Annotated in this window: 54 protein-coding genes and 1 pseudogene (2 of these 55 cut by a window edge); 20 read left to right on the forward strand and 35 right to left on the reverse strand. The window is 72.1% G+C overall.

The window, feature by feature from the left end:
* Together AB0K17_RS11410 and AB0K17_RS11415 are read right to left on the reverse strand one after the other, a co-directional pair.
* A protein-coding gene (locus AB0K17_RS11410) for an FAD-dependent oxidoreductase (RefSeq protein ID WP_365968777.1) crosses the window boundary here: on the reverse strand, positions 1–794 show its 5' portion. Its footprint begins 409 nt before the window's first position; the window shows 794 of its 1,203 coding nt (coding positions 1–794); its start codon is at positions 792–794; the stop codon falls past the left edge of the window.
* Positions 795–1,079: 285 nt separating this feature from the next.
* On the reverse strand, positions 1,080–2,339 hold the full coding sequence (locus AB0K17_RS11415; protein WP_365968778.1) for an ATP-grasp domain-containing protein: 1,260 nt from the start codon (positions 2,337–2,339) through the stop codon (positions 1,080–1,082).
* A 243-nt stretch (positions 2,340–2,582) separates the two neighbouring features.
* Here AB0K17_RS11415 and fahA point away from each other — a divergent pair, with 243 nt between their 5' ends.
* Positions 2,583–3,755, forward strand: a complete 1,173-nt coding sequence (gene fahA / locus AB0K17_RS11420) for a fumarylacetoacetase (RefSeq protein WP_365968779.1) — start codon at positions 2,583–2,585, stop codon at positions 3,753–3,755.
* Positions 3,756–3,824: 69 nt separating this feature from the next.
* Complete coding sequence (locus tag AB0K17_RS11425) at positions 3,825–4,334, forward strand: hypothetical protein (protein WP_365968780.1); 510 nt, start codon at positions 3,825–3,827, stop codon at positions 4,332–4,334.
* 67 nt (positions 4,335–4,401) lie between these two features.
* Here the strand turns inward: AB0K17_RS11425 and nuoN are convergent, their stop codons facing one another.
* The 14 genes from nuoN to AB0K17_RS11495 all read right to left on the reverse strand — a co-directional run bounded on the left by nuoN (position 4,402) and on the right by AB0K17_RS11495 (position 20,571).
* Entirely contained in the window at positions 4,402–6,066 is a 1,665-nt protein-coding gene (nuoN, locus tag AB0K17_RS11430) for an NADH-quinone oxidoreductase subunit NuoN (RefSeq protein ID WP_365968781.1), read from the reverse strand.
* Positions 6,063–7,700 carry an NADH-quinone oxidoreductase subunit M gene (locus AB0K17_RS11435; protein ID WP_365968782.1) on the reverse strand — a complete coding sequence of 546 codons (1,638 nt, stop codon included), beginning with the start codon at positions 7,698–7,700 and terminating at the stop codon, positions 6,063–6,065. Before AB0K17_RS11435 ends, nuoN begins: the two co-directional genes overlap by 4 nt.
* 2 nt (positions 7,701–7,702) lie before the next feature.
* Positions 7,703–9,643, reverse strand: a complete 1,941-nt coding sequence (nuoL, locus tag AB0K17_RS11440) for an NADH-quinone oxidoreductase subunit L (RefSeq protein WP_365982829.1) — start codon at positions 9,641–9,643, stop codon at positions 7,703–7,705.
* Positions 9,644–9,656: 13 nt separating this feature from the next.
* On the reverse strand, positions 9,657–9,956 hold the full coding sequence (nuoK, locus tag AB0K17_RS11445; protein ID WP_344435289.1) for an NADH-quinone oxidoreductase subunit NuoK: 300 nt from the start codon (positions 9,954–9,956) through the stop codon (positions 9,657–9,659).
* Entirely contained in the window at positions 9,953–10,780 is an 828-nt protein-coding gene (locus tag AB0K17_RS11450) for an NADH-quinone oxidoreductase subunit J (RefSeq protein WP_365968784.1), read from the reverse strand. Before AB0K17_RS11450 ends, nuoK begins: the two co-directional genes overlap by 4 nt.
* The gene (gene nuoI / locus AB0K17_RS11455; RefSeq protein WP_365968785.1) at positions 10,777–11,385 is read right to left on the reverse strand and encodes an NADH-quinone oxidoreductase subunit NuoI; all 609 of its coding nucleotides are present in this window, start codon (positions 11,383–11,385) and stop codon (positions 10,777–10,779) included. The genes AB0K17_RS11450 and nuoI overlap by 4 nt, the downstream gene beginning before the upstream one ends.
* The gene (gene nuoH / locus AB0K17_RS11460; RefSeq protein ID WP_365982830.1) at positions 11,378–12,763 is read right to left on the reverse strand and encodes an NADH-quinone oxidoreductase subunit NuoH; all 1,386 of its coding nucleotides are present in this window, start codon (positions 12,761–12,763) and stop codon (positions 11,378–11,380) included. Before nuoH ends, nuoI begins: the two co-directional genes overlap by 8 nt.
* Positions 12,760–15,270, reverse strand: a complete 2,511-nt coding sequence (locus AB0K17_RS11465) for an NADH-quinone oxidoreductase subunit G (protein ID WP_365982831.1) — start codon at positions 15,268–15,270, stop codon at positions 12,760–12,762. Before AB0K17_RS11465 ends, nuoH begins: the two co-directional genes overlap by 4 nt.
* Positions 15,267–16,637 carry an NADH-quinone oxidoreductase subunit NuoF gene (nuoF, locus tag AB0K17_RS11470; RefSeq protein ID WP_365982832.1) on the reverse strand — a complete coding sequence of 457 codons (1,371 nt, stop codon included), beginning with the start codon at positions 16,635–16,637 and terminating at the stop codon, positions 15,267–15,269. Before nuoF ends, AB0K17_RS11465 begins: the two co-directional genes overlap by 4 nt.
* On the reverse strand, positions 16,634–17,446 hold the full coding sequence (nuoE, locus tag AB0K17_RS11475) for an NADH-quinone oxidoreductase subunit NuoE (RefSeq protein WP_365968802.1): 813 nt from the start codon (positions 17,444–17,446) through the stop codon (positions 16,634–16,636). Before nuoE ends, nuoF begins: the two co-directional genes overlap by 4 nt.
* Positions 17,447–17,552: 106 nt before the next feature.
* The gene (locus AB0K17_RS11480) at positions 17,553–18,872 is read right to left on the reverse strand and encodes an NADH-quinone oxidoreductase subunit D (protein ID WP_365968789.1); all 1,320 of its coding nucleotides are present in this window, start codon (positions 18,870–18,872) and stop codon (positions 17,553–17,555) included.
* Positions 18,872–19,648 (reverse strand): NADH-quinone oxidoreductase subunit C, encoded by a 777-nt coding sequence (locus tag AB0K17_RS11485; protein ID WP_365968790.1) that lies wholly within the window; start codon positions 19,646–19,648, stop codon positions 18,872–18,874. Before AB0K17_RS11485 ends, AB0K17_RS11480 begins: the two co-directional genes overlap by 1 nt.
* Entirely contained in the window at positions 19,645–20,199 is a 555-nt protein-coding gene (locus AB0K17_RS11490; RefSeq protein ID WP_365968791.1) for an NADH-quinone oxidoreductase subunit B family protein, read from the reverse strand. Before AB0K17_RS11490 ends, AB0K17_RS11485 begins: the two co-directional genes overlap by 4 nt.
* A gap of 12 nt (positions 20,200–20,211) precedes the next feature.
* Positions 20,212–20,571 carry an NADH-quinone oxidoreductase subunit A gene (locus tag AB0K17_RS11495; protein ID WP_344435298.1) on the reverse strand — a complete coding sequence of 120 codons (360 nt, stop codon included), beginning with the start codon at positions 20,569–20,571 and terminating at the stop codon, positions 20,212–20,214.
* Between the two features lie 885 nt (positions 20,572–21,456).
* On the opposite strand from AB0K17_RS11495, the gene AB0K17_RS11500 reads away from it, so the two are divergent.
* Positions 21,457–22,272, forward strand: coding sequence for a C40 family peptidase (locus tag AB0K17_RS11500; RefSeq protein ID WP_365968792.1), 816 nt, complete (start codon positions 21,457–21,459; stop codon positions 22,270–22,272).
* A 201-nt stretch (positions 22,273–22,473) separates the two neighbouring features.
* Here AB0K17_RS11500 and AB0K17_RS11505 read toward each other — a convergent pair whose 3' ends face one another.
* Positions 22,474–23,763 (reverse strand): hypothetical protein, encoded by a 1,290-nt coding sequence (locus AB0K17_RS11505; RefSeq protein ID WP_365968793.1) that lies wholly within the window; start codon positions 23,761–23,763, stop codon positions 22,474–22,476.
* 54 nt (positions 23,764–23,817) lie between these two features.
* Here AB0K17_RS11505 and AB0K17_RS11510 point away from each other — a divergent pair, with 54 nt between their 5' ends.
* Positions 23,818–23,970: a hypothetical protein gene (locus AB0K17_RS11510; protein ID WP_365968794.1), complete on the forward strand. Its 153-nt coding sequence runs from the start codon at positions 23,818–23,820 to the stop codon at positions 23,968–23,970.
* On the opposite strand, the gene AB0K17_RS11515 is transcribed toward AB0K17_RS11510, so the two are convergent.
* Positions 23,971–24,387, reverse strand: coding sequence for an ATP-binding protein (locus AB0K17_RS11515; RefSeq protein WP_365982833.1), 417 nt, complete (start codon positions 24,385–24,387; stop codon positions 23,971–23,973).
* Between the two features lie 250 nt (positions 24,388–24,637).
* Here AB0K17_RS11515 and AB0K17_RS11520 point away from each other — a divergent pair.
* The 6 genes and pseudogenes from AB0K17_RS11520 to AB0K17_RS11545 all read left to right on the forward strand — a co-directional run.
* Positions 24,638–24,847 (forward strand): annotated as a pseudogene (locus AB0K17_RS11520) (helix-turn-helix transcriptional regulator); the annotation flags it as partial.
* A gap of 24 nt (positions 24,848–24,871) precedes the next feature.
* Positions 24,872–25,489: a DUF5753 domain-containing protein gene (locus AB0K17_RS11525; protein ID WP_365982861.1), complete on the forward strand. Its 618-nt coding sequence runs from the start codon at positions 24,872–24,874 to the stop codon at positions 25,487–25,489.
* A 10-nt stretch (positions 25,490–25,499) separates the two neighbouring features.
* Positions 25,500–25,685 carry a DUF397 domain-containing protein gene (locus AB0K17_RS11530; protein ID WP_365968796.1) on the forward strand — a complete coding sequence of 62 codons (186 nt, stop codon included), beginning with the start codon at positions 25,500–25,502 and terminating at the stop codon, positions 25,683–25,685.
* Positions 25,682–25,855, forward strand: a complete 174-nt coding sequence (locus AB0K17_RS11535) for a DUF397 domain-containing protein (RefSeq protein ID WP_365968797.1) — start codon at positions 25,682–25,684, stop codon at positions 25,853–25,855. Before AB0K17_RS11530 ends, AB0K17_RS11535 begins: the two co-directional genes overlap by 4 nt.
* A gap of 169 nt (positions 25,856–26,024) precedes the next feature.
* Entirely contained in the window at positions 26,025–26,516 is a 492-nt protein-coding gene (locus AB0K17_RS11540; protein ID WP_365982834.1) for a DUF2975 domain-containing protein, read from the forward strand.
* A complete protein-coding gene (locus tag AB0K17_RS11545) occupies positions 26,516–26,737 on the forward strand; it encodes a helix-turn-helix transcriptional regulator (protein ID WP_133024831.1) in 222 nt (73 codons plus the stop codon). Before AB0K17_RS11540 ends, AB0K17_RS11545 begins: the two co-directional genes overlap by 1 nt.
* An 822-nt stretch (positions 26,738–27,559) precedes the next feature.
* On the opposite strand, the gene AB0K17_RS11550 is transcribed toward AB0K17_RS11545, so the two are convergent.
* Positions 27,560–28,414: an SDR family oxidoreductase gene (locus AB0K17_RS11550; protein ID WP_365982835.1), complete on the reverse strand. Its 855-nt coding sequence runs from the start codon at positions 28,412–28,414 to the stop codon at positions 27,560–27,562.
* 172 nt (positions 28,415–28,586) lie between these two features.
* Here AB0K17_RS11550 and AB0K17_RS11555 point away from each other — a divergent pair, with 172 nt between their 5' ends.
* The 4 genes from AB0K17_RS11555 (at position 28,587) to AB0K17_RS11570 (ending at position 31,911) form a co-directional block, all read left to right on the forward strand.
* Positions 28,587–29,249: a CatB-related O-acetyltransferase gene (locus tag AB0K17_RS11555; RefSeq protein WP_365982836.1), complete on the forward strand. Its 663-nt coding sequence runs from the start codon at positions 28,587–28,589 to the stop codon at positions 29,247–29,249.
* A 51-nt stretch (positions 29,250–29,300) separates the two neighbouring features.
* A complete protein-coding gene (locus AB0K17_RS11560; protein ID WP_365982862.1) occupies positions 29,301–30,461 on the forward strand; it encodes a macrolide family glycosyltransferase in 1,161 nt (386 codons plus the stop codon).
* Positions 30,462–30,585: 124 nt separating this feature from the next.
* Positions 30,586–30,840, forward strand: a complete 255-nt coding sequence (locus AB0K17_RS11565) for a chaplin family protein (RefSeq protein ID WP_365982837.1) — start codon at positions 30,586–30,588, stop codon at positions 30,838–30,840.
* A 129-nt stretch (positions 30,841–30,969) separates the two neighbouring features.
* On the forward strand, positions 30,970–31,911 hold the full coding sequence (locus AB0K17_RS11570; RefSeq protein ID WP_365982838.1) for a RimK family alpha-L-glutamate ligase: 942 nt from the start codon (positions 30,970–30,972) through the stop codon (positions 31,909–31,911).
* Here the strand turns inward: AB0K17_RS11570 and AB0K17_RS11575 are convergent.
* The 3 genes from AB0K17_RS11575 to AB0K17_RS11585 form a co-directional block, all read right to left on the reverse strand.
* On the reverse strand, positions 31,901–32,386 hold the full coding sequence (locus AB0K17_RS11575; protein WP_365968372.1) for a hypothetical protein: 486 nt from the start codon (positions 32,384–32,386) through the stop codon (positions 31,901–31,903). The two genes, AB0K17_RS11570 and AB0K17_RS11575, sit on opposite strands and share 11 nt — an antisense overlap.
* An 87-nt stretch (positions 32,387–32,473) precedes the next feature.
* On the reverse strand, positions 32,474–33,073 hold the full coding sequence (locus AB0K17_RS11580) for a dihydrofolate reductase family protein (RefSeq protein WP_365968371.1): 600 nt from the start codon (positions 33,071–33,073) through the stop codon (positions 32,474–32,476).
* Between the two features lie 24 nt (positions 33,074–33,097).
* Positions 33,098–33,322, reverse strand: coding sequence for a DUF4287 domain-containing protein (locus tag AB0K17_RS11585; RefSeq protein WP_365982863.1), 225 nt, complete (start codon positions 33,320–33,322; stop codon positions 33,098–33,100).
* A gap of 135 nt (positions 33,323–33,457) precedes the next feature.
* Here AB0K17_RS11585 and AB0K17_RS11590 point away from each other — a divergent pair, with 135 nt between their 5' ends.
* On the forward strand, positions 33,458–34,096 hold the full coding sequence (locus AB0K17_RS11590) for a TetR/AcrR family transcriptional regulator (RefSeq protein WP_365982839.1): 639 nt from the start codon (positions 33,458–33,460) through the stop codon (positions 34,094–34,096).
* Between the two features lie 54 nt (positions 34,097–34,150).
* Positions 34,151–34,876 carry a hypothetical protein gene (locus tag AB0K17_RS11595; RefSeq protein WP_365968368.1) on the forward strand — a complete coding sequence of 242 codons (726 nt, stop codon included), beginning with the start codon at positions 34,151–34,153 and terminating at the stop codon, positions 34,874–34,876.
* A 139-nt stretch (positions 34,877–35,015) separates the two neighbouring features.
* On the opposite strand, the gene AB0K17_RS11600 is transcribed toward AB0K17_RS11595, so the two are convergent.
* The 8 genes from AB0K17_RS11600 to mqnC all read right to left on the reverse strand — a co-directional run bounded on the left by AB0K17_RS11600 (position 35,016) and on the right by mqnC (position 44,453).
* Entirely contained in the window at positions 35,016–35,735 is a 720-nt protein-coding gene (locus AB0K17_RS11600; protein WP_365982840.1) for a hypothetical protein, read from the reverse strand.
* Between the two features lie 103 nt (positions 35,736–35,838).
* Positions 35,839–36,279, reverse strand: a complete 441-nt coding sequence (locus AB0K17_RS11605) for a hypothetical protein (RefSeq protein ID WP_365968366.1) — start codon at positions 36,277–36,279, stop codon at positions 35,839–35,841.
* Positions 36,280–36,423: 144 nt separating this feature from the next.
* Positions 36,424–37,716: a geranylgeranyl reductase family protein gene (locus tag AB0K17_RS11610; protein WP_365968365.1), complete on the reverse strand. Its 1,293-nt coding sequence runs from the start codon at positions 37,714–37,716 to the stop codon at positions 36,424–36,426.
* A 116-nt stretch (positions 37,717–37,832) separates the two neighbouring features.
* Complete coding sequence (locus tag AB0K17_RS11615) at positions 37,833–40,829, reverse strand: hypothetical protein (RefSeq protein ID WP_365982841.1); 2,997 nt, start codon at positions 40,827–40,829, stop codon at positions 37,833–37,835.
* Positions 40,830–40,925: 96 nt separating this feature from the next.
* Positions 40,926–41,624: a demethylmenaquinone methyltransferase gene (locus AB0K17_RS11620; RefSeq protein ID WP_365968363.1), complete on the reverse strand. Its 699-nt coding sequence runs from the start codon at positions 41,622–41,624 to the stop codon at positions 40,926–40,928.
* Between the two features lie 271 nt (positions 41,625–41,895).
* Positions 41,896–42,531, reverse strand: a complete 636-nt coding sequence (locus tag AB0K17_RS11625) for a Uma2 family endonuclease (protein WP_365968362.1) — start codon at positions 42,529–42,531, stop codon at positions 41,896–41,898.
* Positions 42,532–42,619: 88 nt separating this feature from the next.
* Entirely contained in the window at positions 42,620–43,252 is a 633-nt protein-coding gene (locus AB0K17_RS11630; RefSeq protein WP_365982842.1) for a hypothetical protein, read from the reverse strand.
* 4 nt (positions 43,253–43,256) lie between these two features.
* Positions 43,257–44,453, reverse strand: a complete 1,197-nt coding sequence (gene mqnC, locus AB0K17_RS11635; protein ID WP_365982843.1) for a cyclic dehypoxanthinyl futalosine synthase — start codon at positions 44,451–44,453, stop codon at positions 43,257–43,259.
* Between the two features lie 598 nt (positions 44,454–45,051).
* On the opposite strand from mqnC, the gene AB0K17_RS11640 reads away from it, so the two are divergent.
* Positions 45,052–46,020 (forward strand): alpha/beta hydrolase-fold protein, encoded by a 969-nt coding sequence (locus AB0K17_RS11640; RefSeq protein ID WP_365968377.1) that lies wholly within the window; start codon positions 45,052–45,054, stop codon positions 46,018–46,020.
* Between the two features lie 43 nt (positions 46,021–46,063).
* On the opposite strand, the gene AB0K17_RS11645 is transcribed toward AB0K17_RS11640, so the two are convergent.
* Positions 46,064–46,918 carry a menaquinone biosynthesis protein gene (locus AB0K17_RS11645; RefSeq protein ID WP_365968359.1) on the reverse strand — a complete coding sequence of 285 codons (855 nt, stop codon included), beginning with the start codon at positions 46,916–46,918 and terminating at the stop codon, positions 46,064–46,066.
* A gap of 283 nt (positions 46,919–47,201) precedes the next feature.
* Here AB0K17_RS11645 and AB0K17_RS11650 point away from each other — a divergent pair, with 283 nt between their 5' ends.
* Positions 47,202–47,405: a cold-shock protein gene (locus AB0K17_RS11650; RefSeq protein ID WP_182313849.1), complete on the forward strand. Its 204-nt coding sequence runs from the start codon at positions 47,202–47,204 to the stop codon at positions 47,403–47,405.
* A gap of 103 nt (positions 47,406–47,508) precedes the next feature.
* Here the strand turns inward: AB0K17_RS11650 and AB0K17_RS11655 are convergent, their stop codons facing one another.
* Positions 47,509–49,281, reverse strand: a complete 1,773-nt coding sequence (locus AB0K17_RS11655; RefSeq protein ID WP_365982844.1) for a long-chain fatty acid--CoA ligase — start codon at positions 49,279–49,281, stop codon at positions 47,509–47,511.
* 141 nt (positions 49,282–49,422) lie between these two features.
* Between AB0K17_RS11655 and AB0K17_RS11660 the strand changes: the two genes are divergently transcribed.
* Positions 49,423–50,511 carry an AraC family transcriptional regulator gene (locus AB0K17_RS11660; RefSeq protein WP_365968357.1) on the forward strand — a complete coding sequence of 363 codons (1,089 nt, stop codon included), beginning with the start codon at positions 49,423–49,425 and terminating at the stop codon, positions 50,509–50,511.
* An 85-nt stretch (positions 50,512–50,596) separates the two neighbouring features.
* Positions 50,597–51,748, forward strand: coding sequence for a lipase family protein (locus AB0K17_RS11665; RefSeq protein ID WP_365982845.1), 1,152 nt, complete (start codon positions 50,597–50,599; stop codon positions 51,746–51,748).
* Between the two features lie 28 nt (positions 51,749–51,776).
* Here AB0K17_RS11665 and AB0K17_RS11670 read toward each other — a convergent pair whose 3' ends face one another.
* The 3 genes from AB0K17_RS11670 to AB0K17_RS11680 form a co-directional block, all read right to left on the reverse strand.
* Positions 51,777–53,651: an AMP-binding protein gene (locus tag AB0K17_RS11670; protein ID WP_365982846.1), complete on the reverse strand. Its 1,875-nt coding sequence runs from the start codon at positions 53,649–53,651 to the stop codon at positions 51,777–51,779.
* Between the two features lie 338 nt (positions 53,652–53,989).
* Complete coding sequence (locus tag AB0K17_RS11675) at positions 53,990–54,637, reverse strand: TetR/AcrR family transcriptional regulator (protein ID WP_365982847.1); 648 nt, start codon at positions 54,635–54,637, stop codon at positions 53,990–53,992.
* 246 nt (positions 54,638–54,883) lie between these two features.
* Positions 54,884–56,163, reverse strand: partial view of a dicarboxylate/amino acid:cation symporter gene (locus AB0K17_RS11680; protein WP_365982848.1) — the 3' portion only. The gene runs 49 nt beyond the window's last position; the window shows 1,280 of its 1,329 coding nt (coding positions 50–1,329); its start codon lies beyond the right edge, outside the window — the gene reads right to left on this strand; it ends in the stop codon at positions 54,884–54,886.

The raw sequence follows: 56,163 nt of genomic DNA on the forward strand, positions 1-56,163 counted from the left end.
CGGCGCACCAGGTACTGCCGGGTGGGCGCGGGCAGCATGCGGAAGCCGTCGGCGTGGTACGAGAACGCGTACAGCGACCAGGCCCGGCCGAAGGGCGTGTCGGGCTTGAACAGCGGCTGCCCGTCGGGCGCCGCACCGAAGCGCACGGCGCCCCGGCGCCGGGCGAGCACGCGCACGGACGCCGCGCCCGCCTCGGCGAGCAGCACGGCGCTCTCCAGCGCCGACTGGCCGGCGCCGACGACCACCACGTGCTTGCCGGCGAAGGCCGCGAGGTCGCGGTGCTGGGAGCTGTGCGAGATCGGCCCGGCCGCGGACGGGCCGGCCGGCACGGCGGCGGCCAGCTCGGGCGGCAGCTGGGCGAGGTTGGTCAGGCCGGTGGCGACGACCACGGCGCGGGCGGCGAACTGCTCACCGGAGTCCAGCTTGATCTCGAAGCCGCCGGAGCCGCGGCGGTCGACGGAGACCACGCGCTCCTTCTCCAGCTGGGGCACCAGGCGCTGCTGGAACCACATGCCGTAGGCGGCGAACGTCTCGACGGGAATGATCTCCCAGTCGGACTCGAAGCGCCGCTCCCCCACGTCCTGGCAGTAGTCGAAGAGGGTGTGGCCGGGCTGCGGGGCGTCGATGTCGGAGGCGCTGGGGGTCGACTTCAGCAGCATCCCGGCGGGCATGTTCTCGCGCCAGCTCACCATGGGCGCGCCGAAGACGCGGGTGGGCACGGCCCGGGCTTTGAGGTGGGCGGCGGTCGAGAGGCCGTACGGTCCGGCCCCGATGACGGCTACGGGAAGTGTCACGGGTCCCCTCCCAGGGCACACGATGGTTCGCGTCGGACGGACTGGTTCGGGCAGACGGGAAGGTCTGCGCGGGCGGAAGAGCGGGTGAACGGACGGGCGGACGGGCGGACGGGTGGTGGCAGGGGCTGCCGGCCCCCTCGGCCCGTCAGCCCCCGGCGGGGCCGGCGGCGGCGCTCCCGGGGCGTCTTCGGGGGCGCCTCGCAGCGCATATCGCGGCACGTGCGGCCGGTCGTGCCGGCCCGGCGGGCGGGCGCGGGCCCGCGGGGCCCGCGGCGGTGACCGCCGTCATCCCGCCGCCGCGACCGCGGCCCGGCGCCGGGAGCGCCACAGCTGCCACAGGTGTCGCATGCCCGGCCGGACGAACCGCGCCAGCATGGTGAAGAACGGCTTCATGTCGTCGCGCGCCACCCACGCCAGCTCCGTGCCGCTCGCCCGGGCGGGGGCGTGCGGGGTGGTGTAGCCGCTGCGGCGGTAGGCGGCGAGGGCGGGCAGGTCGATGTTCTCCACGACGAACCGGCGGCCGGTCAGCTGCTCGGCCTCCGGCACCGCCCGCCCGGTCAGGTCCAGGTGCTGGGCCCGGACGACGTCGATGCCCGCCTCGTTCTCGAAGAGGCGGAACTGCGCGCCCATCCGGGGGTTGAAGTCCAGCAGCTTGTACTGCCCGTCGCGGCGGTCGAAGCGCCAGTCCAGGTCGATGATCCCGCAGAAGCCGATCTGCTTGATGAATTGTGCGGCCATCGCCGCCAGTTCCGGGTTGTCGACGACGTAGGCGTTGGCCGTCATGCCCGCGTGCGGCGGCCAGGAGCGCACCTTCACGCCGGTGAACATCGCCAGCGGGGTGGAATCGGCGTCGAAGTAGGCGTGGACGATCCAGTCCTCGGCCTCCTCGCGCGGCAAGTACTCCTGGAGGATCACCCCGGGGGCCGGGCCCCAGCCGCGGGCCAGGTCCAGCAGCTCCCGTGGGCCGCCGATGCGGGTCGTGCCGTGTACCGCGGGGTGCCGGCGCCGCTCGAAGGCCTCGCGGTTCTTGGCCACCACGGGGAAGGCCGCTTCCGAGGCGTACTTCTCGACCTCCTCGTACGAGGCCGGGAAGAGCGTCGAAGGGGCCGGCACGCCGTGCTCGGTGCACAGCTCGTACAGGCCCTGCTTGCTGGCCAGCCGGCGCGGCAGGGCGGGCTCGACGGGCGGGAAGAGGAACGGGCCGGCGAGGGCGTCCGCGTGCTCGGCGATGAGCACCGCCGCCTCCTCGTCCGTGGGCACCAGCACGGTCGGCCGGCCGATCCGCCGGCCGATCCGCAGCAGCCCCGCCACCAGCTCCTCGGGCCGCTCCGTGCCCGTCGTCGGCCACACGAAGCAGCGATGCAGGTAGCGCGAGAGCGCGGCGGGGGTCCATCTGTCCTCGGTGATGGCGTACATCGGCACGCCCAACCTGCCCAGGCTGCGGATGGCACCGACGCCGCCATGGTGCAGGGGATAGTCGCCGATCTTCACAATCAGCCCGGGTACGGACCGGTCCGCCGCCACGGGCGCGATCCTGCTCGCCACCAGCACCCCCCTCGGCCACCCAGCCTCAGCGGCCCCCCACTGTGTGTGACCCGACTTAGGACGCTACTTCGGAATCGACGGCTCCCACAAGGAGTTACCGGACATTGCCCTCCCTTTAGCCAGCGGTCGGACACCTGTCGGAACAACCGCCGAGTGATCCCTGCGAACACTTGCCCGTGTGCTGACAGCACGTAATCTGGCGTGACCGTTGGACTGTCCAGGACGAAGGCGAGGCAGCCTCCCATGCCCCAGCACAGCCCCCGCGACCTGCCCGAAGGCGACCCCTTCGGCGCGGCCGCGCTCCCGTACGGCATCTTCACCACCCCCGACGCCCCCGACCGCCCCCGCGTGGGCGTGCGCTACGGCGCGTACGTCCTGGACGCCGCCGCCGCGGCCGCCGCGCACGGCTCGCCCCACGCGCCCCTGCTCGCACAGCCCACGCTGAACGCCCTCATGGCCGCCGGACGGCCCACCTGGCAGGCGGTGCGCGCCGAGATCCGCACCTGGCTCGACGGCGAGCACTTCCACCCGCTGGACGAGGTGACCCTCCACCTGCCCTTCGAGGTCGCCGACTACGTCGACTTCTACGCCAGCGAGCACCACGCCTCCAACGTCGGCCGCATCTTCCGCCCCGGCGCCGACCCCCTGACCCCCAACTGGAAGCACCTGCCCATCGGCTACCACGGGCGCGCCGGCACGATCGTCGTCTCCGGCACCGACGTCGTGCGCCCCCGGGGCCAGCGCAAGGCTCCCACGGACGAGGCGCCCACCTTCGGGCCCTCCCTGCGCCTGGACATCGAGGCCGAGGTCGGCTTCGTCGTCGGCACCCCCGCCCCCGAAAACACCCCCGTCACCCTCGACTCCTTCCGCGACCACGTCTTCGGCGTCTGCCTGGTCAACGACTGGTCCGCCCGCGACATCCAGGCCTGGGAATACGTGCCGCTGGGCCCCTTCCTCGGCAAGTCCTTCGCCACCTCCGTCTCCGCCTGGATCACCCCCCTCGAAGCCCTCGACGCCGCCCGCACGGCGCCGCCGGAGCGCACCCACCCGCTGCTGCCCTACCTCGACGACTCCGCCGCCGAGCCCGGCGGCATCGACCTGCGCCTCGAAGTGACGATCAACGGCGAGGTCGTCTCCCGCCCGCCGTTCTCCGCCATGTACTGGACGGCCGCCCAGCAGCTGGCCCACATGACCGTCAACGGCGCCTCCCTGCGCACGGGCGACTTCTACGCCTCCGGCACGGTCAGCGGCCCCGAACCCGACCAGCTCGGCTGCCTCCTCGAGCTCACCGCCGGCAAGGGCCCCTACCTGGCCGACGGCGACGTCGTCACCATCACGGCCTGGGCCCCCGGCCCGGACGGCACGCGCGTGGGCCTGGGCGAGGTCACGGGCCGCATCGCTCCGGCGCGGGACTGAAGCGGAACCGGGCGCTGCTAACTTGTCGTGTCCAGTTCGACGGACGAACGAGAGAGAGCAGAGAGCTCAGTGCGCAAGGCAGTACAGATCACGGGGGCGGCCGTCGTGGCCGCTGTGCTGATGACCGGTTGCTCCAAGAGCAGCGACGACAAGAAGACGGACCCCGCCGCGAAGCCCTCGGGCGCCGCGTCCTCGGCACCGGCCGCCGACCCGGCGGCGTCGCAGAAGCCCATCGGCTCCGGCAACGTCACCGCCGCGGAGCTCAAGGGCGGCTGGTCGAAGGGCAAGCTGTCCGACCAGAGCCTGATGGTCATGTCCTTCGCCGGCAACCAGGTGATGCTGAGCACCAAGACGGCATGCTCCGGCAAGCTCGTCGACAACGCCCAGCCGGCCACGGTGGAGATCAACCACTGCCAGGACGGCAGCACGGACTACGCCAAGGGCACGATCAAGAAGTTCGACGGCAAGTCGCTGACGATCGCCTGGGCGTCCGGCAAGGAGGACACGCTCACGAAGACGGTGGGCGGCGACGGCAAGCCGGCGATCAACATCCCCATCCCGGCCAAGCCGGGCAGCTGACGGGCGAACGCCGGACGGGCTGCAATGCAGCCCGTCCGGCGTTCGAGGACACCGCCCGCCGCAGGCGTCACCGCACGAACGTGCCCGCCTGGCCCGCCAGGTCGAGGAAGTATTGCGGCGCGACGCCGAGCAGCAACGTCACCACCACCCCGATCGCGATCGCCGACGACGTCAGGACGCTGGGCACCGCCACCGTCGGCCCCTCCGACCGCGGTTCGCTGAAGAACATCAGCACGATGACCCTGATGTAGAAGAACGCCGCGATCGCCGACGACAGCACACCGACGATGACCAGCGGCACCGCCCCGCCCTGGGCCGCCGCCTTGAACACCGCGAACTTCCCCGCGAAGCCGCTCGTCAGCGGGATACCGGCGAAGGCGAGCAGGAAGACCGCGAAGACCGCCGCGACGAGCGGCGAACGGCGCCCGAGGCCGGCCCACTTGGACAGGTGCGTGGCCTCCCCGCCTGCGTCCCGTACGAGCGTGACGACGGCGAACGCGCCGAGCGTGACGAAGGAATAGGCCGCCAGGTAGAAGAGCACCGAGGAGACGCCGTCCGCCGTGGTGGCGATGGCGCCGGCGAGGATGAAGCCGGCGTGGGCGATGGAGGAGTAGGCCAGCAGCCGCTTGACGTCCGTCTGGGTGACGGCCACGATCGCGCCGACGAGCATCGTGACGATGGCGACGCCCCACATCACGGGCCGCCAGTCCCACCGCATGCCCGGCAGGACGACGTACAGCACGCGCAGCAGCGCCCCGAAGGCGGCGACCTTGGTGGCGGCGGCCATGAAGCCGGTGACGGGGGTCGGTGCGCCCTGGTAGACGTCCGGCGTCCACATGTGGAACGGCACGGCGCCGACCTTGAACAGCAGCCCCATCAGCACCATCGCGCCGCCGATGAGCAGCAGCGCGTCGTTGCCGGTGGAGGAGGCGAGCGCCGGATCGACGCTCTGGACGGTCCCACTGACGACGTCGGCGATGCCGGAGTAGGTGACGGTGCCGGCATAGCCGTAGAGCAGGGCGATGCCGAAGAGCAGGAAGGCCGACGAGAAGGCGCCCAGCAGGAAGTACTTGATGGCGGCTTCCTGCGACAGCAGCCGCTGGCGGCGGGCGAGGGCGCACAGCACGTACAGCGGGAGCGAGAAGACCTCGAGGGCGACGAACAGGGTCAGCAGGTCGTTCGCCGCGGGGAAGACGAGCATGCCGCCGACGGCGAAGAGCAGGACGGGGAAGACCTCGGTGGTGGTCAGGCCGGCGGCCACGGCCTCGCGTTCGGCGGCGCCGCCGGGGACGGCGGCGGCCTGGGGCACGAAGGAGTCGACGGGCCGGCCGTGGGCGGCGGGGTCGAGGCGGCGTTCGGCGAAGGTGAGCACGGCGACGAGGGCGACGAGCAGGATCGTGCCCTGCAGGAAGAGGGCGGGGCCGTCGACGGCCAGGGCGCCCATGGCGGCGGTGGCGGCCTTGTCGGTGGCATGGCCGCCGATGGCGAGGGCGATGACGGCGGCGAAGGCCGCGGCCAGGGCCACCACGGCGAGCCCGGCCTGGGCGTGGTGGCGGGCGCGGCGCGGCACGAACGCCTCCAGCAGGACGCCGACGAGGGCGGCGCCGAGCACGATGAGGGTGGGCGAGAGCTGCGCGTACTCGATGTGCGGCGCGGGGATCTTCCGCGGTGGCTCGGCCGCCGCGACTGTCCACAGGCTGTGGACAACCTCCAGGGATGCTGCGTGGCTCACTTCGCGGCCTCCACATCGTTCGCACTGCTGCTATTCACGCTGCCGGTATTCACGCGGATGGCGGGTGCCGGGTCGCTCTTGTGCACCTGCGAGAGCGTGTGGTCGACGGCGGGGTCGAGGATCCTGGTCAAAGGCTTGGGATAGACGCCGAGGAAAAGCAGCAGCGCGATCAGTGGGGTGACCACCACCAGTTCGCGCGCCCGCAGGTCGGGCATCTTCCGTACGGGTTCGGCCACGGGCCCGGTCATCGTGCGCTGGTAGAGCACGAGGACGTACAACGCGGCGAGCACGATGCCCACGCTGGCGACGATCCCGACGGCCGGGTAGCGGCTGAACGTGCCGACCAGGACGAGGAATTCGGAGACGAACGGCGCGAGCCCGGGCAGCGACAGGGTGGCCAGGCCGCCCACGAGGAAGGTGCCGGCGAGCAGGGGGGCGACCTTCTGCACGCCGCCGTAGTCGGCGATGAGGCGCGAGCCGCGGCGGGAGATGAGGAAGCCGGCGACGAGCATCAACGCGGCCGTGGACAGGCCGTGGTTGACCATGTAGAGGGTCGCGCCGCTCTGGCCCTGGCTGGTCATCGCGAAGACGCCGAGGATGATGAAGCCGAAGTGGGAGATCGACGCGTAGGCGATCAGGCGCTTGATGTCGCGCTGCCCGACGGCCAGCAGGGCCCCGTAGAGGATGCTGATCAGCGACAGGACGAGGATGACGGGCGTCGCCCACTTGGATGCCTCGGGGAAGAGCTGGAGGCAGAAGCGCAGCATCGCGAAGGTGCCGACCTTGTCGACGACCGCGGTGATCAGTACGGCGACGGGGGCGGTGGCCTCGCTCATGGCGTTGGGCAGCCAGGTGTGCAGGGGCCACAGCGGTGCCTTGACGGCGAAGGCGAAGAAGAAGCCGAGGAACAGGGCGCGTTCGGTGGTGGTGGCGAGCTCCAGCCGGCCGGCGGCGCGGGCCTGGACGATCTCCGTCAGGGAGAAGGTGCCGGTGCCGAGCTGGTGGGCGGTGACGGCGTAGAGGCCGATGACGGCGGCCAGCATGATCAGGCCGCCGACGAGGTTGTAGAGCAGGAACTTCACGGCCGCGTAGGAGCGTTGGGCGGCGCTCTCGTCCTCGGTGCGCTCGCCGGCGCGGTCGCCGAAGCCGCCGATGAGGAAGTACATCGGCACGAGCATGGCTTCGAAGAAGATGTAGAAGAGGAAGACGTCGGTGGCCTCGAAGGCGATGACCACCATGGCCTCGACCATGAGGATCAGGGCGAAGAAGCCCTGCGTGGGCCGCCAGCGCGTCGACGCCGTCTCCAGAGGGTCGGCGTCGTGCCAGCCGGCGAGGATCACGAACGGCACCAGGACCGCGGTCAGGGCGATGAGCGCCACCGAGATGCCGTCGACGCCCAGGTCGTAGCGGACCCCGAAGTCCTTGATCCAGGCGTGGGACTCGGTGAGCTGGAAGGGGCCCTTCGCCCCGGGGTCGAAGCGCACGAGCGCCACCGCGGCCAGCGCCAGCGTGGCCAGCGAGGCGCCGAGCGCGAGCCATTTGGCGGCCGTGCGCCGTGCGGCCGGCACGGCGGCGGTGGCCACCGCGCCGAGCGCGGGCACCACGGCGGTGGCCGTGAGCAGGGGAAATGACATCTCTAGACCGCCCTCATCAGCAGGGTCGCGGCGATGAGCACCGCCGCACCGCCGAACATCGAGACCGCGTACGACCGCGCGAAGCCGTTCTGCAGCCTGCGCATCCGGCCGGACAGCCCGCCGACGGCGGCGGCGGTGCCGTTGACGACGCCGTCGACCAGGCTGTGGTCGACGTACACCAGGCTGCGGGTGAGGTGCTGCCCGCCGCGGACGAGCACGACGTGGTTGAAGTCGTCCTGGAGCAGGTCACGGCGGGCGATGCGCACCGGCAGGCTGCCGCGCGGTGCGGTGACGGGCACCGGGCCGCGTCCGTACTGGGCCCAGGCCAGCGCGACGCCGATGAACAGCACCACCAGGGTGGCGGCGGTGACCTGCACGGCGGTGACCGGCGAGTGGCCCTCCTCGTGGCCGGTGACGGGCTGGAGCCACTTCAGGAAGGCGTCGTTGATGCTGAACAGCCCGCCCGCGAGCACCGAGCCGACCGCCAGCACGATCATCGGGATCGTCATGACCTTGGGCGACTCGTGCGGGCGGGGCAGCTCGCCGCGGCCGCGGGTCTCGGCGGCCGGCTCGGCGCCGGGCTCCTCGGGCGAGGGGGCCGGGCGCCAGCGCTTCTCGCCGAAGAAGGTCAGGATCATCACGCGCGTCATGTAGTACGCGGTGATGGCCGCGCCCAGCAGGGCGGCGCCGCCCAGGATCCAGCCCTCGGTGCCGCCGCGGGCGAAGGCCGCCTCGATGATCTTGTCCTTGGAGAAGAAGCCCGACAGGCCCGGGAAGCCGATGATGGCCAGGTAGCCGAGGCCGAAGGTGACGAAGGTGACGGGCATGTACGACCGCAGGCCGCCGTAACGGCGCATGTCGACCTCGTCGTTCATGGCGTGCATCACCGAGCCGGCGCCGAGGAAGAGCCCGGCCTTGAAGAAGCCGTGGGTGACCAGGTGCATGATGGCGAACGGGTAGCCGATCGGGCCGAGCCCGGCCGCGAGGATCATGTAGCCGATCTGCGACATGGTCGAGCCGGCGAGGGCCTTCTTGATGTCGTCCTTCGCGCACCCGACGATCGCACCGAAGAGCAGCGTGACCGCGCCGACCGTCACCACGGCCGTCTGTGCGTCGGGGGCGGCGTCGAAGATCGCGCCGGAGCGGGTGATCAGGTAGACGCCGGCGGTCACCATGGTGGCCGCGTGGATGAGGGCGGAGACCGGGGTCGGGCCCTCCATGGCGTCGCCGAGCCAGCTCTGCAGCGGCACCTGGGCCGACTTGCCGCAGGCCGCCAGCAGCAGCACCAGCCCGATGGCGGTGAGTCTGCCCTCGCCGGCCTTGTCGGCGTTCTCCAGCACCGGGCCGAAGGCGAAGGTGCCGAAGGTGGTGAACATCAGCATGACGGCGATGGACAGCCCGACGTCGCCGACGCGGTTGACCAGGAAGGCCTTCTTGGCTGCGGTGGCCGCGCTCGGCTTGTGCTGCCAGAAGCCGATCAGCAGGTAGGAGGCGAGGCCGACGCCCTCCCACCCGACGTACAGCAGCAGGTAGTTGTCCGCGAGGACCAGCAGCAGCATCGCGGCGAGGAAGAGGTTGAGGTAGCCGAAGAAGCGCCGCCGCCGCTCGTCGTGGGCCATGTAGCCGACCGAGTACAGATGGATCAGCGAGCCCACGCCGGTGATCAGCAGGACGAAGGTCATGGACAGCTGGTCGAGCTGGAAGCCGACGTCGGCGCGGAAGCCGCCGACGGGCACCCAGCTGAAGACCGTCGCGCCCAGCTCGCGGTCGTCGCCGGCGCGGCCCAGCATGCCGGCGAAGAGCACCGCGCCGATGACGAACGACAGGGCGGCGACCAGCGTGCCGATCCAGTGTCCGGCGCGATCCAGCCGGCGTCCGCCGCACAGCAGCACGGCGGCGCCCAGCAGGGGCACCAGGACGAGCAGCCCGATGAGATTCTCCACCGTCAGTGTCCCCTTACAGCTTCAGCAGACTGGCGTCGTCGACCGAGGCGGAGTGGCGGGAGCGGAAGATCATCACGATGATCGCGAGGCCCACCACGACTTCGGCGGCGGCCACGACCATCGTGAAGAAGGCGATGATCTGGCCGTCGAGGTTGCCGTGCATCCGGGAGAAGGTGACGAACGCCAGGTTGCAGGCGTTGAGCATCAGCTCGACGCACATGAAGACGACGATCGCGTTCCGCCGGATGAGCACACCGGCGGCACCGATGCTGAACAAGAGGGCCGCCAGATAGAGGTAGTTGACGGGATTCACTGGGCACCCTCCTGTGCGCGCCCCTTGCGCCGCCGCTCCAGCCACTCGGCCGAGCGCTGTTCGACCGCGGCGAGGTCGGCGAGCGCCTCCTGCGAGACGTCCCGGATCTGGCCGCGTGCCCGCAGGGTGGCGTTGACCGACAGGTCGGACGGGCTGCCGTCGGGCAGCAGGGCGGGGACGTCGACGGCGTTGTGCCGGGCGTAGACGCCCGGTGCGGGCAGCGGCGGCAGGTGCTTGCCCTGCCGCACCCGCTGCTCGGCGAGCTCCCGCTGGGTGGCGGCCCGCTGCGTGCGCTCGCGGTGGGTGAGCACCATCGCGCCGACGGCGGCCGTGATCAGCAGGGCGCCGGTGATCTCGAAGGCGAAGACGTACTTGGTGAACAGCAGGGCGGCCAGCCCCTGGACGTTGCCGCCGGCGTTGGCCCGGCCCAGGCCGTCGAAGTCGCGCAGGGAGGCGTTGGCGATGCCGGCCATCAGCAGGATGCCGAAGCCCAGCACGCACAGTCCGGCCAGCAGGCGCTGGCCGCGGATGGTCTCCTTGAGCGAGTCGGCGGCGGTGACGCCCACCAGCATCACGACGAACAGGAACAGCATCATGATCGCGCCGGTGTAGACCACGACCTGCACGACGCCCAGGAAGTAGGCGCCGTTGGCGAGGTAGAAGACGGCCAGGACAATCATCGTGCCGGCCAGCGAGAGGGCGCTGTGCACGGCCTTCTTCATCAGCACCGTGCCCAGCGCGCCGGCCACGGCCACCACGCCCAGCAGCCAGAACTGCACCTCCTCGCCGGTGGAGGTCACCGAGGCGGAAGCGGCGAGGCTCATGCCTCCACCCCCTCGGAGGACGGCTTCTCGCCCTTGGAGACGGCCACTTGGCGCTCCGTGCCCGGCGCCGCCTCGGTCACCAGGCCGCGGTAGTAGTCCTCCTCGGTCATGCCGGGGAAGATCGCGTGCGGCGTGTCGACCATGCCCTCCTCCAGCCCGGCCAGCAGCTGCTCCTTGGTGTAGATCAGCGACTCGCGGCTGGCGTCGGCCAGTTCGTACTCGTTGGTCATCGTCAGGGCCCGGGTCGGGCACGCCTCGATGCACAGGCCGCACAGGATGCAGCGCAGGTAGTTGATCTGGTAGACGCGGCCGTAGCGCTCGCCCGGCGAGTAGCGCTCCTCGTCGGTGTTGTCCGCGCCCTCGACGTAGATGGCGTCGGCCGGGCAGGCCCAGGCGCACAGCTCGCAGCCGATGCACTTCTCCAGGCCGTCGGGGTGGCGGTTGAGCTGGTGGCGGCCGTGGAAGCGCGGCGCGGTGGGCTTCTTGTACTCCGGGTACTGCTCGGTCAGCCGCTTCTTGAACATGGCCTTGAAGGTCACGCCGAAGCCGGCCACCGGATTGAGACGCTCGGGCCGGGGATTCTCCCGGGACGGCTTGTCAGTCACCGCGGGCCTCCTTTTCGTCACGCACAGTGTCCACCCCGCCACTGACAATGAGCTCGCCCTGCCCGCGCGGCCGGCGCCGGGGCACGGGCGGCAGGCTCTGGCCGGGCATCGGCGGCACGGGGAAGCCGCCGGCCATGGGGTCGAACGCCGGTGGCGGGCCCTCGGCCCCTTCGGCGGCCCCCTCGCCGTCCTTGCCCTTGCGCGCACCGTGGAAGAGGTCGACGAGCACCGACAGCAGCAGGATCGCCAGCACGGCCCCGCCGACGTAGAGCACGATGTCCTGGAAGTCGTAGTTCTCGTTGCGCAGCGCCCGTACGGTCGCGACCAGCATCAGCCAGGTCACCGAGACGGGGATGAGCACCTTCCAGCCCAGCTTCATCAGCTGGTCGTAGCGCACGCGCGGCAGCGTGCCGCGCAGCCAGATGAAGAAGAACAGCAGCAGCTGCACCTTGACCACGAACCACAGCAGCGGCCACCAGCCGTGGTTGGCACCCTCCCAGAAGGCGGAGACGGGGTACGGCGCGCGCCAGCCGCCCAGGAAGAGCGTGGTGGCCACCGCCGAGACCGTCACCATGTTCACGTACTCGGCGAGCATGAACATCGCGAACTTGATGGAGGAGTACTCGGTGTTGAAGCCGCCGACCAGGTCGCCCTCGGACTCCGGCATGTCGAACGGGGCCCGGTTGGTCTCCCCCACCATCGTCGCGATGTAGACGAGGAAGGACACCGGCAGCAGCAGCACGTACCAGCGGTCGTGCTGTGCCTCGACGATGGCCGAGGTCGACATCGAGCCGGAGTAGAGGAAGACGGAGGCGAAGGCGGCGCCCATCGCGATCTCGTACGAGATCATCTGCGCACACGAGCGCAGGCCGCCCAGCAGCGGGTACGTCGAGCCGGACGACCAACCGGCCAGCACGATGCCGTAGATGCCCACCGAGGCCACCGCGAGGATGTAGAGCACGGCGATCGGCAGGTCGGTCAGCTGCATCGCGGTGCGGTGGCCGAAGACCGAGACCTCGCCCCCGGACGGGCCGAAGGGGATCACCGCGATCGCCATGAACGCCGGGATCGCGGCCACGATCGGCGCCAGGACGTAGACGACCTTGTCGGCGCGGCGGACGACCACGTCCTCCTTGAGCATCAGCTTGATGCCGTCGGCCAGCGACTGCAGCAGGCCCCAGGGGCCGTGCCGGTTGGGGCCGATGCGCAGCTGCATCCAGGCGACGACCTTGCGCTCCCAGACGATGGAGAACAGCACGGTCAGCATCAGGAACGCGAAGCAGAAGACCGCCTTGAGGACGATCAGCCACCACGGGTCGGTGCCGAACACCGACAGGTCCTCGGCGGCCAGGGTGACCGCGGACGTCTGTGGGGTCACGGCCGTACCTCCCGTCCCTCGTCGTCGCCGGTCTCGGGGACGTACGCCTCGAGGCGCACCACCTCGCCCGGCACCGCACCCGTCGCGGAGGCGACGGACGTGCCAGCGGAGTTCAGCGGCAGCCACACCACCCGGTCCGGCATGGGCGTGACCTCCACCGGCAGCCGCAGCGTGCCGGCCGGGCCGGTGACGGCCAGCTGCGCGCCGTCGCGCACGCCGGCCTCGGCGGCCGTGGCGGCCGACAGGCGGGCCACGGCGGGCTTGCGGGTGGCGGCCAGCGCGTCGTCCCCGTCCTGCAGCCGGCCGCGGTCCAGCAGCAGCCGGTGCCCGGCCAGGACCGCCTCGCCGGGCCCGGGCCGGGCCGGCGGCCGGGCGGGCTCGGCCGGGCCGGCCGCCCGCTCGCCGTCCCACGGGCCCAGCCGCGTCAGCTCCGCGCGCACCTCGTCCAGGCCCGGCAGGCCGAGCGGGACGTCCATGGCGTCGGCCAGCATGTGCAGCACCCGGTGGTCGGGCAGCAGGTGCCGGCCGGTGAGCTGGTCGGGTTTGAGCGCCACCTCGAACGGCCGGGCGCGGCCCTCCCAGTTCAGGAACGTCCCCGCCTTCTCGGCGACCGCGGCCACCGGCAGCACCACGTCCGCCCGGTCCGACACCTCGCTGGGCCGCATCTCCAGGCTGACCAGGAAGCCCACCGCCTCCAGCGCCTCCCGGGCCCCGGCCGGATCCGGCAGGTCCACGACCTCGACGCCGCCCACCAGCAGGGCGCCCAGCTCACCGCGGGCGGCGGCCTGCAGGATCTGCCCGGTGTCGCGGCCGGGGCTGCGCGGCAGCTCCGGCACGCCCCACACGGCCGCCGTCTCCTCGCGTGCCCGCGGGTCGGTGGCCGGCCGGCCGCCGGGCAGCAGCCCGGGCAGCGCGCCCGCCTCCAGCGCGCCCCGTTCACCGGCCCGGCGCGGCAGCCACACCAGGCGGGCGCCCGTCGCCGCGGCCAGCTCCACGGCCGCCGTGGGCCCGCCCGCGACGCCCGCGAGCCGCTCGCCCACGGCGACGACCGCGCCCGGTGCGCGCAGCGCGTCGGCCGCGGCCTGCCCGACCGCGTCCAGGCCGGAGCCGGCGGCCAGAGCCCGCAGCCATTCCGGTTCGGTGCCGGGGGCCGCCGGCAGCAGCGTGCCGCCGGCCTTGGTCAGTCCCGGTGTCGCGTGCGTGGCCAGCGAGAACAGCCGCTGACCGGAGCCGCGCCAGGCCTTGCGCAGCCGCAGGAAGACGCCGGGCGCCTCCTCCTCTGCCTCCAGGCCCACCAGCAGCACGGCGGGGGCCTGTTCCAGCGCCGCGTACGTCACGCCGCCACCGTCGAGGTCCTTGCCGCGGCCGGCGACGTGGGCGGCCAGGAAGTCGGCCTCCTCGGCGCTGTGCACCCGGGCCCGGAAGTCCACGTCGTGCGTCTGCAGCGCCACCCGGGCGAACTTGGCGTACGCGTAGGCGTCCTCGACCGTCGGCCGGCCGCCCGTGAGGACCCCGGCCCGGCCGCGCGCCGCGGCCAGCCCGCGGGCGGCCGCCTCCAGCGCCTCCGGCCAGCTCGCCGGCTCCAGCACACCGCTCTCGCCGCGCACCAGCGGCGTGGTGAAGCGCTCCGGCCGCTGGGCGTAGCGGAACGCGAAGCGCCCCTTGTCGCACACCCACTCCTCGTTGACCTCGGGGTCCTCGGCGGCGAGCCGGCGCATCACCTTGCCGCGCCGGTGGTCGGTGCGCAGGGCGCAGCCGCCCGCGCAGTGCTCGCACACCGACGGCGAGGAGACCAGGTCGAAGGGGCGGGCGCGGAAGCGGTACGCCGCCGACGTCAGCGCGCCCACCGGGCAGATCTGGATGGTGTTGCCGGAGAAGTACGACTGGAAGGGGTCGCCCTCGCCGGTGCCGACCTGCTCCAGGGCGCCCCGCTCCAGCAGCTCGATCATCGGGTCGCCGGCGATCTGCTGGGAGAAGCGGGTGCAGCGCGCGCACAGCACGCAGCGCTCGCGGTCGAGCAGGATCTGCGGCGAGATCGGCAGCGGCTTGGCGTAGGTGCGCTTCCTGCCCTCGAAGCGGGAGTCGGCGCGGCCGGTGCTCATGGCCTGGTTCTGCAGCGGGCACTCGCCGCCCTTGTCGCAGACCGGGCAGTCCAGCGGGTGGTTGATCAGCAGCAGCTCCATCACGCCGCGCTGCGCCTTCTCGGCGGCGGGCGAGGTGAGCTGGGTGTGGACGACCATGCCGTCGGTGCAGGTGATGGTGCACGAGGCCATGGGCTTGCGCTGGCCCTCGACCTCGACCATGCACTGCCGGCAGGCGCCGACCGGGTCCAGCAGCGGGTGGTCGCAGAACCGCGGGATCTCGATGCCCAGCATCTCCGCGGCGCGGATGACCAGCGTGCCCTTGGGCACGGAGAGCTCGATGCCGTCGATGGTGACGGACACCAGGTCCTCTGGTGGAACGGCCGCGGGCCCGGACCCGGAGGGGGCGGGCGTGGTGACTGTCATGCGTTCACCCCCAGGTGAGCGTGCTGGTTGCCGACGCCCTCGTCGGCCCAGACCGTGGACTTGGCCGGGTCGAAGGGGCAGCCGCGCCCCTTGATGTGCTGCTCGTACTCGCCGCGGAAGTACTTGAGCGAGGAGAAGATGGGGCTCGCCGCGCCGTCGCCGAGGGCGCAGAAGGACTTGCCGTTGATGTTGTCGGCGATGTCGGCGAGCTTGTCGAGGTCGCTCATGCGGCCCTTGCCGGCCTCGATGTCGCGCAGCAACTGCACCAGCCAGTAGGTGCCTTCGCGGCAGGGCGTGCACTTGCCGCACGACTCGTGCGCATAGAACTCCGTCCAGCGGGTGACCGCCCGCACCACGCACGTGGTCTCGTCGAAGCACTGCAGCGCCTTGGTGCCCAGCATCGAGCCGGCGGCGCCGACGCCCTCGTAGTCCAGCGGCACGTCGAGGTGCTCGTCGGTGAGGATCGGTGTCGAGGAGCCGCCCGGCGTCCAGAACTTCAGCCGGTGTCCGGGGCGCATGCCCCCGCTCATGCCGAGCAGCTGGCGCAGGGTGATGCCGAGCGGCGCCTCGTACTGCCCCGGGCTCGCGACGTGGCCGCTGAGCGAGTACAGCGTGAAGCCGGGGGACTTCTCGCTGCCCATCGAGCGGAACCACTCCTTGCCCCGGGCCAGGATCGCGGGCACCGAGGCGATGGACTCGACGTTGTTCACCACCGTGGGGCAGGCGTACAGACCGGCGACGGCCGGGAAGGGCGGGCGCAGCCGGGGCTGGCCGCGGCGGCCTTCGAGGGAGTCGAGCAGGGCCGTCTCCTCGCCGCAGATGTAGGCGCCCGCGCCCGCGTGCACGGTGATGTCGAGGTCGAGCCCGCTGCCGAGGGCGTCCTTGCCCAGGTGGCCGGCCGCGTACGCCTCGCGGACGGCCTCGTGCAGCCGCCGCAGCACGGGCACGGCCTCGCCGCGCAGGTAGATGAAGGCGCGGCTGGAGCGGATCGCGTAGCAGGCGATCAGCATGCCCTCGATGAGCGCGTGCGGATTGGCGTAGAGCAGCGGGATGTCCTTGCAGGTGCCCGGCTCGGACTCGTCGGCGTTGACGACGAGGTAGTGCGGCTTGCCGTCGCCCTGCGGGATGAACTGCCACTTCATCCCGGTGGGGAAGCCGGCGCCGCCGCGCCCGCGCAGACCGGAGTCCTTGACGTAGCCGATGACCTCGTCGGGCGTCATCTCCAGGGCCTTGCGCAGCCCCTGGTAGCCGTCGTGCCGCAGGTACGTCTCCAGCGTCCACGAGCGCGGCTCGTCCCAGAAGGCGCTGAGCACGGGCGCGAGCAGCTTCTCGGGGCTGGTCTCGAAGATCTCGGGTGCCACGGTCATCCCTCCCCCTCCTCGGTGACCGGGCCATGGGGGTGGTCCGGGTCCGACGCGGATGTGGGCTGCGGTGCGTCATGGGAGCTGGGGTGCTCCGCAGGGCGCTCGCCCTGCGGCGGCTCGCCGCGCGGCGGCCCGACGCGGGCCGGGGCCGCGGCCTCGCCGCGGGCCAGCCGCAGCCCGGCCAGCGTGGCGTGCCCGGCGCCGCCGCCCGCCTCCACGGCGCCGGGCCGCTGGTCGGGGAAGCCGGCGAGGATGCGGGCGGTCTCCCGGTACGTGCACAGGGGCGCGCCGCGGGTGGGTTCGACGGGCCGGCCGGCGCGCAGGTCGTCGACGAGGCGCGTGGCGCTCTCGGGCGTCTGGTCGTCGAAGAACTCCCAGTTGACCATCACCACGGGTGCGTAGTCGCAGGCGGCGTTGCACTCGATGTGTTCGAGGGTGACCTTGCCGTCCTCGGTCGTGCCGCCGTTCCCGACGCCCAGGTGGCGCTGGAGGGTCTCGAAGATGGCGTCGCCGCCGAGCACCGCGCACAGGGTGTTGGTGCACACGCCGACCTGGTAGTCGCCGCCCTGCTTGCGGCGGTACATGGTGTAGAAGGTCGACACCGCGGTCACCTCGGCCGTGGTCAGCCCCAGCTGCTCGGCGCAGAAGCGGATGCCGGTACGGCTGACGTACCCCTCCTCGGCCTGCACCAGGTGCAGCAGCGGCAGCAGGGCGCTGCGGCTGTCGGGGTAGCGGGCAATGATGTCCCCGGCATCCGCCTCCAGCCGCTCCCTGACCTCCTGGGGGTAGTCGGGCGCGGGGAGCCGGGGCATCCCCAGCTGGACCTCGCTCACCTTTCCTCCTTCGCTTCTCCGCCCGCGCGGCGAAGAGGTGCGGGCATCGCGGTCCTCTGCGGCCCGGCGGCCGCGCGTGCGACGCTCAACGGTCAACGCCTCCCATCACGGGGTCGATGGACGCGACGGCCACGATCACGTCGGCGACCATGCCGCCCTCGCACATCGCCGCCACGGCCTGGAGGTTGGTGAAGGACGGGTCGCGGAAGTGGACCCGGTAGGGGCGGGTGCCGCCGTCGCTGACGACATGCACGCCGAGCTCGCCCTTGGGGGACTCCACGGCCGTGTAGGCCTGCCCCGGGGGCACCCGGAAGCCCTCCGTCACCAGCTTGAAGTGGTGGATCAGGGCCTCCATCGAGGTACCCATGATCTTCTTGATGTGGTCGAGGGAGTTGCCGAGCCCGTCCGGGCCGAGGGCCAGCTGCGCGGGCCAGGCGATCTTCTTGTCGGCGACCATGACCGGGCCCGGGGCGAGCCGGTCCAGGCACTGGTCGACGATGCGCAGCGACTGGCGCATCTCCTCGATACGGATGAGGAAGCGGCCGTAGGCGTCGGCGGTGTCGGCCGTGGCGACGTCGAAGTCGTAGGTCTCGTAGCCGCAGTAGGGCTGGGCCTTGCGCAGGTCGTGGGGCAGGCCGGTGGAGCGCAGGATGGGGCCGGTGACGCCGAGCGCCATGCAGCCGGCCAGGTCGAGGTGGCCGATGTCCTGCATGCGGCCCTTGAAGATGGGGTTGCCGGTGGCGAGCTTGTCGTACTCCGGCAAGTTCTTGCGCATCTTCTTCACGAACTCGCGCACCACGTCCACCGCGCCCGGGGGGAGGTCCTGGGCCAGCCCGCCGGGGCGGACGTAGGCGTGGTTCATCCGCAGGCCGGTGATCAGCTCGAAGATGTCGAGGATCATCTCCCGGTCGCGGAAGCCGTAGATCATGATCGTGGTGGCGCCGAGCTCCATGCCGCCGGTGGCGATGGCCACCAGGTGCGAGGAGATTCGGTTCAGCTCCATGAGCATGACGCGGATGACGGAGGCGCGGTCGGGCACCTGTTCCTCGATGCCCAGCAGCTTCTCCACGCCCAGGCAGTACGCCGCCTCGTTGAAGAACGGCGTCAGGTAATCCATGCGCGTGACGAAGGTGGTGCCCTGAGTCCAGGTGCGGAATTCGAGGTTCTTCTCGATGCCGGTGTGCAGGTAGCCGATGCCGCAGCGGGCCTCGGTCACCGTCTCGCCGTCGATCTCCAGGATGAGCCGGAGCACGCCGTGGGTGGAGGGGTGCTGGGGGCCCATGTTGACGACGATGCGCTCGTCGTCGGCCTGCCGCGCGGCAGCGGCGACCTCCTCCCAGTCGCCGCCGGTGACGGTGTAGACGGCGCCCTCGGTGGTCTCGCGGGGGCTGGTTGGTGTCGACATCAGCTGTACGACCTCCGCTGGTCCGGGGCCGGGATCTGGGCGCCCTTGTACTCGACGGGAATGCCGCCGAGGGGGTAGTCCTTGCGCTGCGGGAAGCCCTGCCAGTCGTCGGGCATCATGATCCGGGTGAGCGCCGGGTGGCCGTCGAAGACCAGGCCGAAGAAGTCGTAGGTCTCGCGCTCGTGCCAGTCGTTGGTCGGGTAGACCTCGACGAGCGAGGGCACGTGCGGATCGGCGTCCGGGGCGCCGACCTCCAGCCGGATCATGCGGTTGTGGGTGATCGAGCGCAGGTGGTAGACCGCGTGCAGCTCGCGCCCCTTGTCCCCGGGCAGGTGCACCCCGCTGACCCCGGTGCACAGCTCGAAGCGCAGGGCCGGGTCGTCGCGCAGGGTGCGGGCCACGACGGGCAGGTGCTCGCGGGCGATGTGGAAGGTGAGCTCCCCGCGGTCGACGACCGTCTTCTCGATCGCGTTCCCGGGAACGAGCCCCTGCTCCTCCAGCGCCCCCTCCAGCTCGTCGGCGACCTCGTCGAACCAGCCTCCGTACGGGCGCGTGGCCGCCCCCGGCAGCCGTACGGTCCGCACCAGCCGGCCGTAGCCGGTGGTGTCGCCGCCGTTGTCGGCCCCGAACATCCCCGTGCGCACGCCGATGACCTCGCCGCCGGCGAGCCGCTGGCCCGGCAGGTTCTGCGCGTCGAGATCCTTGTCGGGGTTGACGCCGTTGGCGCTGACCGGGGGCTCCTGGGGACCGGGCCCCTTGCCGTTCGCCTCGCTCATTGCAGCAGCCCCTTCATGTCGAGCAGCGGCAGCTCCTTGAGCGCCCTCTCCTCCGCCTCGCGCTCCGCCTTCTCCCGGTGCGGGCCGAGCTTCTCGCCCTGGATCTTCTGGTGGAGCTTGAGGATCGCGTCCATGAGCATCTCGGGCCGGGGCGGACAGCCGGGCAGATAGATGTCGACCGGCACGATGTGGTCGACGCCCTGCACGATGGCGTAGTTGTTGAACATGCCGCCGGTGGACGCGCAGACACCCATGGAGATCACCCACTTGGGGTTGGGCATCTGGTCGTAGACCTGGCGCAGCACCGGCGCCATCTTCTGGCTCACCCGTCCCGCCACGATCATCAGATCGGCCTGCCGGGGGGAGCCGCGGAAGACCTCCATCCCGAAGCGGGCCAGGTCGTAGCGCCCCGCACCGGTGGTCATCATCTCGATGGCACAGCAGGCCAGGCCGAAGGTCGCGGGGAAGACGGACGCCTTGCGCACCCATCCCGCGGCCTGTTCGACGGTGGTCAGCAGAAAGCCGCTGGGCAGCTTCTCCTCGAGTCCCATGCGTCCTGCCCCCTAATCCCATTCCAGGCCGCCGCGCCGCCACACGTACGCGTAGGCGACGAAGACGGTCAGCACGAAGAGGAGCATCTCCACGAGCCCGAACATCCCCAGCGAGTCGAAGGTGACCGCCCAGGGGTAGAGGAAGACGACCTCGATGTCGAAGACGATGAAGAGCATCGCCGTCAGGTAGTACTTGATCGGGAAGCGACCGCCACCGGCCGGGTGCGGCGTGGGTTCGATGCCGCACTCGTACGCCTCGAGCTTCGCGCGGTTGTACCGCTTGGGCCCGATGATCGATGCCATGACCACGGAGAAGATCGCGAAGCCCGCGGCGAGGGCTCCCAGTACGAGGATGGGCGCGTAGGCGTTCACCGCTCCTCGCTCCTTCCAGTCTGTCGACGCTGACTGCTGGCTGACCGGACCCGGTGGCGGAGGCCCCTGGCAGAGATCGCCAGCATGTGAGGCAGTTCACAAGCCCGGGTCGCTTGCATCCTATGCCCGTCGCTCTGTGATCTGCGACACGGCGTACGCGCCCATGTTTGTGATCTCCACCACCTGGCGAACGATCATCAAGTCGGATGATCAGCGATCTTCATACGCAAAGCGGTTGAGCGATCACCAGAGGTGACATTCCGCGGCTGCGCCGCTGGTCGGAGCGGGGTTGCATTATCAAGTGCGACCCACTCCGGGCAAATTGGCGAGATCATTCGTCAACTGATATATGGCGGTAACCCGCCGGGGCGACACCGGTCAGCACGCACGGCGGGGGTGGCGCGACGGTGGGCCGGGGGTGACGGACGGGACGGGTGGTCCGGCAAGCGCACCCGTTCACGAGCCGGCCCCACCGGCCGGGCGGAGCCGCCCGGTGAACCGGCCCTCTCGCGCCCGGCGGATCGACCCGGCGAATCGGCCCGTTTTGCGCGCTTGACGCGCTTCGCTGGTTTCGCGTGAGTCGCCAGGGCCGTCAGTCCCGAGCCGAGCCGGGCGATGCGTGAGTTGCGCCACGCGCCGGGAGGTTCGGAGGCCGGATTTCCTGGGTAGCCTCGACGTGCACACTGCAAAAGTGATAAGACGTCCGGCGGATGATCAATCATGGCGCAAATGCCATGCTGAGGCGGCTGTTCGCCCCTTCCCGCCGAGTCCGCGCCGTGACCCTCCCGTGATCCGAAACCCGGAAATCTCGGCGCGTCCACGCCAATTGTGGCGCACGTCACTTATGTTGAACTCGACCAGCGCGGGCTGGTAGTCCGTTGTCCCATGTCCCCCAACGCGCACATAACCAGCCACCGGAAGCCCCGTCGCCCCGCAACCCAGTCCTGGGTCGTGCGCACGGGTGTGGCCGGTGGCGTCCTTGGCACCCTGGCCGTGGCCGGGACCGCGTCCGCCGCCTCGAACACGGCCGAGAAGCCGGCCGAGCAGACGGTCGAGATCCCCGCCCTCAACGCCGCCCTCTCCGGCTCCATCGCGCAGAGCGCCGACGCCACGCAGCAGGCAGCCGTCGAGTACCAGGTCCGTGCGCAGGTGGACGAGGCCGTCGAGGCCGCCAAGGCCGGCGCCAAGAAGGCCAAGGAAGAGGCCGAGCGCAAGGCCGAGGCCGAGCGCAAGGTCGCCGAGGCCGAGGCCCGCAAGGCCCAGGAGCGCGCCTCCCGCGGCGGCGACCGCACCGACATCAGCGGCAAGTCGACCTCCGCCTCCGACGAGTCGACCTCCACCGCCACCGGCAGCACCGCCACCCTCCTGAGCTTCCTGCGCGCCCAGCTCGGCAAGGCGTACGTCATGGGCTCCACCGGCCCCTCCTCGTACGACTGCTCCGGCCTGGTCATGGCCGCCTACAACCAGATCGGCGTCAGCCTGCCGCGCGTCTCCCAGGACCAGTCCACGACCGGCACCCAGGTCTCCCTGAGCAACCTCCAGGCCGGCGACATCCTCTACTGGGGCCCCGCGGGCAGCGCCTACCACGTCGCGGTCTACATCGGCGGCGGCAAGTTCATCGGCGCCCAGAACCCCAGCACCGGCATCGTCGAGCGCGACCTCAGCTACTCCCAGCCGACGGGCGCCGTCCGCGTCCTCTGACGCGGCCGGCCTTACGGCCCCACGGCACGCAAGGGCCGCCGTTCCCCCCGCATGGAACGGCGGCCTTTCGGCATGTCCGGGTGCCCACCCCCGTTCTCCACGGGCACCCGACCCCCCAGTGCCGGTACGGCGAGTCTGCGCGCCGGTGCGGTGGGTGGCAAACCCCTTCGGGTGGGATCGAAACCGCGGGGTGGGGGGTGGTCAGTCCACTGTCCCGCTGCCCACGGCAGCGAGGGTGCGGAAGGCGCGGACGGGAGTGAGCAGACCTCGGGAACGCTCGGGGTACCAGGCACTCACCAGTCCCGCGAACAACCCGGTACCCGCCTGGAACGCGGGGGCCCCGGCCAGCCCGTTGACGAACTCCCCCTGGGCACGCAGCCAGCCGCCCGTTCTTCCGCCGACCTCCAGCCCGCACGAGTACGGTCCCCACTCCTCCCCGGGGCCGATGCCGTACGCGCAGACGACCAGCCGGGTCCCCGGCGCAGGGATCCAGCCCATGTCGAGCCCCGGGGACGGGGTGTGGGTCACCACCGGCGAGATCAAACGGACCACGGCCAGGTTCGGGAAGGGCCACATCTTCCTCGGCTCCTCGTGCTCCGGAGGCTGCCGCTCGACCAGCACGCCGCGGACACGCTTGTCCATCCAACCGACACCGACCTCGTCCGACGCGCCGAAGGAACGCACCACCGCAGCGGTGGTGACCACGGTTCTGGGATCGAGTAGCAGCCCGTTGCCCAAGGGCCGGCCGTCCCCCGTGAGCTGCACGGTCAACGCCTCGGCGAGCGCCTCGCCCCGAGCCCACGAGTCTGCTGCCGGCAGCACGGAGTCGGACGGAACCGGATCCGTGACCTTCAAGCGTCGTTCCGCCTCCGCCAGCTGCCCCTCCAGCCATGCACAGCGCTCCTCCGCCCGCCGGTGCAGCTCCCTGCTCTCCGCCAGCTCCTCCCGCAACTGCCGCACCTCCTCGCGCAGGCGCGCGGCCTCCCCGTCCGCGCGACCAGTCCCGAGCTGCAGCTGCAGGTCCCGGATGCGGTGCTCGCGGTCCCGGAGCGTGTCCTCCAGCCACCGCTCCCGCTGCGCGGCGCGCAGCGACTCCTGATCCGCGGCGGCCAGCCGCTGCTGCAGCAGCTGCACCCGGTGGACGGGACTCTTGCCCGCCTCAAGCGCGGCGTTGTGCAGCCCTCGCAGCATTTCCATCGTTTCCGGCGTCGGCACGGTGCCGCGTTTCTCCGCCACGTCGTGCAGCAGATTGAGCACGAACTCCCACCGCGGCAGCCGCTGCCCGCTCAGGAAGCGCGAGACGGTGGACGAGTCGTAGCTGCGGCGCGCGGCATACCGCCGTGTGGACACACCGAGCCCGGCGAACAGGTCGCGCAGCGCCTGCGCCAGGGCCCGGACCTCCGGGCCGAGGTCACCGTCGAATGCCTGCAACTCACCCATCGCGCCCCCGCTGCCCCTGTGTTGGCAGCACTGCTGCACCTGCCGCAGCACTGCTGCTCCCACCGACCCTCAGTGGTACACCACTCACCACGGGAGCGAAGCCCCATGCGACTCCACGACCTCATCGCTTTCCTCGCCGTCCTGGCCGCCGGCGTCACGCTCGTCTGCGTGGGCGTCCCCCCACAGTCCCTCGCGACGATCGCCATCGCCCTCTCCGGCCTGTACGCGACGTGGCGCGGCGGCGGCCGCACGCGCTGATCACGGCACGCGGAGCTCGAACCACACCCGCTTGCCGACGACGTCCAGCCCGTCCCAGATGAGGCTCACGCCGGAGGCGTGCGACAGCTCCCGTACGAGGGCCAGGCCCCTCCCCCGCTCGTCGTCCGGCCGCGCCGGCTCCCGCCGGTACGGCCGCCTGACCGGGTCCCCATCGCGGACGGCGATGGTGGCCCGGTCGCGGCCGTGCACGGTCACCTCGACGGCGAGGGTCGGTACGCGTGCGTGCTGCACGACGTTGGTGACGGCGTCGGACACGCACACGCACGCGTCGTCGATCAGTGCGGAGTGACCCGTGGCCTGCAGCGTTCCGCTGACGAACTGGCGCGCGAGGCGCGGGGTGGTGGGGCTGGCCGGTGCGGCCAACTCGTAGAAGTTTTCGAGCAGTACGGATCCCATGGGGCGACTCCCAACGGCCGGCCGATGACTCCCGCGCGCCCCAGTCGTCCGTGGCCCGGCCGTCCGCCGTGCGCCCAACGGGCGTGCGGGCGGCTGCACTTCGGGTCTTCCCGACCTGATGCGCGGCGATGGCAGGACCGTAGGGCACATGCATGTGACCACTCAAGCGGAGGCCAAAGCCTGCACTCGAAGAGGTGGACCGCAAAACTGAGCCGCGACACACTTGACAGGCCCGGAAGAGAGGGAAGACATGCCACCCCGGAGCAGCCCAACGGCCAGGCAGGCGCGACTCGGCGCGGAACTACGGAAACTGCGCGAGGCTTCGGGACTACCTGCCCGTGCTGCCGGCGACTTCCTCGGCGGGAACCAGGCGACAATCAGCCACATCGAGGCGGGTCGCTGGGGCGTCAGCGCCGAACGCGTCCGGCGCCTGGCCTCGTTCTACTCGGCAAGCGACTCAGCCTTGGTCGAGGCACTCTGCGGCATGGCCGAGGAACGCAGCAAAGGGTGGTGGCAGGAATACCGCGGCCTCCTGCCGTCCGGACTACTGGACATCGCCGAGCTCGAACACCACGCGACCTACCTGTGCTCTTACCAGACGCTCATGGTCCCTGGGATCTTCCAGATCGAAGGCTACGCCCGGACCATCTTCGGCGGACGCATTCCCCCACTGCCGGAACGGGAGTTGGCCACCCGTCTTGAGCACCGCCTGAGGCGACGGGGCATCTTTGAACGGCCTACGCCGCCCCCTTTCACGGCGGTCATCCACGAAGCCGCATTGCGCATGCTGTACGGCGGCCGAAAGACGGCCCGGGATCAGCTGCGGTACCTTCTCGAAGTCTCGGAATGGCCCACGGTGACCGTGCGGATCATCCCCTTCAGCACGGAAGCATTCGTCGGAACAACCCAGACCTTGCTGTACGCAGGCGGCGTCGTACAGCAGTTGGACACGGTGCAGCTCGACTCGGCCAACGGCACCACTCTCATCGACGCCAGCGCGCAGTTGACCAGCTACCGAGCCATGCTCGACGCACTGCAAGGCGTCGCCCTCACTGTGGCCGAATCCCGAGATGCAATCCGCAGAATTGCGAAGGAATTGTGAGCTGCGCCCGATGAACACATTCTTGAGCTGGCAAAAATCCTCGTTCTCGGAACCGGACGGCAACTGTCTCGAGGTGAGATGCCTGGGCGCAGCCATAGCGTTACGCGAGGGCGACCAGCCTGAGGCGGTCCTCCTCCCCAGCAGAGCAGCACTCGGCGCCCTGCTGGGCGCGGTCAAGCACGGGGCACTGCGGTGATCCCCACTTCGCGGTGGCAGAAGTCCTCGTTCTCAGGGGCCAATGGCGAAGACTGCATCGAAGTCACAGCGCAGGACGAGAGCATCGTCGTACGGGAAAGCGACGCACCCCGCACCGTGCTGACCCTCAGCCCAACCCAGTTGCGCGCACTGCTCCGCGCCCTCAAATAGGCGAACCGCCTCCGGTGCGGAGGGCGCGCTGCACCGCTGCGGGGCTTAGCGCGTGTCCGGCGGGGAGCGGAGGGCCGGGCTGCGCCCTGGGTGGTCCGTTCCGCACCCGCCCTTGCCTCACCTATCGATTCTCGATAGATTTCCATCGCAAGTCGATGGAAGGGTGGCCATGGGAAAGCTGACAGTGGGCGCGCTGCGCGCCGTGCTCGTGGTGATGCTCGCCGGCACCGGGTTCGTGCAGGCCGGGATGGTGTGGGCGCTGGTCGGCGGGAGCGACCCGGAGGACGGGTCGCTCCCGCTGACCCCGCTGCGCTTGCTCACGATCCTCGGCATGGTGGCGGTCCAGGTCGCCGTGGTCTGCGTATGGCGGCTGGTGTCGATGGTGCGACGCGGCACCGTGTTCTCCCACGCCGCCTTCCGGTACGTGGACATCGTCATCGGCTCGATCGTCGCCGCTGCCCTCGTATGGTTCGCGGTCACCGCCGTCAATGCGCCCGGCCAGCGGGACGACCCGGGTGTCACCGTCATCATGGGCGGGGTGGGTGTGGCCATCCTGGGAGTCGCGCTCATCGTGCTCGTACTGCGGATGCTGCTCGCCCAGGCCGTCGCCCGCGACGTCGAAGCGACGCAGATGCAGGCCGAGTTGGACGGGGTGATCTGATGCCGATCGCCGTCGACATCGACGTGATGCTGGCCAGGCGGAAGATGTCCGTGGGCGAACTCGCGGACCGCGTAGGGATCACGCCCGCCAACCTGGCGGTACTCAAGAACGGCCGCGCCAAGGCGGTGCGCTTTGCGACGCTCGCCGCGCTCTGCGAGGTGCTCGAATGCCAGCCGGGCGACCTGCTTCGCTGGGAGGCCGAGGACACCGCGGGCGAATGAAGGCGAGCGCACTGCTCCGTGCCTCTGGTGCGGAGGGTGCGCTGCGCCGCTTCGCGGCTTGGGGGCGGAGGGCCGGGCTGCGCCCTGGGCGGTCCACCCGCTGCGCGGCCGGAAGCGCGCACCCGGCACGGGACCGGTGCCCGGCACCGGTCTGAGCGATGAAGCGAGCTACGCCGCTGCGCGGCTCAAGGGCAAACCCCGCAAGCGAAGGGCACCCCCGGATCGCAGTGAAACCCGCCGCTGCGCGGCTTGGCAGCGTTACCCCGCACCGCGGGGGTACCCCCCACGAGTGCTCCCGCGGCCAAGACGGCACCCGAACCCAGTGCCGGCATCCTGACAGCGCAGCAAAGCGGAGCGGCCGACCCACGAGGAAGGGAAACGCTGCGAGCACGGGGCTCGCCCTCAAGCCGCGCAGCGGCGGACCCCACTGCGCCAAGAAAAACGATTCCGCCCACCAGCACGGCGCCGGGCTCCCCCTTCCAGCCGCGCAGCGGGTGGGCCCCCAGGGCGCAGCCCGGCCCTCCGCCCCCCAAGCCGCGCAGCGGCGCAGCGCACCCTCCACCACCAAACCCACCGGCCCCCACCCGCACCCGCCCGCTCAGCCCCCAGCCGAATCTTCGCCATCCGGCACCGCGGCGCCCCGTAGGGGCGCGAGGAACTGCGCGACCAGCCACGACGCGCCCGCAGGCGGAGTGCCGTGCTGCACCCGGCCCCGGAGGGCGGCACGTCGGCTGCAGGCCGTCGCCGGCCGATCGCGCAGTTCCCCGCGCCCCTGACGGGGCGCACGTGGCACGCCCGCGACGAGAATCCGCCGGACACGCCCTAGCCCTCCGTGGTCACCCACTCCCCCGTCATGGCCAGCACCCTCGACCCGTCCACATCCGCGAGCTTGCCGCTCGCGAAATCGCGGGCCCACGACGACGTCTGCATCCTCAGCGGCGGCTCCGCCGCCGTCAGGGCCTGCACCACCGTGGTTGCCGCCTCGGCGGGGGTCTGGGCCGTTGCGAAGATGTCTTCGAGGCGGGCCAAATACGACGCGAGCGCGGGCCGGTAGGGGCCTGCGGCCTCAGCGAGACGCTCCACATCCAAGCCGATGTTGTTCACGAACTCGCTGCTGACCGGCCCCGGTTCCACCACCGTGACCCGCACCCCGAGCGGCGCCACCACCGGTGCCAGCGCTTCCATGAAGCCCTCGACCGCGAACTTCGCCGCGCAGTACGCCTCGTTGAACGGCTGGCCGATGACCCCGCCCACGCTGCCGACGGTGACGAGGCGGCCGCCCGCCGCGCGCAGGTGCACCAGGGCCGCCCGGGTGGTCTGGACGACGCCGAAGAAGTTGACCTCCATCACGGCCCGTACGTCCTCGACGGAGTCGCGTTCGATCGTGCCGAGATGTCCGGCGCCGGCGTTGTTGACCAGCGCGTCCAGGTGTCCGTGGTCGGCGACGACGCCCTCGATGCACGCCGTCACGGATGCCGCGTCGGTGACGTCGAGCCGCCGTACCTCCACCTGCCCGTCCACGCCCGCCGTGGTGGCGGCCTCCCGGAGGGCGCCACCCCGCGACAGGTCCCGCATGGTGGCGACGACGTGCCAGCCCGCCTGTGCCGCTGCCACTGCGGCAGCCAGGCCGATGCCCGACGACGTGCCGGTGATCAGGACGGTCTTCTCGCCGGTCATGCGCGACTCGCTCTCCCTCGCCCTGCCTGCCCTGCGTCAGTCTCGGCGCCTGCCCGGGCCCCGGGCCCACGGCACGCCGGGGGACGGTCGGACAGCCCCCTATCGGACCCCCGGCCCCCTCCCCCGCCATAAATCGCTGGCCCACCGCCCCCTCCGCAGCGATCATGGCCGTATGTCCGTCCTCCCCGCCGATCCGACCGTGCTGCACCCCATGCCCGGTCAACCCCGCGTCGTGCTGCTGAAGCCGTTGGTGACGTCGCCGTTGATCGAGGTCGGGGAGTACTCCTACTACGACGACCCGGACGACGCGACCGCGTTCGAGACGCGCAACGTGCTGTACCACTACGGGCCGGAGAAGCTGGTCATCGGGAAGTTCTGCGCGCTGGGCACGGGCGTGCGGTTCCTCATGAACGGCGCCAACCACCGCATGGACGGCCCGTCGGCCTTCCCCTTCCCCACCATGGGCGGCTCGTGGGCCGAGCACTTCGACCTGCTCACCGACCTGCCGAACCGCGGGGACACCGTCGTCGGCAACGACGTCTGGTTCGGGCACGGTGCGACGGTCATGCCCGGTGTGCGGATCGGGCACGGCGCGATCATCGCCTCCGGTGCCGTGGTCACCTCCGACGTACCCGACTACGGGATCGTCGGCGGCAATCCGGCCCGCCTCATCCGTACCCGGTACAGCGAGCGGGACGTCGCCCGCCTGCTGGCCGTGGCCTGGTGGGACTGGCCGGCGGAGCACATCACCGAGCACGTCCGCACCATCATGTCCGGCAGCGTCGACGACCTCGAAGCAGCCGCCCCGCAGGGCCCGCAGTCCCCCCGGCGCTGAAACGCCCCCAGCACTGAAGCGAGCGATCCGACTTTGTCCGCACACATCGCCATGGTGGGCGTTCCCCTCCTCAGCCACGTCCTGCCGAGCCTGGAGGTCGTCCGTGAGCTGGTGGCCCGCGGCCACCGGGTGACGTACGCCAACGACCCGGCGGTCGTCCCCGCGGTCGCCGAGCTGATCGCCGGCACCGGCGCCGAGCTCGTGCCCTGCACGTCCACGCTGCCGGTCGCCGACAACGACTGGCCGGAGGACGCCATCTCCGCGATGGGCCTCTTCCTCGACGACGCCGTCCAGGCGCTGCCGCAGTTGCGGGCCGTCTACGACGACGACCCGGCCGACCTCTACCTGTACGACATCGGCGCGTACGTCGGCCGGGCCCTGGCCGAGTCGCAGGGCCGGCCCTGCCTGCAGCTGTCCCCGACGTTCGTGGGGTGGCGCGACTACCAGCGGGACGTCGTGGCGCACGTGCGCAAGCTGCCGGGCGCCGACGCGTACTGGGAGAGGTTCGCGCAGTGGCTCGCCGGCTCGGGGGCCACCACCACCGACGTGGACACCTTCTCGGGCGTCCCGGCGCGCGCCCTGGCGTTGATCCCCCGGGCGATGCAGCCGCACGCCGAGCAGGTGGACACCGATGTGGTGACGTTCGTCGGCCCCTGTTCCGCGGCCCGTGCGGACGAGGGCGGCTGGGCGCGCCCGGCGGGCGCGGCGAAGGTGCTGCTGATCTCGATGGGCTCGGCGAACACGCGCCAGGCGCAGTTCTACCGGCAGTGCCTGGCGGCCTTCGGCGACCTGCCCGGCTGGCACGTCGTGCTGCAGATCGGCAAGTACACCGACCCGGAGGAGCTCGGCGAGATCCCGGCCAACGTCGAGGTGTGCTCCTGGGTGCCCCAGCCGGCGGTCCTGCGCGAGGCCGACGCCTTCGTCACCCATGCCGGGATGGGCGGTTGCGGCGACGGGCTGCTGGCCGGGGTCCCCATGCTCGTGGCTCCGCAGAACATGGAGCAGTCCATGAACGCCGACCGGCTCGTCGACCTGGGCGTGGCCCGCCGCATCGACACCGCGGACACCACCCCGGAGGACCTGCGGAAGGCCCTGCTCGACCTCACCTCCGACGCGCAGGTCGCCCGCCGCTCGGCGCTGCTGCGCAGCGAGGTACGGGCGGAGGGCGGCGCGGCACGGGCCGCCGACCTGATCGAGGGCATGCTGGCCTGAGCCGGGCCGTCATCCGTTGGGGTGGACGCCCGGCCCTGCGCAACATGCCCCGCGCCGCCTGTCGTTGTACCTGCGTCCAGACGATCTGGATGATCCGACGATCCGATCAACGGAGTGGGTTGCGATGACCTTTGAGACCTCTGTCCTCGTCCGTCGTGCCGTGGCCGTCGCGGGTGCCACCGTCGCCGGGCTGGCCGCCGCGGCGGGCGTGGCCGCGGCCAGTACGAACGTCCTCGGCGTCGGCAACCCCGCCGCCGACAACACCTGCGTCAACAAGACCGGCCCCACCACGGCCGCCGTCACGCACAACCCCGGGGTGCGCAGCGCGCACCTCACCCAGGCGCCCGTCGCGCTGCCGCTGAACCGCTGCGGCAACTGAGACCGGCGTTCGAGGCCGGCGTCCGGGACTCTCGTTCGAGGCCGGCGTTTCGACGGCCGGGCCCCCGGAAAGGATCTTGCGGTTGACGATGCTGTACGTCAGTACAGCCGTCCCGTAGAGGGGGAACCCGTGACGGACTCCGACTCCGTCCACGTCGCCTGCGCCGACGTGTGGATGCTGGCGCGGGAGCACCCGGCGCCGCTGCTCAAGGCCACCCGGGCCCTGTCCGGGGCGCTGGCGGAGGCCTTCGGCCCGCGGTTCGCCGTCTGGCACTCCGACGAGCTGCTGTTCGGCGTCCGGGAGGGCCGCCTGGTGCTGCGCACGCTCGGTGGCCTGGACGTACCGCCGCCGCGCGTCGTCCTGGTGCGGCAGGCGCCCGGCGGCATGTCCCACGACCGGGAGCTGACGCTGCTGCGGCACCTGGAGCGCATGGGCGCCGTCCTGGTCAACTCCGCCGATGCGGTGCACCGCTGCCGCAACAAGCTGTGGCAGCTGCAGGACCTCGCCCTGGCCGGGCTGCCGGTGCCCGACTCCCTGTCGTACGCGACGGCGCCGCTCGGCGGGGTGGTGCGCAGCCCTGCCCTGGAGACGCCGTGCGTGGTGAAGTCCGTCAACGGGCACGGCGGGGACCGGGTGTTCCTGGCCCCCGACGGTGAGCTGCTGCGGGCGGTGGCGGGCAGCCTGGCGCAGGAGGTGCCGCTGCTGTTCCAGGGGTACGTGACCGCCTCCCACGGCCGGGACCTGCGGGTGGTGGTCGTGGACGGCGTCCCGGTGGCGGCCGAGGTACGGACCTCCACCGACGGTTCCCTCGCCGCGAACCTCGCCCGCGGCGGCACCGCGGACCTGTGCCTGGGCCGCTACCCGGCCGCGGAGGCACTGGCGGTGGCGGCCGCCGGGGCGCTCGGCCTGACGGTGGCCGGGGTGGACCTGCTCTTCACGGCCGACGGGGGCCATGTGATCTGCGAGGTCAACGCGGTCCCGGGCTGGCGCCCGGGCATGTCGGGGGTGATCCCCGCGATCACTGCGTACATCAGTGGCCTGCTGGCGCAGGCGCCGCCCGTCAGTACGTGACGGGCGCGGCCGGAGCGGCGGGCGGGGCGTACGGGGCGCCCGGCAGGACCCCGAGGAGGTACTGGCCCTCCTCGCGGTGCGTTGCCGCGAAGGTGAGCCTGAGGCCCTTGTCCGCGCCGGCGAGGCTCAGTTCGGCGACCATGGTGAGGCCGAACATGCCCTTCTTCGGTGCGCTCGCCGACACGTACGGGCGCGGCATCTCCATCATGAACTTGCCCGGCTTGCCGGACATGGTCTCGCCGTCGAGGAACAGCAGGCGCCGGTCGGTGAGGACGATGTACGCCTTCCGCGGTCGTACGGCCATCGTCATGAAGCCGGCCGTCGCGATGCCGACCAATGCCGCCGTGGCCACCTGCCGGCGCACGGAGACCTTGCCGACGGCGGCGAAGGTGATGAGCTCGACCCTCTCCCCGGGGAAAAGCAGCGGGAATGCGGTTTCGTAGGCCTGTTGCTGGCGGCGTGCGGTGAGCGGCACTGGGGCTCCGTGTCGGGGAAGTGCGGGTGGTGCAGGCACGAACCGTACGGCACGCACTCCCAAGGTTTCGGCACGAAAGCCCCAAGATCAGCCCTGCTTCGCCGCCGGGCGGTAGATGCACGCCTGGGTGCCGGTGCTGCTGGTGACGACGTCCACCAGTTCGAGCTCGCGCAGCAGGCCGTCGCGCGGGAAGATCGTCTTGCCGCCGCCCAGCAGCACCGGCATGACGACGAGCCGCAGCTCGTCGAACAGGCCCTCGTGCAGAAGGGTGCGGACGAGGCTGGGGCTGCCCATGACGAGCAGGTCACCGCCCTCGGTCGCGCGCAGCTCGCGGATGCGGGGCAGGGCCTCGTCGCCGAGGATGCGGGTGGTGTTGTCCCAGGCCGGGGCGTCGTCGCCGAGCGTGGTGGAGACGACGTACTTGGGGATGGCGTTCATGCGGTCGGCGAAGGGGTCGCCGGCCCGCTCGGGCCAGGCCGCGGCCATCGTCTGCCAGGTGCGGCGCCCGAACAGCAGGGCCTCGGCCTTGCCGAGGGCGTCGGCGAAGGCCCCGCCGACGACGTCGGGGTCGAAGAACCGGTGCGACCAGCCGCCGTGGGCGAAGCCGTCCTCGGTGTCCTCCTCCGGGCCGCCCGGCGCCTGCACGACGCCGTCGAGGCTGATGAACTCACTGATCACGATGCGCATGGGATGTGCTTCTCCTTCGTGACGCTAGTTGCCGCCGTCTTCGGCGAGGGGGCGGGCGAGGGTGTGGGCGACGAGGGCGTTGGCGTGACCGTGGCCGAGCCCGTGCTCCGCCTTGAGCCAGGTGACCAGCTCCATGTGACGGGTCAGGGGCGAGGAACGGATGAGCTCCTGCCACTCGGCCACGGGGCGACCGTACTTCTTCTCGATGGACGGGAAGTAGCTGGCGGGGCCCTTCACCTGGGTGGTCATGCGGCTGTCCTCCGTTGCGCACCAGCGCTTGTGTACGATGTCCACATTCGGAGGATGCGGCGATTCGCACCCCCCGTGATCAACTACAGCCTAGGCGAGAGAAGTGGACGCTGTCCACATAGGGAGGTGCGGGCTGTGGCCGAGGATGCCGGGCCGAAGCGCACGACGTACCGTCACGGCGACCTGCGCAACGCGCTGATCAGGGCAGGCTTCGAACTGGCCCGCGAGGGCGGCCCGGAGGCCGTCGTCCTGCGGGCCACGACGCGGCGGGCGGGGGTCGTGCCCAACGCCGCCTACCGCCACTTCGCCGACCGCGGCGCCCTGCTGCACGCCGTCTCCCAGGCCGCCATGGCCGAGGTCGCCCGCACGATGGAGGCCGAACAGGCCGCCCTCCCCCCGGCCGCCGACGCGACGGCCGCCGCACGCGCCCGCTTCCGGGCGGTCGGCACCGGCTACGTGCGCTTCGCCCGGGAGGAACCGGGCCTGTTCCGCACCGCCTTCCACGTCCCCGGCGACATGACCCACGCGGCCGACGAGACCGCCGCGGGCGACGGCGGCAGGACCCCGTTCGAGCTCCTCGGCGCGGCCCTCGACGACCTCGTCGAGGCCGGCGTCCTGCCGGAGGACCGCCGCCCCGGCGCCGAGTTCCTCGCCTGGTCGGCCGTCCACGGCCTGGCCGCCCTCCTCATCGACGGCCCCCTGCGCGGCCTGCACGCCACCCAGGTCCAGCAGGCGGTCCAGGACGTCATCGACATGATCGAGCGCGGCCTGTAAGGTCGCGCTCTTCGGCGGGCGCGGCCCGCCGGAGTCCTGAAAGGGGGGCCTTCCTTGGCTTCCCCCACCGGCGACGCCGCCCTCGGCGGACGACTCGCCGCAGCCCTGGAGACGGTGCGCACCGTCTTCGCCGGCGCGACCGCCCGGTCCGACGAGACGAACTGCGACTGCCACTGGGGCAGCCCCGAGGAACTCGCACTGCTCAAGACGCCGGACGTCCCTCTCGACGCCGACCTGCTGTTGCGCACCTGGAGCGCCCCGGACTGGCGCGACCACCCGGCCGTGATGCGGCGCATCCTGCCGCAGCTCGCCCACGCCCTGGCCACGGGCCGGGCCGACCCGTGGCAGGTGGGACCCGCCCTGGCCCGGTCCCGCTGGCCGGACTGGCCCGGCGAACAGCCGGAGGCGGTGGGCGGGTTCCTGTGCGCCTGGTGGGCGCACGTCCTGGAGCAGCCGCAACCACCGCACCCGGCACGCGAGGTGTTCGACACCTGCGTGGCGGCATCCGGGACCGTCACTCCCTGGCTCGCCGCGTGGGCGCGGTGCACGACCCCGGCCGCCGACCGTCACCTGCTCGCCGCCGTCGAGGCGTGGGAGTACGACCTCATTGGCGCCGAACTGCCCGCCCCCTGGCACTGGGACCACAGCGAAACCACCGCGGCGCAGGAGCTCATGGCATGGCTCCGCCGGCACGCCCCGGCCCGGCTGGCGGCCCATGGCGCCGATGCGGAACTGGTGCGGCTGGTGGGGTCGCTCGTCACCCCGCTCGTGGCGCGCTGAGGGAACGCGTCAGCGGCTCGCCTCTGCCGGCCCGGTCGACTGCCGGACGGACAGGCTCGCGCCCGTGGCCGGGTTGGCTAGGGGGCGACTGCGCCGCACGGAACCCGCTGTCGTACTCCTGTCCGGATCCGGCCGGGGGTCAGGGGCAGTTGAGGGCGGCGTTGCCGGTGTCGATCACACAGACGTCGGTGCCCTCGCCGGCGTCGACCGTGCCGCGGTTGTCGTGGACGTGGAGGACGTCGTCGCCGTCGTCGCCGTGGACGGTGCCGGTGGGGGCGACGGTGCCGTTGATGTCGATGTAGTCGTTGTCGAAGACGCCTTCGACCAGGCCGCGGATGGTCACCGCGCCGTCGGCGAGGATGACGTCCGCGCCCCGGGCGCCGCGGATGACGCTGTGCTCTCCGGTGTCCGCGGTGTTGAAGAGCAGGATGGTGTCGCGGTCCTGGCCGCCGCGCACGGTGCCCAGCACGGTGCCGCGCAGGTCGAGGGCGTCCTCGCCGGCCTGGCCGTCGACGTCCCCGCTCTCGGTGAGCCGGGTGCCGCGTTCGAGGGTGATGTGGTCGGCACCGGCCCCGCCGAGGACGTGGCCGTCGACGGTGCCGGACAGCGAGACGGTGTCGTCGCCGGCACCGGCGTCGACGGTGTCCTCCCGGGCCAGCGCGGTGCAGACGATGGTGTCGTCGCCGTCCGTTCCGTTGATCTGCGGGCCCGCGACGGGCGTGCCGTTGACGGTGCAGGTGGGTACGGCAGCGGCGGCGGTGGGTTCGGCGGCGTAGGCCACGGGGCCCGGGCGTACCGCCGCGGGCAGGACGAGAACGGCCGCCACGGCGAAGGCGACGGCACAATCGGGCTTCCTCACCAGGTCCCTCCCTCGAAAGAGGCGGTGTGCGCGAGGTCCGCCCGCCGCGCGCGGGTGGTCCGTACGGCGGGCGGGGCGTGCCGCGAGGCGGCGACAGCGGACGTCACGGGCAGTCGAGCGCCCGATTGCCTTGGAGGATCACGCAGGAGTCGAGGCCCGGGCCGCCGTCGACGACGCCCAGGTTGAGGTGGACGAGGATCCTGTCGTTGCCGAAGCCGCCGTTGACGCGGCCGTAGGGGCCGACGATGCCGACGTCGATGAAGTCGTCGCCGCCGAGGCCGTCCACGACGGTGAAGGCGTCGACGCTCTCGCACGTGATGTGGTCGGGGCCGTTGGTGCCGTGGACGACCGCCCCGGTCACGGGGATGCCGTTGACGGAGCAGGTCGTCAGCTTCTTCGCCTTCTCCGCGGGCGCGGCATGCGGCGCGGCGGGCGAGGCGGCATGCGGCGCGGCGTACGCGGGGCCGGCGAGGACGGCGGCGGGCAGGGTCAGGGCCGCGACGAGCGCGGCGGTGCGGGCGGTGCGTCTCCTCACAGGGTTCATGACGAGCGGGTTCCCTTCACGAGAAAGCCCTTCCGGCCCCGCAAACGGAGCCGGACTCTCCTCCAAACTTCCGTGAACACGACACGCCGAAACCGCACGAAAGCTACACGAAGGGGTGAATCACTCCCCGCTTCTGACATACCCTCAGGATCGGGGCGCCACCTTGCTCAGCCCATTGATGATGCGGTCCATCGCGTCGCCGCCCGTCGGATCGGTCAGATTGGCCAGCATCTTCAGCGTGAACTTCATCAGCAGCGGATGCGTCAGACCCCGCTCCGCCGCCAGCTTCATGACCTTCGGGTTGCCGATGAGCTTCACGAACGCCCGGCCGAGCGTGTAGTAGCCGCCGTAGGTGTCCTTGAGGACCTTCGGATAGCGCTGCAGGGCCAGCTCCCGCTGCGCGTACGAACCGCGGGCGTGCGCCTGCACGATCACGTCCGCCGCGAGCTGCCCCGACTCCATGGCGTACGCGATGCCCTCGCCGTTGAACGGGTTCACCAGGCCACCGGCGTCACCGACCAGCAGCAGCCCGCGCGTGTAGTGCGGCTGGCGGTTGAAGGCCATCGGCAGGGCCGCGCCGCGGATCGGGCCCGTCATGTTCTCGGGCGTGTAGCCCCACTCCTGCGGCATCGAGGCGCACCAGGCGCGCAGCACCTCGCGCCAGTCCAGCTCCTTGAAGGAGGCGGAGGTGTTGAGCACGCCGAGACCGACATTGCTCGTACCGTCGCCCATGCCGAAGATCCAGCCGTAGCCGGGCAGCAGCCGGTCCGGGCCCGGACCGCGCCGGTCCCACAGTTCGAGCCAGGACTCCAGGTAGTCGTCCTCGTGCCGCGGCGAGGTGAAGTACGTGCGCACGGCCACGCCCATCGGCCGGTCCTCGCGCCGGTGCAGGCCCATGCCCAGCGACAGCCGGGAGGAGTTGCCGTCGGCGGCGACCACCAGCGGGGCGGCGAAGGTGACCGGCGCCTTCTCCTCCCCCAGCTTCGCCTCCACGCCCACGATCCGGCCGGTGACCTCGTCCACCACGGGCGCGCCGACGTTGCACCGCTCGTAGAGCCGGGCACCCGCCTTGACCGCCTGCCGGGCCAGCTGCTCGTCGAAGTCGTCGCGCTTGCGCACGAGCCCGTAGTCGGGGAAGGACGCCAGCTCCGGCCAGTCGAGCTCCAGGCGCACGCCGCCGCCGATGATGCGCAGGCCCTTGTTGCGCAGCCAGCCCGCCTCCTCCGAGACGTCGATGCCCATCGCCACCAGCTGCTTGGTGGCGCGCGGCGTCAGGCCGTCGCCGCACACCTTCTCGCGCGGGAACGCCGTCTTCTCCAGCAGCAGGACGTCCAGGCCGGCCTTGGCCAGGTAGTACGCGGTCGTGGAACCGGCCGGGCCCGCCCCGACCACGATCACATCGGCACGGTGTTCGGTACGCGTACGCGACTCGGTCACGGCGGGCTCTCCGTTTCGGCAGGGGGACGGGACGGGTACGGGACTGCTGGCTCGTACCCGCCGAGTCTAAGAGCCGCGCCGTGCCGCCCGACCGGCGCCTGCGCGAGCGCGCCGGGTCAGTCGAAGTCCAGGGGGCCCACCCACCAGTACTTCACCGCGTTGTCGAACACCGAGCGCCCCTGGGCGCCGAACCGGTCCCGCCAGGTGTACATGATCGCGTACTCCTTGCCGTCGGCGTCCACGTACGCCTGGTCGAGCGCGTGCATGACCTCGCCGTTCTTCTCCCTCCACGTCCACTCCCACAGCGCACCCTGCCGCCCGCGGAAGGTGTTGCGGGTCAGCTGCACGCGGGTGTAGCCGTCCTGCTGCGAAACGGTCTTCTCCAGCTGCTCGAAGTGCTCGTACGAGTAGACGGCGGGCTTGCGCGTGATACCGACCCGCAGAGTCTCCGGCCCGGTGGGGCCGTGGTAGTCGGTCTGGTCACCGCCCTTGTCCTGACTGCTCCACCCCTCGGGCACGACGAGCGAGTACCCCTCGGGGGAGGTCACGCGCGTGTACCCCTTGGGCAGTTGACCGGCGGGCGGCTGCGCATCCGCCGGGCCGGCGGAGCCGCCGGCGGACGGCTCCGCGGACGCGGACGGCCCCGCGGACGGCCCCGCCGAGGACTTCGCCGACGGGCCGGCCGTGGCGGGCGCCTGGGCGTCGGCGCCCTTGCCGTCGTCACCACCCGTCAGCATCACGCCGGCGGTGGCGGCACCACCGATCAGAAAGGCGGCCAGACCGATGGCCACCCACACGAGCGGACCACGCCCGGCCCCACCCCGCGACACGGCGGACGCCAGCGGCGCCGGGGGCTGGAAGGCGGGCAGCACGGCGGTGTGCGGGTGCGCGGCGGGGTGCGGGTGCGCGTTCGCGAGCGGGTGCGGGTGCGGGTGCGGCTGCACGGGCGTGGACGGGTGCGCCGCGGTGTGCGGCTGCCCGGGCGGCACGACGGCTGGTGCCGGCGACCCGGAGGGCGCCGCGGGGGCTGCGGGGGCCGCGGGGGCGGCCGCGGACGCCAGGGGCGCGGCGACGGCCGGCGGGGCGGCGGCGGGGGTGGCAGGAGCCGGCGATGCGGCGGAAGCCGCAGGGCCAGTCGCCGACGGCGCGGCAGGCGCCGTCGGCACCGCAGGGGCCGACGCGGCGGCAGGAGCGGCCGACGTCGACGGCTTGGCAAGGCCGGCAGGAGCCGCAGGCGCGGTCGGCGCAACGGGCGCTGTGGAGGCCGCGGTGGCCGCCGGGGCGGCCGGTGATGCGGCGGGAGCCGTGGGCGCCGCAGGAGCCGCAGGCGCGGTGGAGGCCGCGGAGGCGGCAGGCGCCGCTCCCGCCGTCGGCGCCGCAGGCGCAGAAGCGGCGGCAGACACCGGCGGGGCGACCGGAGTGGCAGGCGCCCCGGGCACCGCACCCGCACCCGTACCCGCAGGAGCCGTACCCGCCGACGGCGCGGCAGGCGCCGTGGGTGCCGCAGGCGCCGGCACAGCAGCAGGAGCGGCAGGAGCGGCAGACGCCGGCGGCGTCACAGTGCCTGCAGGAGCCGGACCCGCCGACGGCGCGGCAGGCGCCGGCAGCACCGCAGGCGCGGCAGGCGCCGTACCCGCCAGCGGCACCGCACCCGCCGTCGGCGCCGCCGTCGGCAGCGGCGGGAGCGGGGCGGCCTTGCCGCCCCCGCCCGCGCCGCCCGCGCCGCCGCGTCCGGCCAGCCGGCCCCCGCGGGTCGCGATGAGCGCCGCGACGAGTACCGCTCCCGCCGTCCACAGGAGGCCGAACAGCAGTAGTTCTCCCTGGTTCGTGTGGATCGAGGTGATCGTGCTCTTCCCGCCGTACGACGAGCCGAAGGACGAGCCGAAGGACGAGCTGGAGCCCGACCCCCGGCTGATCTCCATCGAGAAGCCCGTGACGAACGACAGCAGCCACAGCGTGCCCAGGAAGAACACCCCGGACAGCACCTGCTCGCCCCGGTCCGCCGAGCGGCGCGCCACCATGGCGGCCAGGATCAGGGCGCAGACCACGCCCAGGGCGACCGTGCCGGTCTGCGCCCAGGCGCCCGCGGTGTCGCCGATCTCGGACAGGCCGAGGGTGCCGCCCTCGTGCCGGCCGCCGTCGCTCACCGAGCCCTCGACGCCGGCGCCCCAGCTCACGCCGAGCGCGGCCAGGCCGCAGTTGACCAGCAGCGGCAGGGACGTGGGTGCGGCCCAGTCGCCCATGTCGTCGCTGTGGGTGGCGATGACGACGAAGGCGACGAGGGCGCACAGCGCGACGGACAGCCCCAGGGCGCGCAGGGCGGTGCCCCACGCCCGTACGACCACCTGTGCACCGGCGCCCAGCCGGGTGGTGAGCGCGGTCCGGCACAGCACCGCGCCGCTCACCGCGCCGGTCAGCGCGAGGGTGAAGAGCGTGGCGAGCAGAGGGGTGGTGGAGATGTCGACCATCTCCGTGCGCGGCTGGCCGGTCAGACCGAGTACGAGCACGACCGCACTGCCCAGCAGGGTGACGCGCAGGGCGGCCTGTGCGCCGCCGCCGGCCGTGCCGGCCGCTTCGGCGCGACGCAGCCGTACGGCGCCGAGGGCCACGGCGCCGATCCACAGCAGGGTGACGGTCAGCGGCCACACGGAGACCGAACCGCTGCCTCTGATGACGAAGGACAGCAGTCCGCCGCCGCCCACTTCGACGTCCAGCGTGCCGCCCAGTCCTTGCAGGAGCAGGGCGACGGTGAGCTGGAAGCGGTCGGACCAGTTGCCGAAGCCGGCTTCGGCGTAGTCGTCCGTGGAGGGTATGGACAGCAGCAGGGCGAGGCCGAGCAGGAGGCCGGCGGGCCACAGGGCCGCCCTGGCGGAGCCGGCCCAGTCGCCGGTCAGCGCGCCGCGCAGGAACTGCGCCCCGCGCGAGGGCGCGACGTTCGGCGCGTACGCCGGTGGGGGCGCGTACGGCGGAGGCGCCGCGGGCGGCGGCGGGGCGGGCACCGCGGCGGCGGTGGCGACCGCGGCGGCGGCCGGGCGCTCCCTGCCGCAGCTCATGCAGAACCGCGCTTCGGCGACGAACGCGGCGCCGCAGGCGGGACAGAACGGGGACGGCATGGGGCCTCCGGAGGGGACGTCAGGGCCGGGGGCCCAAGATCGTACCGATCTTGAGTCCTGCCCATGACAAACGCCGGAGGCCGCCGGGCCTGGGCATCAGTCCGCCGGGCGGATACCCCGGTGCAGGGCCACGATGCCGCCGGTCAGGTTGCGCCAGGCCACCTTCGACCAGCCCGCACCCTGCAGCCGCGCCGCCAGGGCCGGCTGGTCGGGCCAGGTGCGGATCGACTCGGCGAGGTAGACGTACGCGTCCGGGCTGCTGCTCACGGCCCGGGCGACGGGCGGCAGTGCGCGCATCAGGTACTCGGTGTAGACCGTGCGGAACGGCGCCCACGTGGGCCGGCTGAACTCGCAGATGACCACCCGCCCGCCGGGCCGGGTCACGCGCAGCATCTCGCGCAGCGCGGCGTCGGTGTCCTGCACGTTGCGCAGCCCGAAGGAGATGGTCACGGCGTCGAAGACGCCGTCCGCGAAGGGCAGTTTCGTCGCGTCGCCGGCGGTCAGCGGCAGCCACGGCTGGCGCTTCTTGCCCTCGCGCAGCATGCCCAGCGAGAAGTCGCACGGCACGACGTAGGCGCCGTCGGCGGCGAAGGGCAGCGAGGACGTGCCGGTGCCGGCCGCGAGGTCGAGCACCTTCTCCCCCGGCCGCGCGGCGACGGCCTTCGCCACTTCCTTGCGCCACAGCCGGGCCTGGCCGAGCGAGAGCACGTCGTTGGTCAGGTCGTACTTCGCCGCCACGTCGTCGAACATCGCGGCGACTTCGTGCGGCTGCTTGTCCAGGGATGCTCGGGTCACCCGGCCATTCTTCACCACGGCCCGCGCGGGATCTTGGACGGGGACGGCCACCCGGGAAGGACCGGTCGTGCCCGCGGTGCGCACTGCGCTCGCTCCTGCGGACCCCCTCGCCCGCCGGGCCGCCGGCCCGCTGACACACCGCACCACGGACCGACCGCAGCGGCCGTCCCCGCACCGCTCATCCTGCCGGGGGATCCGGTACGCCCCCTTCCCCTTGACGCGGCCCTGACGTGCGGGGACACCCTCCTGACGGATCACTGACGTGGGGCGGTCAGAGCTCGACGAGGCCCGCCAGGTCGATGGCGATGGGGAACGGAGCCTCGGTCTCCAACTTTTCCCGGTGCACAGGGTGCAGCGGCGCAGGGATGTAGGTCTGCTGCTCGACAGGAAGCCAGAATTCGTGCACTTCCGGAAGCCCACCCTCGCCTTGCTCCACTCGCCAGTAGAACTGCACCCCTGCCGCCGCGTACATCGCCGGCTTGCGGACCCGGTCCTCCTGCCGTGATCCCGGTGACACCACCTCGACTACAAGGACGGCCTTCTCCACGGGAATGTGCTTCGCCTCAAGGACATCCACCCCCTGCTTGTCGAAGACGACGACATCAGGCACCGGAGGGTTCTGCTCGTCGATCAACACGCACTGCTCGGACAAGGTGACGTAGGGAGCCTGCGCGCAACTCCGCAGAGCCGCCTCGATGCCTGCCCGCACCATGTTGTGCCATACAGTCGTCCTCCCCCGAACCACGATCACTCCGTCCACGAGTTCCCAGTCGAACGGCAGCTCCAGGTCTTCCACCTGGGCCGCCGTCCATCCCTGCACAGGCGGGAACATCCAGTTCTCAGGAGTGGCCTTCACCGGCTCTTCGGCGGCATTCTCCAGCCGTTCTGCGATCATCACTGCTCCCATGGACGCGAGTGTGGACGCGGGTGCGGATCGCGGTCCCATATACGACGGTAGCGTCACCCGAAGTAATGAACGGGCTTCCACGCCGCCCTCAGCGGCGCCGGTGCACCAGGCGTCCCGCCAGCACCGTGGCCACGCACGTGGCCGCACCGGCGGCCTCCAGGGCCGCGACGTCGGGGACGTCGAAGACGGCGAAGTCGGCGCGCGCGCCGACGGTCAGCGGGGAGGCGACGGCGTCGGCCAACGGGGTGTGCCGCAAGGGGTCGAGGTCCGCCTCGCCCGGCGTGCCGGCGGGCAGGACGCGCAGGCCCGAGCGGGTCACCGCGGTCGCGGTGAGGGGGTCCGGGAAGGGGCCCGCCAGGGCCGTCGTGCCGTGGCGCAGCATCTGTTGCAGGCCCCGGCGGATGCTGCCGGACCAGCGGGTCTCGTCCATCGGCAGGGACGCGAGCCGCTCGCCCGTCAGCGGGCGCTCACCCAGGTCGGCGTACTCGCGCGGGTCCGGGTGGTAGGCGCCGCGCAGCAGGGCGCCCGCCGCGGGCTGGCGCAGGCCGGGCGTGAGGACCCCGCGCCAGCGGCGCACCCGGGCCTGCGGGAACGCCGCGGCGACCTCCTCGTACGGGCCGATCGCCGCGATCGTGTCGCCGTCGACGGCCACCGCGCCGTCCGGCACGGGGTCCGTGCCGGGGTCGGCAATCAGCAGGTCGGCCGCGTGCAGCGTCAGCAAGGGGTCAGCTCGCCTCGACGATCTGCAGTTCGGGGTGGGCCGTGCCGCCCTCGATGGCGGTCGATGACAGGTGGGAGACGACGCGGTCGTCGACGGGGTCGTTCGCCGGGTCGTCGTGCACCACGAGGTGCTCGTACGTGGTGGCGCGCTGCGCCGGCACGCGGCCGGCCTTGCGGATGAGGTCGATGAGCTCCATGCGGTTGGAGCGGTGCTTGGCGCCGGCGGAGGAGACGACGTTCTCCTCCAGCATGACCGAGCCCAGGTCGTCCGCGCCGTAGTGCAGCGCGAGCTGGCCCGCCTCCTTGCCGACCGTCAGCCACGAGCCCTGGATGTGGGCGACGTTGTCGAGGAAGAGCCGCGCGACGGCGATCATGCGCAGGTACTCGAAGATCGTGGCCTGCGTGCGGCCCTTCAGGTGGTTGTTCTCGGGCTGGTAGGTGTACGGGATGAAGGCGCGGAAGCCGCCCGTGCGGTCCTGCACGTCACGGATCATGCGCAGGTGCTCGATGCGCTCGGCGTTGGTCTCGCCGGTGCCCATGAGCATGGTGGAGGTGGACTCCACGCCCAGGTTGTGGGCGAGCTCCATGATCTCCAGCCAGCGCTCGCCGGACTCCTTGAGCGGGGCGATCGCCTTGCGCGGGCGCTCCGGCAGCAGCTCGGCGCCGGCGCCGGCGAAGGAGTCCAGGCCCGCGGCGTGGATGCGGCGGATGGCCTCCTCGGCGCTGACGCCGGAGATCCGCGACATGTGCTCGACCTCGGAGGCGCCGAGGGAGTGGATGACGAGCTGCGGGAACTCCTTCTTGATCGCCGCGAAGTGCTCCTCGTAGTACTCCACGCCGTAGTCGGGGTGGTGCCCGCCCTGGAACATGATCTGCGTGCCGCCCAGCTCCACGGTCTCCGCGCAGCGGCGCAGGATGTCGTCGAGCGGGCGGGTCCACACCTTGTCGCTCTTGGGCGGGGCGTAGAAGGCGCAGAACTTGCACGCCGTGACGCAGGCGTTCGTGTAGTTGATGTTGCGCTCGATGATGTACGTCGCGATGTGCTCGGTGCCGGCGTAGCGCGTACGGCGCACGGCGTCGGCGGCCGCGCCGAGGGCGTGCAGCGGTGCGGAGCGGTAGAGCTCGAGCGCCTCCTCCGGGGTGATCCGGCCGCCGGCTGCGGCGCGGTCGAGGACGGCTGCGAGGTCGGCGTTCTCGGTCACCGGGCGTCCCTTCGAAGGGGGTGTGGAGCAGGTGCCGCCAGCCTAGTCGAGGGCTTTGGGCCGCGGTCACGGGGGCGACAAAGGCGGCATCGGGCCTTTCGCCCTCCCCGGACGCGGGCCTTCCGGCCCTGATGCGAAGTTATGACTCAATTCACGGGTCGCCCCAGGAACCTCGCACCGTCGTTCGGCCATCCCCTAGGGCGGAACGAACCGTCATGTCCTTCGGGGCAGCAGCATCATCATCCGGAGCGACGCGATGACGCACTCACCAGGCGGGGGCTACCGGCCCGACGCGGGGTACCAGCAGGGCGGTGGCTACCCCCAGGGGGGTGGCTACCCACAGGCCGACGGCTACGGCCGCCAGGGCGGCTACGGTCGGCAGCCGGACGGCTACGGTCGGGCGCCCCAGCAGTCGTACGACGGCTACGGCCAGGGCGGTGGCCCGGGCGGCTGGCCGCCGCACGGCCACGGCGACCACGACCCCGACGGGGAGTACCAGTCGCAGGGCCGGCGCCGTGCGTCGCGCGCCAAGATCTGGGTGATCGTGGCGGCGTCCATAGCGATACTCGGGCTGATCACCGGCGGTGTCCTGAAGTACATGGAGATCGGTCCCTTCTCGAAGAAGGGCGACCCGGTCAGCTTCGGTCAGGACAACAAAAACGGCGGTGGTCAGGCGGGCGGCACCGACGCCCAGGCCGCGGACTCCAAGACGCTGATGCCGACGGGCCCGGCGGCACAGTTCAAGAACGCCAACACGCTCAGTGACGGCACCGAGATCGGCGTGGTGACGATCACGGGCAAGAAGTCGGGCTTCACGGGCAAGGTCTGGGTCTGGGCGCCCAAGCAGTACAAGGACCCGAAGTACGCCAAGAGCGGCTTCCCGGTGATGATCGCGCTCCCGGGCGGCCCCGGCTACCCGAACAACTACTGGATGGGCACCGACCTCAACCTCCAGTCGAGCATCAGCAAGTGGTCCCAGGAGGGCAAGTCCCTGCCGTTCATCCTGGCGATGCCGATCCTGAACCCGGACGACAAGCACTACTACGACGGCAGCGACATCCCCAACCAGCCGAAGATGGGCACCTGGCTGTCCGAGGACGTCCCGGACCTGATCAAGCAGAACTTCCGCACGCTGAAGTCGCGTGACGGCTGGTGCTTCATGGGCTCCTCCTCCGGCGGCTTCGCGGGCTTCAAGGCCGTGCTGCAGCACCCGGACAAGTTCAAGGCCGTCATCGCCTCCGGCCCCGACATCGTCCCCGACTCCCCGCTGTGGAACGGGCACGAGAAGGAGAAGCAGGAGAACAACCCGCAGAAGCTCGCCCAGCACCTGATCGACACCAAGGGCCCGGACGTCTACGTCGCCTTCCAGGTCGGCACCGCCGAGCCCCCGATCGTGATGAGCCAGGTCAAGCAGTTCCAGGCGCAGTACGGCAAGGGGCCGGTGCACACGATGCTGCGGGAGATCCCCGGCGGCAAGCACAACGCCAAGACGTACGTGCCGAACATGGGCGAGGGCCTGATCCAGTACATCAGTCAGCACATGGAAGGCCCCACGCCCTCCTCCTGATCGCGCACGCCCCGGCCCGAAGCCCTGATCCCTCCCCGAGGGGTCAGGGCTTCAGCAGTTCCACCCGGACGTCGGCCGGGTAGCCGGTGCTCGGGCCGGTGCGGCGGGCGAACTCCGTCACGCCGGCGAGCTGCTGCGGGCCGAAGCGGAAGTCCAGCGTCGTGAAGTAGCGCTCCAGCAGCTCGGCGTCGAAGGCCTCCCAGCGGGCCGCCTGCTCGGCGACCTTGCCGACCTCCTTCAGCGACAGGTCGCGGGAGGCGAGGAAGGCCCGGTGCACCTGGGAGACCAGGTGCGGCTCGCGGGCCAGGTAGTCGCGGCGGGCCGCCCAGACGGCGAAGACGAACGGCAGGCCCGTCCAGTCCTTCCACATCTGCCCGAGGTCGTGCACCTCCAGCCCGAGCCTGGGGGCGTAGTGCAGGGAGGCCCGCAGCGCGGCGTCGCCGATGAGGACGGCGGCGTCGGCCTCCTGCATCATCGCGCCGAGGTCGGGAGGGCAGGTGAAGTACTCGGGGTGGACGCCGTGGCGCTCGGCGAGCAGCAGCTGCGCCAGGCGCACGGAGGTGCGGGAGGTGGAGCCCAGGGCGACGCGCGCCCCGTCCAGCCGGTCCAGCGGCAACTGCGAGACGATCACGCAGGACATCACCGGGCCGTCGCAGCCCACCGCGATGTCCGGCAGGGCGACGAGCTCGTCGGCATGTCTGAGGAACTCGACGAGGGTGACCGGCGCGATGTCCAGGTCCCCGGCGATCAGCCGCTCGCTGAGCTTCTCCGGGGTGTCCTTGGTCAGGTCGAGGTCGAGCAGCGTGCCCGTCCGGGCGAGGCCCCAGTACAGGGGCAGGCAGTTGAGGAACTGGATGTGGCCCACGCGGGGGCGGGCCGGTGAGGCTGAATTGTCCACATCCGGAGGCTAGCCCCGGCGATCGCGGGCCGTCGGACCGGGGTGCCGTGCGGCAGTGCCCGACCTGCGATCTTTTCCGGGTGCCGGGCCCGGAAAACCCGCCACACGCGTGATCTTCGACTCCTTCCCCGGAAGAACCTCGCGTGCTAGGCTCGCCGCAAGTTGCAGTTTGGTTTCCCTTGCAGTACAGAGCCTGCGGAGCATGTGACCCGCAGGCTTTTGTAGTTTTCAGACTCCTTTGCAGGTTCTGGAGCAGGGCAACCCTTTGGCCCAAGGAGGGCTTATGGCTACCGGAACCGTGAAGTGGTTCAACGCTGAAAAGGGCTTTGGCTTCATCGCCCAGGACGGCGGGGGCCCCGACGTCTTTGTCCACTACTCCGCGATCAACGCCTCCGGCTTCCGCTCCCTCGAGGAGAACCAGCCGGTGACCTTCGACGTCACGCAGGGCCCGAAGGGCCCGCAGGCGGAGAACGTCACCCCGGCGTGATTTCAGGATCCTCCGGGATCCGCTCCAAGGAGCCCTGCCCCGCTTCGGCGGGGGCGGGGCTCCTGCCTTTTCCCAGGCCTTTCCCTGCCCTTCCCCACCGGTTTCATTCGTACATTTCGGCGATTTCCGCGGCGTACCGCCGTTCGATCACCGCGCGGCGCATTTTCAGCGTCGGTGTGAGCTCTCCGGTGGCGACCGAGAAGTCCTCGGGGAGGATCGCGAAGGCGCGAATACGGGCCGGCCGGGAGATCCGCTCGTTGGCCGCGTCCACCGCCTCCCGGCACAGCCGCCGCACCTCCGGGTGACCGGCGGGCCCCGCGGCGCCGAACACCACGCCCTCCCGGGCGGCCCAGGCCGCGATCTCCTCCGCGTCCAGGGTCAGCAGCGCCACCGGGTACGGACGGCGGTCGCCGATCATGACCGCACGGGAGACCCACCGCGACTGCTGCAGCGCGGCCTCCACGGGCGCGGGCGCGAGGTTCTTGCCGCTGGAGGTGATGATCAGGTCCTTCTTGCGGCCCGTGATCCTCAGGTACCCGTCCTGGTCGAGGCTGCCGACGTCGCCGGTGTGCAGCCACCCCTGCGCGTCGACGGCCGCGGCGGTCGCGGCCGCGTCGCCGTGGTAGCCGGCGAACACCCCCGGCCCGCGGACCAGCACCTCGCCGTCGTCCGCGATGCGCAGCTCGCAGCCGGCGACCGGCCGCCCCACCGTGCCGTACCGCACGGCCGCCCGGTGATTGAGGGTGACCACCCCGGCGGCCTCGGTCATCCCGTACCCCTCGAAGATCCCTATCCCGCAGGCGCGCAGCAGGTCCACGGTCTGGGGTGCGATGGGGGCGGCCCCCGTCAGCGCCCAGCGCAGCCGGCCGCCGAAGAGCTGCCGCACGGGCGCGAAGACGCGCTCCTCCGCCTCCTGCCAGGCCACCGTGAGCTCGTCGTGGGGCTTGACCCCGCGCTCCTCGGCCTCGGCCATCTCCAGCCCGGTGCGCACCGCGGCCTCCAGCCGCGCCCTGCCGTCCGGGCCGGCGGCCTCGGCCCGGGCGAGGACGCCCGCGTGCACCTTCTCGAACAGGCGGGGCACGGACGGCAGGTGCGTGGGCCGCACCTCGGCCAGCTCGGCGACGACGTCCTCCACCCGCCCGCCGAAGTAGCACAGCGTGCCGCCCTGGCGCAGGGCCGACAGCTGCACCAGCTGTCCCATGATGTGCGCCAGCGGCAGGTACAGGTACGTCACGTCGCCCGGGGCGCTCTCGGTCAGGCCGCTGGTGGCGTCGTTGTTGGAGACCATGTTGCCGTGGGTGAGCCGGCAGCCCTTGGGCAGGCCCGTGGTGCCCGAGGTGTAGACGATCATGCACAGGTCCTCGGGCCGGCGCGCGGTCGCACGGGCCCGCAGCGCGGCCAGCGGCGCCCGGTCCGGCAGCTCCGCGAGCCGCACGTCGCCGGGGCCGCCGTCGAGGAGGACCACGTGCCGCAGCGCCGGCAGCCGCTCCCGCACCACGGCGATCCGCTCCGCCTGCGCGGCGTCCTCGCAGATCACGACGGAGGCGCCCGAGTCGCCGAGCACCCAGGCCAGCTCCTCCAGCCCGGCCGTCGGGTAGACGGGCACCACGACCGCGCCGGCGGCCAGCACCGCGAAGAAGCCCTGCGTCCACTCCGGGCGCGTCTCCGACAGGATCGCCACCCGGTCGCCGGGCGCCACCCCCAGGCCGATCAGCCCGCGCCCGATCTCCCGTACGCTCTCGCGCAGCTGATGGTGCCCCGTCTCGGTCCACTCCCCGCCGTGCCGGCGGTGGCGCAGCGCGGGGAGCGCGCCGAAGAGCTCCCCGGTCCACTCGGTGAACTCCGCGAGCGTATCGGGCCGTTGCAGACGCATCATGCCTCCTGGGACGGGCTGCTTGCCGCATACGGACGTAAAAGGGGGACTACGGCGACGCTAGGCACCGCGCCCGGCCCGCAGGGATGACCGGAAGCGTCAGCACCACTGACCTTGGCGCTCACCCGCCGCTACCGTTCGGGCATGGGGAGCATCGGCAGCCGCTCGGTCACCGTGCACCACGTCCGCGCCGCCCTCGGCGGCGCCCGCCGGCTCGGCATCGACACCGCGCCCTTGCTGCAGCGCGCCGGCATCCCGCCGCTGCTGCTGGGCGACGACGCCGCGCGCGTCGCACCCGAGCGCTTCGCCCACCTGGTGCGCGAGCTGCACGCGGCCACGGGCGACGAGTTCCTGGGCCTGGGGTCCGCCCCCAGCCGGCCGGGCACGTTCGCCATGATGTGCCACCTGTGCGTGGGCTGTGCGGACCTGGGCGCGGCCGTGCGCCGCGCGGCCCGCTTCTACGGGCTCTTCCCCGGTGGCCCCGACCTCGTCCTCGAACGGCACGGCGGGGAGGCGGTGTTCGCCGTCCGGGGCGACCTGGGCGCTCGCCCGGAGGGCCGGTTCCTCGCCGAGAGCGCGCTGGTGGTCTTCCACCGGCTGGCGAGCTGGCTGACCGGCCGGCCCCTGCCGCTGCGCTGGGTGCGCCTGGCCTGCCCCCCGCCCCCGTACACCGCCGAGTACGCCCTGGTCTTCGGCTGCCCCGTACGGTTCGGCCGCCCCGGAAGCGGCCCCGCGGCGGCCGCCGCCTTCGACGCCCGCCACCTCACCGCACCCGTCGTGCGCGACGAGGAGGCCCTGCGCGAGCTGCTGCGCCGGGCCCCCGCCGGCCTCATCGGCCGGCCCGGGCCCGCCGCCGCCGTCACTGTCGCCGAACAGGTGCGCCGCGCCTTCGTCCACGCCCTGCGGGAGGGCCGGCCCGCCCGGCTGCCCGAGGTCGCCCAGCTCGCCGCCCGCCTCGCGGTGAGCCCCGCGACGCTGCGGCGCCGGCTGCAGGAGGAGGGCACCTCCTACCAGCGGCTGAAGGACCAGGTGCGCCGGGAGGCGGCCCTGGCCCACCTGACCGAGGGCCGCGAACCGATCGCCGAACTCGCCGCCCGCCTCGGCTACTCCGAGGACACCGCCTTCCACCGCGCCTTCCGCCGCTGGACGGGCACCACGCCGGGGGCCTACCGGCTGCGCGGCGCCGTGCGCACCCACCGGCAGAGCGCCGACCACCACGGTCAGGAAAGCTGAGCGTCCCGGCCAGCGCCCCCTTACTCACCGGTCACTACGGTCACACCCCAACCGAACACCATCCCATGGACGTCGGGAGAGCCGCATGCGCCTGCGCACCAGAGCACTCACCGCCCTCGCCGCCCTGACCGCCGCCCTCGGCCTGGCGGGCGGCACCGCCACGGCCGCCGGGACGGCCACGGGGTCCCCCGGCGACATCGTCAGCGCCGCCCCCACCTCCTTCCACCCCCTGCCCGGCCAGCCCACGAACACCCGCGCCTGGCACATCACCTACCGCTCCACCACCGCCAAGGGCACGCCCAACGTCGTCTCCGGCACCGTGATCGTCCCCCAGGACGGCCGCACCGGGCCGCGCCCCCTGATCACCTACGCCGTCGGCACCGTCGGCCTCGCCGACCACTGCGCCCCCTCCGCCGGCTTCCCGTACGGCACGACGGTCGAGGCCAACCTCATCCAGCTGCTCACCGCCCGCGGCTGGGCCGTCGTCGTCACCGACTACGAGGGCCTGGGCACCCCCGGCGACCACACCTACTCCGTCGGCCCCGCCGAGGGCCGGGCCGTCCTCGACGCCGCCCGGGCCGCCCGACGGCTGCCGCAGGCCGGGCTCGGCGCGTCCCCGGTCGGCATCATGGGCTACTCCCAGGGCGGCCAGGCCGGCAGCTGGGCCGCCGAACTGCACGACTCGTACGCGCCCGAGCTCGACGTGCGCGGCACCGCCGCCGGCGGCGTCCCCGCCGACCTGCTCAGGACGGCCGAGTTCAACGACGGCAACGTCGGCGCCGGCCTGATCCTGATGGCCGCGGCCGGCCAGAACGCGGCCTTCCCCGAGCTGCACCTGGAGAGGTACCTCAACAACGAGGGCCGTCGCTCCATCGACTACCTCAAGCAGCACTGCGTCGTCGTCGACGTCGCCGCCGGCCTCTTCAAGAGGATCGCCGACGTGACCGTGAGGAACCCGCTGAAGGAGGGCGACTGGCAGCGCGCCCTGCGCTCCTCCGACCTCGGCACCCACGCCCCCGACCACCCCGTGTACCTCTACCACGGCGTCACCGACGAGCTGATCCCCTACGAGGTCGGCGCCGGGCTGCGCGCCAAGTGGTGTGCCAAGGGCGCCACCGTCCAGTGGAAGTCCCTGCCGCTGGCCGAACACGTCGCGGGCGCCGTCGCCGCGGCGATACCCGCCGCGAACTGGCTGGCGGATCGTTTCGCCGGTCGGCCGACCGACGGCAACTGCTGACGCCCGCCGCCGGGTCGTACGGGCGCGCTCAGCGCTCGTACAACCCGGCGATCACCTGCGCGAAGTCCCGCGCGATGACCTCCCGCTTCAGCTTGCGCGAGGGCGTCACATGGCCGCTGCGCTCGGAGATCTCCCCCTCCAGCACCACGAACCGCCGGATCGACTCCGCCCGCGAAACCCCCTCGTTCGCCTCGTCCACCGCCGCCTGCACCTCGGCCAGCAGGCCCGCGTCGTGGACCAGTTCCTCCGCCGGCACGCCGTCCAGGCCGTGCATGCGGGCCCAGTGCTCCAGCCCGTCCGGATCCAGGGTGATCAGGGCGCCGACGTACGGCCGGTCGTCGCCCACGACCACGCACTGCTCCACCAGCGCATGGGCCCGCACGCGGTCCTCCAGCGGCGCCGGGGCGACGTTCTTTCCCCCGGACGTCACGATGATCTCCTTCTTGCGGCCGGTGATCGTCAGATAGCCGTCGGCATCGAGGGCACCCAGGTCGCCGGTGGCGAACCACTCCCCCTCGCCCTCGCGGACCGCCTCCTCCTTCTCCCCGTCCCAGTAGCCCGCGAAGACATGCGCCCCGCGCAGCAGCACCTCGCCGTCGTCGGCGATGCGCACGGCGCTGCCCGGCAGCGGCCGGCCGACCGTGCCGGGACGCGGGGCGTCCGGCGGGGTCAGGGTGCTGGCCGCGGTGGTCTCCGTCAGCCCGTAGCCCTCGACGACCTCGATGCCGGCGCCGGCGTAGAACGCGGTCAGCCGCACCCCCAGCGGGGAGCCGCCGCTGATGACGTGGCGGACCCGGCCGCCGAGCGCCTGACGCACCCGCCGGTAGACCAGCGGGTCGTACAGCGCGCGGGCGGCGCGCAGCCGCAGGTCCGGCCCCGGCCCGGTGCCGTGCTGCCGCGCGGCCAGCGCCCGGCCGTAGCGGGTCGCGACGCCGCAGGCGCGGTCGAACACCGCGGCGCGGCCCATGCGTTCGGCCGTGGCCCGGCCGGTGTTGTAGATCTTCTCCAGCGCGTAGGGGATCGCCAGCAGGAACGTGGGCCGAAAAGCGGCCAGATCGGTGCGCAGGTCGTCGGCGTCCATCGATGCGGTGTGCCCCAGCCGCACCCGGGCGCGCAGACAGCCGACGGCCACCATGCGCCCCAGGATGTGGGACAGCGGCAGGAACAGCAGGGTCGAGGCGGGCCGGCGGCTGAAGGTACGGAAGACCGGGTGCAGCAGCTCGGTGGCGTTGTCGACCTCGGCGAAGAAGTTGGCGTGCGTCAGGACGCAGCCCTTGGGGCGGCCGGTGGTGCCGGAGGTGTAGACGAGGGTGGCGATGTCCTCCGGACCGCGGGTGGCGCGCCGTTCGTCGATCACGCTGTCCGGCAGTCCCCGCCCGGCGGCGATCAGCCGCTCGACCGCGCCCGCGTCGAACTGCCACACGTGGGCCAGCGCCGGCAGGTCCGGGCGGGCGGCGGCGATCAGCCGCACCTGCTCCGTGGTCTCCGCCAGACACGCCGCGGCCCCGGAGTCCTTCAGTATCCAGTGCACCTGCCGGGCGGAGGACGTCGGATAGACGGGCACGGTGACCAGGCCCGCCGCCCAGCCGGCGAAGTCCAGCAGCGTCCACTCGTAGCGGGTGCGGGCCATCAGCGCCAGCCGGTCGCCCGGACGCAGGCCGTGCGCGACCAGCCCCTTGGCGACGGCGCGCACCTCGGCCGCGAAGCGGGCCGAGGTGACCTCGCGCCACAGCCCGCCGGCCTCCTTGCGGCCGAGTGCGACGAAGCAGGGGTCGGCCTCGGCGTTGTCGAACGGCAGGTCCCCCAGCGAACCGTGCAGGACGGGCGCCACCAGGGCCGGCGCGGCCGCCTCCCGTACGACGCCGGCAACGGTGGTGGTGCGGGGTGGCACGGATGCGGACATGTGCGGCTCCTGTTCAAAGACCCACATGCGAGATCGGCCTACCCGGCGGTAGGACGTGGCCGCAAATGTACGCCCGCGCCCGAGCGCCCCACCAGAGCGCCCCGTAGGGGCGCGGAACAGTCCGACCTGCGGCTGCCGCCGCGCGGGCGCGACACGGCCCCCCTCTGCGGGGAACTGCGCGTCGTGGCTTGTCGCGCAGTTCCCCGCGCCCCTGACGGGGCACTGCACTAGCCGACGGCGCCCCGTAGGGGCGCGGGGCAGTACCGATCTGCGGCTGCCGCCGCGCGGGCGCGATCGGCCACCGACGGCCCGCAGTCGACGCACGGCACCCCGCAGCCCTACGGTGCGTCCTCCGGAGGAGGGGACGTGGGCGACCAGCGGCGCCCGGCGACGAGGTTCTCCAGGCCCACCCAGGCGACGTCCATCAGCGTCGCCGCGGTCTGCTTCGCCGACGGCTGCGGCGCGGCCGTCGGCGAGTTGGCCCACCCGGCCAGCGACTCGGCGGCGCCCACCAGCGCGTGCGCGAGGCCGGAGACCTCGTGGTCGGTCGGCGCCCCGGCCTTCCCGGCGCCCTCGCAGGTCGCGGCGATCAGCCGGGTGACCAGGTCCACGATCTGCTGCCGCAGCTCGGCCACGACCGGCGTGAACGGCTCGCCGTGCGTACGGGCCTGGCAGCTGAGCAGCGCCCACCCGTCGGGGTGGTCGGCGGTGTGCGCGAAGAAGGCGCGCAGCCCGTTCCACAACCGGGCGTCCGCCGGGTCGTCGGGCTCGACGGCCGCTGTGACCGCCTCCATCAGGGCGTGTGCCTCGCGCCGGATGCAGGCGCCGAAGAGCTCCTCCTTGGACTGCAGGTAGAGGTAGACCAACGGCTTGGAGACCCCGGCCAGTTCGGCGATCTCGTCCATCGAGGCCGCCCCGTACCCCCGCCGGGCGAAGACCTCCACGGCGGCGTCGAGCATCTGCCGCTCCCGCACCTCGCGCGGCATCCGCCGCACCTTCCCCCCTGCGCGCCTGCGTCCGGCGGGGCCCGGGGCCGGCGCGGCCTGAACGGTTTGTGCGTCACTCGCGACCGTCATGACAAAAACCCTCCCTCCCCCGTCACGCTACCGGCAGGTAATATCACAGACTTGCGGCACGTCAAGGGCGGGGATCACGCCATCGGGTCCGGGCGGCACCACGCAGCCGCCCCCGGTTCCGCAGGCGGAACCGGGGGCGCAGGGTATGGCAGGAGCTCAGGCGGTGGCCAGGGCCGGCCGGGGCTCGGGGTCGGCGTCGAGCTTGGAGCCGTCGGCCGTGTCGTACGCCTCACGGTCGAGGATCTTCTCCCGGGCGGCGACGATGATCGGGATCACCGACTGACCGGCCACGTTCGTGGCGGTGCGCATCATGTCCAGGATCGGGTCGATGGCCAGCAGCAGGCCGACGCCCTGCATGGGCAGGCCCAGCGTCGACAGGGTCAGGGTCAGCATGACCGTGGCGCCGGTCAGGCCCGCGGTGGCGGCGGAGCCGATGACGGAGACGAAGGCGATCAGGACGTAGTCGCGCACGTCGAGGTGGACGCCGAAGACCTGGGCGACGAAGATCGCTGCGATGGCCGGGTAGATGGAGGCGCAGCCGTCCATCTTGGTGGTGGAGCCGAAGGGCACCGCGAAGGAGGCGTACTCCTTGGGCACGCCGAGCCGCTCGGTGACCTTCTGGGTCAGCGGCATGGTGCCGACCGAGGAGCGGGAGACGAAGGCCAGCTGGATGGCGGGCCAGGCGCCGCGGAAGAAGCGCAGCGGGTTGACCTTGGCGACGGTGGCCAGCAGCACGGGGTAGACGACGAACAGCACCAGGGCGCAGCCGACGTAGATGTCGGCGGTGAAGGTGGCGTACTTGCCGAGCAGGTCCCAGCCGTACTTGTAGATGGCCTTGCCGACGAGGCCGAGGCTGCCGAGCGGGGCGAGCCGGATGACCCACCACAGGACCTTCTGCAGCAGTTCGAGGACGGACTCGCTGAGGGTGAGCAGCGGGCGGGCCTTCTCGCCGACCTGCAGGACGGCGATGCCGACGGCCGCGGCCATGAAGACGATCTGCAGGACGTTCAGCTCGGTGAAGGGCGTGATGACGTCGGTGGGGATGATGCCGGTGAGGAAGTCGAGCCAGGAGCCCTTCTTCTTCGGGTCGGCGCCGTCGGCGGCGGTCAGGCCGGTGCCCGAGCCGGGGTCGGTGAGCAGGCCGATGGTGAGGCCGATGACGACCGCGATCAGCGACGTGATCATGAACCACAGCAGGGTGCGGGTGGCCAGCCGGGCCGCGTTGGAGACGTTCCGCAGATTGGTGATCGAGACCAGAATGGCGAAGAACACCAGCGGGGCGACCACGACCATCAGCAGCTGGATGAACAGGTCACCCGTCTTGGCCAGGGTGGTCTGCAGCCAGCCGATGTCGCCGCTCCGGGCGACCCAGCCGAGCAGGGCGCCCAGGACCAGGCCGAGCAGGATCTGGGCCCAGAAGGGTATGGAGGGGAAGC

The sequence above is a fragment of the Streptomyces sp. NPDC049585 genome (assembly GCF_040675615.1).
GTDB lineage: Bacteria > Actinomycetota > Actinomycetes > Streptomycetales > Streptomycetaceae > Streptomyces > Streptomyces luteosporeus.

Excerpts from the sequence above, each read along its gene's own strand:
- fahA (WP_365968779.1), top strand. The coding sequence starts at position 2,583 with ATGCCCCAGCACAGCCCCCGCGACCTGCCCGAAGGCGACCCCTTCGGC.
- AB0K17_RS11435 (WP_365968782.1), bottom strand. The coding sequence starts at position 7,700 with ATGTCATTTCCCCTGCTCACGGCCACCGCCGTGGTGCCCGCGCTCGGC.
- AB0K17_RS11450 (WP_365968784.1), bottom strand. The coding sequence starts at position 10,780 with ATGAGCCTCGCCGCTTCCGCCTCGGTGACCTCCACCGGCGAGGAGGTG.
- AB0K17_RS11465 (WP_365982831.1), bottom strand. The coding sequence starts at position 15,270 with ATGACAGTCACCACGCCCGCCCCCTCCGGGTCCGGGCCCGCGGCCGTT.
- nuoF (WP_365982832.1), bottom strand. The coding sequence starts at position 16,637 with ATGACCGTGGCACCCGAGATCTTCGAGACCAGCCCCGAGAAGCTGCTC.
- nuoE (WP_365968802.1), bottom strand. The coding sequence starts at position 17,446 with ATGCCCCGGCTCCCCGCGCCCGACTACCCCCAGGAGGTCAGGGAGCGG.
- AB0K17_RS11480 (WP_365968789.1), bottom strand. The coding sequence starts at position 18,872 with ATGTCGACACCAACCAGCCCCCGCGAGACCACCGAGGGCGCCGTCTAC.
- AB0K17_RS11485 (WP_365968790.1), bottom strand. The coding sequence starts at position 19,648 with ATGAGCGAGGCGAACGGCAAGGGGCCCGGTCCCCAGGAGCCCCCGGTC.
- AB0K17_RS11490 (WP_365968791.1), bottom strand. The coding sequence starts at position 20,199 with ATGGGACTCGAGGAGAAGCTGCCCAGCGGCTTTCTGCTGACCACCGTC.
- AB0K17_RS11500 (WP_365968792.1), top strand. The coding sequence starts at position 21,457 with ATGTCCCCCAACGCGCACATAACCAGCCACCGGAAGCCCCGTCGCCCC.
- AB0K17_RS11510 (WP_365968794.1), top strand. The coding sequence starts at position 23,818 with ATGCGACTCCACGACCTCATCGCTTTCCTCGCCGTCCTGGCCGCCGGC.
- AB0K17_RS11515 (WP_365982833.1), bottom strand. The coding sequence starts at position 24,387 with ATGGGATCCGTACTGCTCGAAAACTTCTACGAGTTGGCCGCACCGGCC.
- AB0K17_RS11525 (WP_365982861.1), top strand. The coding sequence starts at position 24,872 with ATGGCCGAGGAACGCAGCAAAGGGTGGTGGCAGGAATACCGCGGCCTC.
- AB0K17_RS11530 (WP_365968796.1), top strand. The coding sequence starts at position 25,500 with ATGAACACATTCTTGAGCTGGCAAAAATCCTCGTTCTCGGAACCGGAC.
- AB0K17_RS11540 (WP_365982834.1), top strand. The coding sequence starts at position 26,025 with ATGGGAAAGCTGACAGTGGGCGCGCTGCGCGCCGTGCTCGTGGTGATG.
- AB0K17_RS11545 (WP_133024831.1), top strand. The coding sequence starts at position 26,516 with ATGCCGATCGCCGTCGACATCGACGTGATGCTGGCCAGGCGGAAGATG.
- AB0K17_RS11550 (WP_365982835.1), bottom strand. The coding sequence starts at position 28,414 with ATGACCGGCGAGAAGACCGTCCTGATCACCGGCACGTCGTCGGGCATC.
- AB0K17_RS11555 (WP_365982836.1), top strand. The coding sequence starts at position 28,587 with ATGTCCGTCCTCCCCGCCGATCCGACCGTGCTGCACCCCATGCCCGGT.
- AB0K17_RS11560 (WP_365982862.1), top strand. The coding sequence starts at position 29,301 with ATGGTGGGCGTTCCCCTCCTCAGCCACGTCCTGCCGAGCCTGGAGGTC.
- AB0K17_RS11565 (WP_365982837.1), top strand. The coding sequence starts at position 30,586 with ATGACCTTTGAGACCTCTGTCCTCGTCCGTCGTGCCGTGGCCGTCGCG.
- AB0K17_RS11580 (WP_365968371.1), bottom strand. The coding sequence starts at position 33,073 with ATGCGCATCGTGATCAGTGAGTTCATCAGCCTCGACGGCGTCGTGCAG.
- AB0K17_RS11585 (WP_365982863.1), bottom strand. The coding sequence starts at position 33,322 with ATGACCACCCAGGTGAAGGGCCCCGCCAGCTACTTCCCGTCCATCGAG.
- AB0K17_RS11605 (WP_365968366.1), bottom strand. The coding sequence starts at position 36,279 with ATGAACCCTGTGAGGAGACGCACCGCCCGCACCGCCGCGCTCGTCGCG.
- AB0K17_RS11615 (WP_365982841.1), bottom strand. The coding sequence starts at position 40,829 with ATGCCGTCCCCGTTCTGTCCCGCCTGCGGCGCCGCGTTCGTCGCCGAA.
- AB0K17_RS11625 (WP_365968362.1), bottom strand. The coding sequence starts at position 42,531 with ATGGGAGCAGTGATGATCGCAGAACGGCTGGAGAATGCCGCCGAAGAG.
- AB0K17_RS11640 (WP_365968377.1), top strand. The coding sequence starts at position 45,052 with ATGGAGATCGGTCCCTTCTCGAAGAAGGGCGACCCGGTCAGCTTCGGT.
- AB0K17_RS11650 (WP_182313849.1), top strand. The coding sequence starts at position 47,202 with ATGGCTACCGGAACCGTGAAGTGGTTCAACGCTGAAAAGGGCTTTGGC.
- AB0K17_RS11655 (WP_365982844.1), bottom strand. The coding sequence starts at position 49,281 with ATGATGCGTCTGCAACGGCCCGATACGCTCGCGGAGTTCACCGAGTGG.
- AB0K17_RS11660 (WP_365968357.1), top strand. The coding sequence starts at position 49,423 with ATGGGGAGCATCGGCAGCCGCTCGGTCACCGTGCACCACGTCCGCGCC.
- AB0K17_RS11665 (WP_365982845.1), top strand. The coding sequence starts at position 50,597 with ATGCGCCTGCGCACCAGAGCACTCACCGCCCTCGCCGCCCTGACCGCC.
- AB0K17_RS11670 (WP_365982846.1), bottom strand. The coding sequence starts at position 53,651 with ATGTCCGCATCCGTGCCACCCCGCACCACCACCGTTGCCGGCGTCGTA.
- AB0K17_RS11675 (WP_365982847.1), bottom strand. The coding sequence starts at position 54,637 with ATGCCGCGCGAGGTGCGGGAGCGGCAGATGCTCGACGCCGCCGTGGAG.